Origin of the sequence: Paenibacillus polymyxa, from assembly GCF_015710975.1 — a bacterium.
Taxonomy (GTDB): domain Bacteria; phylum Bacillota; class Bacilli; order Paenibacillales; family Paenibacillaceae; genus Paenibacillus; species Paenibacillus polymyxa.
Genome location: NZ_CP049783.1, coordinates 3,901,887 through 3,959,557 on the forward strand (window position 1 = coordinate 3,901,887; position 57,671 = coordinate 3,959,557).

Annotated in this window: 37 protein-coding genes and 1 tRNA gene (2 of these 38 cut by a window edge); 29 read left to right on the top strand and 9 right to left on the bottom strand. The window is 45.6% G+C overall.

Annotated features, from left to right (window positions below; genetic code table 11):
- Together G7035_RS17480 and G7035_RS17485 are read left to right on the top strand one after the other, a co-directional pair.
- Window positions 1-277, top strand: the 3' portion of a protein-coding gene (locus tag G7035_RS17480; protein ID WP_019688011.1) for a pectinesterase family protein. It extends 704 nt beyond the left edge of the window; the window shows 277 of its 981 coding nt (coding positions 705-981); its start codon lies off the left edge, out of view; its stop codon occupies window positions 275-277.
- Window positions 271-1,848 carry a glycoside hydrolase family 43 protein gene (locus G7035_RS17485; protein WP_019688010.1) on the top strand — a complete coding sequence of 526 codons (1,578 nt, stop codon included), beginning with the start codon at window positions 271-273 and terminating at the stop codon, window positions 1,846-1,848. The genes G7035_RS17480 and G7035_RS17485 overlap by 7 nt, the downstream gene beginning before the upstream one ends.
- A gap of 56 nt (window positions 1,849-1,904) precedes the next feature.
- Here the strand turns inward: G7035_RS17485 and G7035_RS17490 are convergent, their stop codons facing one another.
- Window positions 1,905-2,792, bottom strand: coding sequence for a LysR family transcriptional regulator (locus G7035_RS17490; protein ID WP_019688009.1), 888 nt, complete (start codon window positions 2,790-2,792; stop codon window positions 1,905-1,907).
- A 117-nt stretch (window positions 2,793-2,909) separates the two neighbouring features.
- Here G7035_RS17490 and G7035_RS17495 point away from each other — a divergent pair, with 117 nt between their 5' ends.
- Window positions 2,910-3,935, top strand: coding sequence for a YeiH family protein (locus G7035_RS17495; protein ID WP_019688008.1), 1,026 nt, complete (start codon window positions 2,910-2,912; stop codon window positions 3,933-3,935).
- Window positions 3,936-4,170: 235 nt separating this feature from the next.
- A complete protein-coding gene (locus G7035_RS17500; RefSeq protein WP_019688007.1) occupies window positions 4,171-5,715 on the top strand; it encodes a GH25 family lysozyme in 1,545 nt (514 codons plus the stop codon).
- 70 nt (window positions 5,716-5,785) lie between these two features.
- Here the strand turns inward: G7035_RS17500 and G7035_RS17505 are convergent, their stop codons facing one another.
- Window positions 5,786-6,052 (bottom strand): DUF2642 domain-containing protein, encoded by a 267-nt coding sequence (locus G7035_RS17505; protein ID WP_019688006.1) that lies wholly within the window; start codon window positions 6,050-6,052, stop codon window positions 5,786-5,788.
- 169 nt (window positions 6,053-6,221) lie between these two features.
- Here G7035_RS17505 and G7035_RS27700 point away from each other — a divergent pair, with 169 nt between their 5' ends.
- Window positions 6,222-6,350, top strand: a complete 129-nt coding sequence (locus tag G7035_RS27700) for a hypothetical protein (protein ID WP_016821506.1) — start codon at window positions 6,222-6,224, stop codon at window positions 6,348-6,350.
- A 186-nt stretch (window positions 6,351-6,536) separates the two neighbouring features.
- Here the strand turns inward: G7035_RS27700 and G7035_RS17510 are convergent, their stop codons facing one another.
- Window positions 6,537-6,764, bottom strand: coding sequence for an LSm family protein (locus G7035_RS17510; protein WP_019688005.1), 228 nt, complete (start codon window positions 6,762-6,764; stop codon window positions 6,537-6,539).
- A gap of 109 nt (window positions 6,765-6,873) precedes the next feature.
- Window positions 6,874-7,545: a cupin domain-containing protein gene (locus tag G7035_RS17515; protein ID WP_019688004.1), complete on the bottom strand. Its 672-nt coding sequence runs from the start codon at window positions 7,543-7,545 to the stop codon at window positions 6,874-6,876.
- A 456-nt stretch (window positions 7,546-8,001) separates the two neighbouring features.
- Here G7035_RS17515 and G7035_RS17520 point away from each other — a divergent pair, with 456 nt between their 5' ends.
- The 6 genes from G7035_RS17520 (at window position 8,002) to G7035_RS17545 (ending at window position 12,599) form a co-directional block, all read left to right on the top strand.
- Entirely contained in the window at window positions 8,002-8,655 is a 654-nt protein-coding gene (locus G7035_RS17520; RefSeq protein WP_019688003.1) for a cell wall hydrolase, read from the top strand.
- Between the two features lie 186 nt (window positions 8,656-8,841).
- Window positions 8,842-9,192: a hypothetical protein gene (locus G7035_RS17525; RefSeq protein ID WP_013371964.1), complete on the top strand. Its 351-nt coding sequence runs from the start codon at window positions 8,842-8,844 to the stop codon at window positions 9,190-9,192.
- A gap of 31 nt (window positions 9,193-9,223) precedes the next feature.
- Complete coding sequence (locus tag G7035_RS17530; protein ID WP_017428103.1) at window positions 9,224-10,210, top strand: ketoacyl-ACP synthase III; 987 nt, start codon at window positions 9,224-9,226, stop codon at window positions 10,208-10,210.
- A gap of 273 nt (window positions 10,211-10,483) precedes the next feature.
- Entirely contained in the window at window positions 10,484-10,960 is a 477-nt protein-coding gene (locus G7035_RS17535) for a GNAT family N-acetyltransferase (protein ID WP_230681874.1), read from the top strand.
- A gap of 133 nt (window positions 10,961-11,093) precedes the next feature.
- Window positions 11,094-12,194, top strand: coding sequence for a glycerol dehydrogenase (locus tag G7035_RS17540; RefSeq protein ID WP_019688002.1), 1,101 nt, complete (start codon window positions 11,094-11,096; stop codon window positions 12,192-12,194).
- 189 nt (window positions 12,195-12,383) lie between these two features.
- The gene (locus G7035_RS17545; protein ID WP_013371960.1) at window positions 12,384-12,599 is read left to right on the top strand and encodes a hypothetical protein; all 216 of its coding nucleotides are present in this window, start codon (window positions 12,384-12,386) and stop codon (window positions 12,597-12,599) included.
- A gap of 70 nt (window positions 12,600-12,669) precedes the next feature.
- Here the strand turns inward: G7035_RS17545 and G7035_RS17550 are convergent, their stop codons facing one another.
- Window positions 12,670-13,701 carry a glycosyl hydrolase gene (locus G7035_RS17550; protein WP_019688001.1) on the bottom strand — a complete coding sequence of 344 codons (1,032 nt, stop codon included), beginning with the start codon at window positions 13,699-13,701 and terminating at the stop codon, window positions 12,670-12,672.
- Window positions 13,702-14,364: 663 nt separating this feature from the next.
- Here G7035_RS17550 and G7035_RS17555 point away from each other — a divergent pair.
- From G7035_RS17555 to G7035_RS17565, 3 genes are all read left to right on the top strand, one after another.
- The gene (locus tag G7035_RS17555) at window positions 14,365-14,547 is read left to right on the top strand and encodes a hypothetical protein (protein WP_016821496.1); all 183 of its coding nucleotides are present in this window, start codon (window positions 14,365-14,367) and stop codon (window positions 14,545-14,547) included.
- A 43-nt stretch (window positions 14,548-14,590) separates the two neighbouring features.
- Window positions 14,591-14,917, top strand: coding sequence for a YnfA family protein (locus G7035_RS17560; protein ID WP_013371956.1), 327 nt, complete (start codon window positions 14,591-14,593; stop codon window positions 14,915-14,917).
- Between the two features lie 95 nt (window positions 14,918-15,012).
- Window positions 15,013-15,165 carry a hypothetical protein gene (locus tag G7035_RS17565; protein WP_019688000.1) on the top strand — a complete coding sequence of 51 codons (153 nt, stop codon included), beginning with the start codon at window positions 15,013-15,015 and terminating at the stop codon, window positions 15,163-15,165.
- A gap of 35 nt (window positions 15,166-15,200) precedes the next feature.
- On the opposite strand, the gene G7035_RS17570 is transcribed toward G7035_RS17565, so the two are convergent.
- Window positions 15,201-15,392, bottom strand: coding sequence for a hypothetical protein (locus G7035_RS17570; protein WP_019687999.1), 192 nt, complete (start codon window positions 15,390-15,392; stop codon window positions 15,201-15,203).
- 125 nt (window positions 15,393-15,517) lie between these two features.
- Window positions 15,518-15,676, bottom strand: coding sequence for a hypothetical protein (locus G7035_RS17575; RefSeq protein ID WP_013311032.1), 159 nt, complete (start codon window positions 15,674-15,676; stop codon window positions 15,518-15,520).
- 248 nt (window positions 15,677-15,924) lie between these two features.
- Between G7035_RS17575 and G7035_RS17580 the strand changes: the two genes are divergently transcribed.
- Window positions 15,925-16,010, top strand: a tRNA-Leu gene (locus tag G7035_RS17580).
- A gap of 394 nt (window positions 16,011-16,404) precedes the next feature.
- On the opposite strand, the gene G7035_RS17585 is transcribed toward G7035_RS17580, so the two are convergent.
- A complete protein-coding gene (locus tag G7035_RS17585; protein WP_019687998.1) occupies window positions 16,405-17,223 on the bottom strand; it encodes a MerR family transcriptional regulator in 819 nt (272 codons plus the stop codon).
- Window positions 17,224-17,307: 84 nt separating this feature from the next.
- Here G7035_RS17585 and G7035_RS17590 point away from each other — a divergent pair, with 84 nt between their 5' ends.
- From G7035_RS17590 to G7035_RS17600, 3 genes are read left to right on the top strand one after another with little or no spacing between them, the layout of a single operon-like run.
- Window positions 17,308-17,745, top strand: a complete 438-nt coding sequence (locus G7035_RS17590; protein WP_017428097.1) for a GNAT family N-acetyltransferase — start codon at window positions 17,308-17,310, stop codon at window positions 17,743-17,745.
- A 51-nt stretch (window positions 17,746-17,796) separates the two neighbouring features.
- On the top strand, window positions 17,797-18,237 hold the full coding sequence (locus tag G7035_RS17595; protein ID WP_017428096.1) for a ribonuclease domain-containing protein: 441 nt from the start codon (window positions 17,797-17,799) through the stop codon (window positions 18,235-18,237).
- A 13-nt stretch (window positions 18,238-18,250) separates the two neighbouring features.
- Complete coding sequence (locus tag G7035_RS17600; RefSeq protein WP_016821490.1) at window positions 18,251-18,523, top strand: barstar family protein; 273 nt, start codon at window positions 18,251-18,253, stop codon at window positions 18,521-18,523.
- A 222-nt stretch (window positions 18,524-18,745) separates the two neighbouring features.
- Here the strand turns inward: G7035_RS17600 and G7035_RS17605 are convergent, their stop codons facing one another.
- Window positions 18,746-19,222, bottom strand: coding sequence for a carbohydrate binding domain-containing protein (locus G7035_RS17605; RefSeq protein ID WP_228552633.1), 477 nt, complete (start codon window positions 19,220-19,222; stop codon window positions 18,746-18,748).
- Between the two features lie 524 nt (window positions 19,223-19,746).
- Here G7035_RS17605 and G7035_RS17610 point away from each other — a divergent pair.
- From G7035_RS17610 to G7035_RS17660, 11 genes are all read left to right on the top strand, one after another.
- A complete protein-coding gene (locus G7035_RS17610) occupies window positions 19,747-20,406 on the top strand; it encodes an MBL fold metallo-hydrolase (protein WP_230877793.1) in 660 nt (219 codons plus the stop codon).
- Window positions 20,407-20,724: 318 nt separating this feature from the next.
- Window positions 20,725-21,255 carry an antiterminator LoaP gene (gene loaP / locus G7035_RS17615; protein WP_206704151.1) on the top strand — a complete coding sequence of 177 codons (531 nt, stop codon included), beginning with the start codon at window positions 20,725-20,727 and terminating at the stop codon, window positions 21,253-21,255.
- A gap of 113 nt (window positions 21,256-21,368) precedes the next feature.
- Window positions 21,369-22,124, top strand: coding sequence for a 4'-phosphopantetheinyl transferase family protein (locus tag G7035_RS17620; RefSeq protein ID WP_225164909.1), 756 nt, complete (start codon window positions 21,369-21,371; stop codon window positions 22,122-22,124).
- A gap of 25 nt (window positions 22,125-22,149) precedes the next feature.
- Complete coding sequence (locus G7035_RS17625) at window positions 22,150-22,389, top strand: acyl carrier protein (protein WP_016821485.1); 240 nt, start codon at window positions 22,150-22,152, stop codon at window positions 22,387-22,389.
- On the top strand, window positions 22,367-23,614 hold the full coding sequence (locus G7035_RS17630) for a beta-ketoacyl synthase N-terminal-like domain-containing protein (RefSeq protein WP_019687994.1): 1,248 nt from the start codon (window positions 22,367-22,369) through the stop codon (window positions 23,612-23,614). Before G7035_RS17625 ends, G7035_RS17630 begins: the two co-directional genes overlap by 23 nt.
- Window positions 23,615-23,629: 15 nt before the next feature.
- Window positions 23,630-24,892, top strand: a complete 1,263-nt coding sequence (locus tag G7035_RS17635) for a hydroxymethylglutaryl-CoA synthase family protein (protein ID WP_016821483.1) — start codon at window positions 23,630-23,632, stop codon at window positions 24,890-24,892.
- Entirely contained in the window at window positions 24,889-25,650 is a 762-nt protein-coding gene (locus G7035_RS17640) for an enoyl-CoA hydratase/isomerase (RefSeq protein ID WP_019687993.1), read from the top strand. Before G7035_RS17635 ends, G7035_RS17640 begins: the two co-directional genes overlap by 4 nt.
- 46 nt (window positions 25,651-25,696) lie before the next feature.
- The gene (locus G7035_RS17645) at window positions 25,697-26,446 is read left to right on the top strand and encodes a polyketide synthase (protein WP_016821481.1); all 750 of its coding nucleotides are present in this window, start codon (window positions 25,697-25,699) and stop codon (window positions 26,444-26,446) included.
- Window positions 26,447-26,678: 232 nt separating this feature from the next.
- The gene (locus G7035_RS17650) at window positions 26,679-37,808 is read left to right on the top strand and encodes a non-ribosomal peptide synthetase (protein WP_115293075.1); all 11,130 of its coding nucleotides are present in this window, start codon (window positions 26,679-26,681) and stop codon (window positions 37,806-37,808) included.
- The gene (locus tag G7035_RS17655; RefSeq protein WP_115293074.1) at window positions 37,792-57,561 is read left to right on the top strand and encodes an SDR family NAD(P)-dependent oxidoreductase; all 19,770 of its coding nucleotides are present in this window, start codon (window positions 37,792-37,794) and stop codon (window positions 57,559-57,561) included. The genes G7035_RS17650 and G7035_RS17655 overlap by 17 nt, the downstream gene beginning before the upstream one ends.
- A gap of 50 nt (window positions 57,562-57,611) precedes the next feature.
- Window positions 57,612-57,671: the beginning of an SDR family NAD(P)-dependent oxidoreductase gene (locus G7035_RS17660; RefSeq protein WP_019687991.1), read on the top strand. Its footprint extends 13,347 nt past the window's final position; only the first 60 of its 13,407 coding nucleotides appear in the window; it begins with the start codon at window positions 57,612-57,614; its stop codon lies off the right edge, out of view.

A 57,671-nucleotide genomic window follows, 5' to 3' on the forward strand; every position in this document is an offset into this window, starting at 1 on the left:
GGGCCGTCCATGGCGGGAATATGCCAAAACCGTATTTGTCGATTGTAAAATGGGCGACCATATCGACCCGCGCGGCTGGGACAATTGGGACAATGTCGCGAATGAGAAAACCGTCTGCTATCAGGAATATGGCGGATCTGATGAAATAGCTTTATTACGTAAGCAGCGTGTTCCGTGGGCGGATTGCTTTGAAGCGAGGACAAAAGCATGGAGCAAGGAGCAGGTTTTTGAGGGAGTCACATTTTGGAAAGTAAGGAGAAGTGATGTCTCATGTTGATCCAAAACCCTATATTAAAAGGCTTTAATCCCGATCCGTGTATTACGCGAGTCGAAGATACTTACTATATTGTAGTGTCATCATTTGAGTGGCTGCCTGGAGTACGGGTGTATCAGTCCAAAGATTTGGCTCATTGGGAGCACTGCACGGATATTTTGACTGACCAGGTTGATTTGAGAGGGAACCCGAAAAATTGCAGCATTTGGGCACCGCAATTAAGCTATGCGGATAACCTTTTTTATCTGCTCTATACGGATGTGAAAAGCACCAAGCGTCCGTTCAAGGACGTTCATAATTTTGTGATAACGGCACCCACGATCAACGGACCGTGGTCGGAACCCGTTTATCTGAATAGTAGTGGATTTGATCCATCTTTATTTCATGATGAGGATGGACGCAAATGGCTGCTGAACGCGTTGTGGGATTACCGCATGTTGGAAAGCAATAAGTCATCGGGTATTGTCATGCAGGAGTATGACAGCAGTCAACAGCGGCTTGTTGGTGAGCCTATTAAAATTTTTGATTGCACTCCATTGAAGAAGACAGAAGCGCCCCACATCTACAGGCAGAACGGTTATTATTATCTTGTTACAGCGGAAGGTGGAACGGGTACGGGGCATGCAGTTACCGTAGCACGCTCCAAGCAGATAACCGGCCCGTATGAAGTAGACCCGCATAACCCGATGCTTACGTCTCGTGATCTGCTGAATTTCCCTTTACAATGCGCAGGACATGGCAGTCTTGTGGAAACACCGGACGGAGAATGGTATATGGCCCATTTATGCACACGTCCAGTGGAGGGGAAATACGCCATTTTAGGGCGCGAGACAGCGTTGCAACAAGTCTATTGGAATGATGAAGGCTGGCTGCGATTAACCGCCGGGGGCCATACACCTCAATTGGAGGTGCCTGCGCCTCAAGGGACAGTTTCGATTAAGCAAGAGCAGCAGGAGTATATTTTCGAAGACTTTTTCGAGGGCCCCACAATTGATAAATCGTGGAACACATTGCGTATCCTGGCGGACGATAGCTGGTGTTCATTAAGTCAGCGCCCAGGCTACCTTCGAATTCATGCTGGAGAATCCATACAAAGTCTGTTCCAGCATCACGTGCTTGCCATTCGGCAAACGGATCATCATTTTCGGGTAGAAACAGCACTGGAGTATCAGCCAACAAGCTATTTGCAAATGGCGGGACTTTTGCTGTATCTCAATGAAGAGGACTATTTGTATACGTATGTCAGCTATGAAGAGGGAGTGGGAAAAGTGCTGCGCATGATGCGCTGTGAAGCTAATTCATTTACGTTAGTTCCGCAAGTGATTGCACTTCAGAATGATCTTCCTGTACATTTGGCTGTAGAGGTCCATGCCTCCTATGCACAATTTTATTATGGAGTCGGAGATGAGCCTTCCTGGAAGCGACTTTTTGAAATACAGGATATCAGCTTTTTGTCGGGAGGATTTACAGGGAATTTTGTAGGTATTGCTGCTCATGATATGCAACAATTCCAAGGGAGCTACGCTGACTTTTCCCATTTCTTATACTATGGTAAGGACCATCTCTCCTCATAAAAAATATAATACTGACTATATTGCAAGCACCTTAATCGGTGCTTTTTTTCTGCACATTACCTTTTCACATTATAATCTCGCAAAATCTCCAAAAAAGCAGTGGTTGCTTTCGTCTCAAATATTGCAGAAGGGGTCAGAAAAGAAAATTTCCGAATGAACGGGAGATTGAGAATATCCAATACTTCTAATGTTCCCAAAGCAAGTTCCTTTTGAATTACCCATTGGGACAGCAAAGAAATCCCCAAGCCCGCTTCTACCGACTCTTTGATGATCTGTGTACTGCCAAAATTCATCATATGAGAAGGATAAAATCGAAGCTGTGCAAACATCTTTTCAGCCGCCTCCCGGGTTCCAGAGCCTTCTTCCCGCAGAATCCAGATGTCCTCATGCAGCTCATTTATATCCACTTGAGATTTACCGGCCAAACGATGATTTTGCGGAACGACAATAACCATTTCATCATCGGCGAAGGATTCAATGTGCAAATGGTCATGCTGAAATTCTCCTTCGATAATGCCCACATCCAGTTGATTATGGATCACGAGCTTTTCAATTTCCAATGTATTGCCGATGGTAATGGAAGGCTGAATGAGTGGGTACTGAATTCTCATTTGCGCAATTACATGTGGTAATACATATTCACCATACGTGTAGCTTGCACCAATAGACAGGTTACCCTTTGCCGTATGCATTAGCTCATCCACCAAGTACTGCATACGTGTATGGAGTCGGATAATCTCCTGGGCATGATGATACACAATTTCACCTGCTTTAGTTAAACGCACATATTTATTACTTCGCTCCAAGAGCCGGGTTCCTACACTGCGTTCCAATGTTTGAATATATTGACTTACCCCAGGTTGGGTCATATGTAGTGCCTCAGCAGCTCGTGTGAAGTTTTGTTTCTCCGCAACCTTAACAAAAACGATTAAAGATTGATCCAAAGCTTATTCCTCCAATTTAATCATGCTATTTACTTATTATCATTATTGTAATGATTTATTTTTCTTATGACAAAATACATATTAAGCTGTATGCATGTAGAATTGGAGGGAATCAGCATGAAAAGTCATATTAAACACAGCAAACTTTTATTGAACAAAGGTCGATTGTTTCGGTTTTTATTCGGCATTGTGCTAACGATGATCTTCGCACTGGCGGGATACGTCCTGAATGAAGTACCAGGCTTTCATTATGTAGGTCCATTGGCCTGTGCGATGTTTCTCGCTATACTATACCGACAGTTGTGGGGATATCCTGAAGCTGTACGCTCAGGAATTGAATTTTCAGCTAAGAAAATACTGCGCGGAGCTATTGTGTTGTATGGACTGAAGCTGAATATGGATGTTGTTATTCATCAGGGGCTGGGGTTGCTTTTACGTGATGTAGGCACTGTGGTGTTCGCCATTTTTTTTACGGTTTGGCTGGCCAAACGATGTAAGGCAGATGCTTCGCTTTCTCTACTTCTAGGGATTGGAACAGGAGTTTGCGGTGCAGCAGCAATAGCAGCTGTATCTCCCTTGTTAAAGTCCGACGATGAGGATACAGCCATAGGAGTTGGACTCATTGCCTTGGTCGGAACGGTATTTGCTATTTTGTTTACAGTACTTCGACCTTGGCTTCCTCTGACGGATATGCAATATGGAATCTGGTCGGGCATCAGCTTACATGAAATTGCACATGTGGCCTTAGCAGCAGCGCCTGCCGGACAGGATGCTCTTGCCATGGGTTTATTAGCCAAACTGGGGCGTGTCTTCTTACTCATACCGCTTAGCTTTATTTTAATGTATTGGATGAAACGAACCGGAAAGATTCGTACAGGTACTAAAGTGGAGTTCCCTTGGTTCCTCATTGGCTTTATTGCGGCAAGTATTTTGGGAAGTTATGTTTTTGGAAAATATATTTTAGTTCCACCTAATCTAATGAACGAACTTTCTCAGCTTACTACCTTTATGTTAACGATGGCTATGGTAGGCATGGGGCTGAATGTGAGCTTTAAGACTTTAAGAGAGAAAGCAATGCTGCCCTTACTTGTACTGTCTGTTACTTCGATCATTCTTGTAGGGCTAACGTTTGTAACTGTATAAATTGGAAGTATGTGCTTGTGATGAGATTGTAGCAAATGAGATTAATAAACTGGAAAGAGCTCTGCTTGCGTATAGCTGGCGGAGCTTTTTAGTGCTTTCGTATTACAAGGCTGAAATATATAATGAATGAATCGTAACTTTTTACATAGGAGTCGCGTCTATCAAAATGGAGGCTTCAGAGGTGCATAAAATGTAAAATTTTCATAGTGAAAAATTAGAGATTGGTAGGGTACATATGAAGAAAATTAGTTTATTTGCTTTTTTGTTTCTGTTTCTATTAGCATTTCCAGGAGAAAGTCACGCTGCGTCTTCAAATTCACATATTCAGCTGGACGGTAAAGATATAAGTGTCAGCAAGGGTGCGCAGATTCAGGAAGTAAAGGGCAATGTGCTGGTTCCACTCCGTCTTATTGTAGAGGAATTGGGTTATCGTGTGAATTGGGAATCCAAGACAGGTACCATAACTATACATAAACAAAATCTCAACCTGAGCCTTCAGGTCAACAATCCCATTGCCTCAGTTAATGATCAACCGATGGGGCTGGCTGTAGCTCCTTTGCTGGACGGGGGGACGACTTATGTTCCACTTCGTTTTGTATCTGAACAGACAGGAGTTGAAGTGGTCTGGAACAACGAACTTAAAACCGTATTTTTGACGACTCCGTCTGCTTCAAGCGGAAACAGCGTGACCACCCGTGATCACTCTGCTACTCAAGCTGCAAGTGATGCTACAGAGAGTGAGCGTACAGCTATACACCAAATTAACTTCAACAATCACGAATTGATGATAACGGTGGATGGAAAGGTAAGCCCCAAAGTAACCACATTGACTCAACCAGATCGTATTGTTATAGATATACCTGATTCGAAGTTTGGCGAGGAATTTCCAGCTTCGCAATCGATTAACAATGGTGGACAAGGAAGCTTTCTAGTCACAGAAGATCTAGATGCTTCCAAGGTAAGATACTCCATGTTTAGCACAAACCCAGCCTCGGCACGTATTGTGGTTGATCTTGATCACAGCACACCCTTTCATCTTATTAATGCAGATGATGGTAAAGTTGTCATAGCGTTGGATCAGGCTTCGGAGGAGTCAGCATCTACCGATACTGTTATATCTACTATACCTGTTGAGCCTACGATTTCTTCTGACGGACACGCGCAGGGGATTGACGTCTCGCACCATAATGGCAATATTGATTGGCAGCAGGTGGCGGCAGCAGGCAAGACATTTGCTTTTATTAAAGCTACAGAGGGCACCAAGTATCAAGATAATCAATTTTTTGCAAATGTTCAGGGGGCCAGAGATGCTAACATCCTGGTTGGCGCTTATCACTTTTTAAACGCAACTACCGTAGATGGAGCTCGCCAGGAAGCAGCTAATTTCGCCAGGGCTCTAGATTCAGCAGGAGGAAGGCTGGATCTGCCCCCTGTGATGGATTATGAAAATAATCCTAAAGGTCTTACTTCCGCACAGATCAGTGAAGTGGCTCATGCATTTTTGGATGAAATGGAGAAGCTTACCGGACGTGAGCCGATCGTATACACGGGAAATGTCTTTGCTTCCAAGTTTGATCCTACGTTTTCTATGTATAAATTGTGGGTAGCGCGATACAGCACTACGCAAAAGCCGACCGCAGTTCCAGCTTGGAATAGCTGGTGGGCTTGGCAATACAGTAGCACAGGCAGTGTTCCAGGTATTAGCGGCCAAGTCGATCTAGATGAGTACAATGGAACGATAGATGAACTTCGTGCTTCATTGGCAGGCTCGCTTGATTAGAAGGTTCATGTCATGGTTAATCCTCGCGAATCCGGATAGGATCTGCGAGGATTTTTAATGTCTGATTTGTTTAGTTGGGCATGATCCAAACGATTTCGCTGATTCGAACAAAGAATTTTTTTCCGTATACATCCAAGATGACATGGTCAGGCTTACTATCTACTACACATCCATCAATTCTGCCACGTGTTGTTTCAAGTACAACGTACTTGCCGATCATTGATTTTAATGTCTCTACGACATATGGATCTACGGGGTGTACCACGACATGGTGGGAGGTAGGAGGGTGAGGAAAAGGTTGGTTAACATTATAATTAAACATTTGATTTGAATTCAATTGCTTCACTCCTTCAGGATTAGTTGTGATATCCTATGCTCCTGCCTAGGAAAGGTGTAGGCTAATGCCCATCCGTGAAAATATTCATAACATTGCCAAAAAGCCCGGTCCATAGGAAAGCTCCATACATAAGCTATGTTGTACCTTGAATTAAAGGAGGCAATGATCCATGAGTGAATGTGAAAGAGGTTGCGGTGGCGGTTCGGTAGGGGGCTACCCAGGCGTTTGGACATCGACAGGAGCTATTCTGGTATTGTTCATTCTGCTCGTTATCATTACAAAGTCTTTTTGGATCTAAATTCAATTGAGTAGCTTAACCCCCCATTGGTATATTACCGGTGGGGGGTTAAGTGTTTTAGAGAATGGATTGTATGATAAAACACCCCAAATAACAGCGCACAAGCCCAACACAACTGTGCGGGGCTGGGTAGCTGTCAAATGAGGTGTTTGGCATCAATAAGCCGAAACGGGAGATGGATGAGGATTAAATTAAAGCAATCGCTAATAGGGTAAATAGGCTCAAAGTTAAGATTTGATCACCATACCCGTAAGGATAAAAGGCAGACGTTTGTACACGTCCGTTCCGCTCGGTTTTTAAGTACACATTTTTACGATCCACATCCGTAATGGTTCCTTCGTACTGTTTTCCATCAATGGTGAGAATACGCACCCTTTTATTCATACAGTTCAAACAGTTGTAGTAAGCGTCCATTCCATCACCCCCTCTTATACACATTGGCATTTTATGAGAGAGAAAGCCTTATGGTAACGGCGAACATACAGGGAAGGGGGATTCCGTCGTACTTAAGATCTGACTAAGGTTAATCTTGCTCTTGATAGGGATTAAAGGAAAAGCCAGGGTATTCATGAGTATAGGTATAACCTCTTTGGGGGGCGATCTGACGATGTGATGAAGTATCGTTTAGCCTTACATAAATCCCTGGTTTTCGAGGTGGCTGCTGCTTGCAGTCATTGGGAGGACCGATGATGACAGGTTTTTTAATAGGGGCGAGCGCTTCCTGAACCTTTTTCTCATCCAGGCAGTAAGTATGAGCCATAATGTTACTCGGCGTTAGCCGCAAAACATCGGAGCCTAAAATGAATTCAGGGACTGGAGCGTTAAAAATCGCCAACAAGTGAGTGTTGTCCACCGTGGCGACTAGATAATGCCACCATCCCTGAGGGACGTTAGCCACCTGTCCAGGTGTAATCGGAAAATGTCGTAACTCGCGGGTAAAGGGATTAAGCAGTGACACGGTCACTGCTCCAGAAATACAGTATATTAGTTCTGTGGCATTTTGATGGTAGTGAGGCTCTACAACATTAGCAGTGCTGAGACGGATATCCAGTAGCGATACATTTGCTAATGTATTCAGCTGCTGGATCGACAGCTCGTTGATTGAGTTCTGAGCATCTTTCTGAAACAAAATATTGTCGCTTAAAACATAGGTGAACTGTACAGTGGGAGAGGTGTAATCCATATATGAATTCACGTGTCCTTTCCTGCCTTTCTGTTACTCGAAATGAATGATCGTACGCTACCCTATGCATTCGCCTATATTTATGTGCACAAAATGTGGTTTGAAAAAGCAAATGTCAGATTCAGGTCCTGGGTAGATTGAATCGAAAAATAGCGAAAAAAGTCACGTATTCAAGTGTAGTCGAAATGTGGTCTATTGCCCTCTCATACACGTCAGCCCCTTAGGAATGGTGTTTTATTAGCTTAGTTATTCTTAGGACCAGAGCCGGATGATACGTAAATGCGGCTTGTGGTATACTGCAACGGACGTGTGAATGCATCAATATCCGATTCCATATATAGCCACGCGTCATTTCCGCAGCTAGTCATAAGTTATGGCAAAAGAAGCATCATCGGATAAACGTCCCTGAGTTGTACAGGCCGGAATGGTTGCACCGGACAGAACATGAAAGAGGAGGTTGTCTGGAATATGAAAAAATTATCTATTTTAATCCTGTCCTGCGCATGCATGTTAGCTACTGTATTATCAGTCGCACCAGGACAAGCACAGGCACAATCGTCAGCTTTAAAGAAAGGGATTCAAAGCGAACGGGTGCTGGAGCTTCAACAGCAGCTTCATTCACTCGGTTACTTCAAAGCTGGTTTTACGGGATACTATGGCTCTTTGACCAGCAAAGCGGTGGCTCGTTTTCAGCGGGATAACGGTCTGACGCCTGATGGTATAGCGGGAGCGGCAACACAGGCCAAGCTGGATTCGTTCGGAAAGGTCCGCGTAACCGCGTTGGATCAACTGGCACGGATCATTTATTCCGAGGCGCGTGGGGAATCGTTTGAAGGACAAGTAGCTGTTGGCGCTGTCGTATTAAACCGTGTGCAGTCCGGCGAGTTTCCAAGCTCGATTCCCGACGTTATTTTACAGCCGGGTCAATTCACCGCTGTACAGGATGGTCAATACCGCCTGAAGCCCAACAAGACTGCGTACCGAGCAGCCAGACAGGCACTTAATGGGGCTGATCCGACCAATGGGTCCTTGTTTTATTACAACCCAGCGATTGCCACAGCCAAATGGAGTAAAAGCCGTCCGGCTGTCATCTCACTTGGTCGTCATACATTTACGAATTAATTCCATATGAGCATTTGTAATTTTTTCAGCCGTCAGTAGCTTCTTCTAGAAGTGGTGACGGCTTTTTGTGTATTCACAAATTTGTAATATATTAGGGGGGATGTATCTCGTTTTATATTAAAAATTCTACCTATTATTCCGATACTCTTAATAGACAAAAAATGAAATCAAAGGAGTCTTTCTAAAATGAGTCAACATCCTTATACCATCGAAGTGGATCAAGTCATTAAAACGGTACATATGGCAGTGAATGGAGTTTTTAGCCAAGAGGAGTATGACAGCTTTGTAAAGGATTATATCGCCAAAACTTCATCTATTCAGGCATCGAACTTTACACTCAGGGTAGATTGCACCCAAATGGCACTTTTGGGACCAGGTGAAGTAGAGAAACTGAAGGGTTCTTTTGCACGTTATAAAGAAACTGGATTTGCCAAAATAATTTTTGTTATCAGCCTCCAGCAAACGATTATTAAAATGCAGCTTGGTCGCGTAGCACGTGAAGCAGGATTAAACAACGTAGATATTGTAGTACAATAATGCGCTGACGTATGAGTAAGGGGGAAACCTGATGAGCCATATCAGAATAAAAGCACTGGGAGTGTATCATCCGTCCCACTCGTTGAATAACGAATATTATATTCGCCATTTTGACGAGCGGGGAAAAGATATTCGACGCTTCATGGAGCATATGGGAAGAAAACACCGCTATATCATTGATGACCCCAACGAAAACGGTCTAACTATGGGGATAGCAGCTGCGCAAAAAGCATTGGAGCAAGCTGGTATGACAGGTCGTGATGTGGATATGATCGTGTTCTCCACTCAAGTTCCTGAGTCGCTGTTTCCGATGAATGCCTTGTTTGTTCACCAGGCGATTGGGGCCAGACATGATGTGGTAGTGATGGATTCCAATGCGAATTGTGCAGGGATGACAGTAGCTGTCGATCAAGCCAGTCGGTCGATGTTATCTAATCCCGATGTGCGGACAGCGCTTATTATCGGCTCAGATTATAATTCGCTCATTTCCGATCCTGCGGATGAGATTACTTATGCGAACTATGGGGATGCTGCGTGCGCAGTTATTTTGGAGCGTACTGAAGAGGAAACTGGATTCATAGATTCCCTGTATTTTACGGACCCCGTCAATATAGATAAAATTTTGTACCCGGCTCAGGGGTTAGCGGCGACACTCCAAAGGAACGCGCCCGGAAAATATATTCAGTGGCTTCCGTTCGACGCCAATATGGCCCTGCCTCCAACATTCGAGCTGCTTGAACGCATTATAAAAAAGAATGGGCTGACGCCTCAGGATGTGCGGGCTTATTGTCTGTCGCAGTTTTCATTGGCCAATGTGTTGAAGATCCAGGATCATTTGGAGCTAGAGGATGATCAGATGATTTATGTGGGTGATCGTTATGGTTATACAGGTACCAGCAGCCCGTTCATTGCTCTATATGAAGGTATTGGATCAGGTCGTATCCGGCGTGGCGATCATGTGCTATTCTGGACGATCGGAGCTGGATATCAACTGGTTGCTATGTTGTTCAAATATTAGGAATACGAAGACCTTGCAGCTGCAAGGTCTTTTTGTATTTCCCACCATGATAATTGTAATGATTTGGTTGTGTTAGGGGTGATTATTTTGTAAAATTTAAACATTGAATTCATAAGGGAGAGCTCATATTGCGGACATTGGATAACATGACAATGATGACGGAAAACATCGTACACAATTCATAATAGGAGCTGAAGGGTTATTAAAATCAAAAATTTGTTTTACGGGGAACGAATAAAACTGGCCGCAGTCAGGGAAGAAGATGCTGAACTGATGTTCAAATGGGGTGAGGATGCGAAGTATTTGCGAAATGTAGATACGGATTTGGCACTCCCCTACACGTTGAAACAGATGGAATCGGAAGGATCTCCTAGCTCTAACGAGATCTATTTTCGGTTAAGAACATTGGCAGACGATGTCTTGATCGGATTTGTTGCTATTCATGGGATTGAGTGGAATAATCGCTGCGGGCAGCTGGCAGTAGGTATAGGTAATACAGACTACCGTGGCAAGGGTTTTGGAGCGGAAGCTATACGTCTCATTCTTCGTTATGCATTTTATGAGCTGAATCTTAATCGGGTCGGCTTGGATGTGATTGAGTACAATACACAAGCGATCCGTACCTATGAAAAGGCAGGGTTCCAGCTGGAGGGTAGAGTTCGTTCCGCTGTTCTCCGTGATGGCAACAGCTATGATCGTATTATGATGGGCATCCTGTACTCTGAATGGATTTCGACTCTTCAAGAATAATAGATACACAATTTGTTCATAAAATATTCCATAATAAGCCTTTTAATAATGTTAAAAGAGGTTTATAGTTAAGGGGTCACATGCCCAAATCATTATTAATTTGAGTATGAGTCAAAGCTGAGGAGGAATTTACATGGCAAACGTTGTAAGGTCCGTTACTTCACCCAAGAAATTTATTTCTGGACAAAATCTACTCTCGTCGTTAAATGACTACATCAAGGATTATGGCGATAAGGCTTATGTTATTTGCGATGAGTTTATCCTTGAAAGAGCCCAAAAGGAGGCAGGTGCTTCGATTGAAGCAGCTGGTAACCAGGTGGTCTTTGAGAAATTCCAATATGAATGTACAAAAGAAGAGATTGATCGTAACCGTGAATTAGTACGCAAACATGGTTCGAACATCATTATAGGGATTGGCGGGGGAAAAACGCTGGATACCGCCAAGGCAACAGCATATTATGAAAAGCTGCCTGTTGTTATTTTTCCAACGATTGCTTCTACAGATGCTCCTTGTACCGCGCTTGCGGTTATTTACAAGAAGGATGGCTCTTTTGACGAATATTTGTTCCTGCCTACGAATCCAGATGTAGTACTTGCGGATACAGGTATTTTGGCAGCGGCGCCTGCACGTTTCTTTGCAGCAGGAATCGGTGATGCACTGGCCACTTATTTTGAAGCTCGTGCCTGCTATCAGGCCAATGGGGACAATCTGGTGCTGAACAAGCCTTCCACTACAGGTCTGGGACTGGCTCGCCTTTGTTATGATACACTACTGGAAAATGCTGTGAAGGCCAAACGCGCGGTGGATCGTAAAGTGTATACTCGTGCGGTTGAGGATACGATTGAAGCGACTATTTATCTGAGTGGTGTCGGAGCAGAATCAGGTGGATTGGCAGCGGCACATGCCATTCATAATGGCATGACGGCTGTTCCTTCGCTTCACAAAGCACAGCATGGTGAGAAAGTTACTTTCGGCTTGTTAACTCAGCTGGTGCTGGAAAACGCACCAAAAGAAGAGCTGGAGACCGTGATTAAGCTGGTTAAGGATGTAGGTCTTCCATTAACGCTTCGTGACCTGGGTGTAGAGGAATTTGTTGAGGCTGAATGGCGCCAGGTGGCTGAAGCTGCTTGTGCAGCAAATGATACGATGATCAACATGCCGTTCCCGGTTAGTCCTGATGATGTGTATAATGCAATCATCGCAGCCAATGCGATTGCAGAATCCTATCAATAATAGTTTTTTTCTAATTCGAAAAGTGAATTTTACAAAGACGGGTCTGTCATACCACTGACAGGCCCGTTTCGTTTATGTGCACTAACGAGTGAAACGAAAGAAGGGACCAGGGACTTATATCCTATCTTGTCCTGACCGATATAGATATAACAGGGAAATTAGGTTGGTCACACAGCAGGAGGAGATTTGATGTTGGTACATGGTAAAACACGTAGGGGCAACTTGTACATCCATATGTCCAGCGGTTTTCACAAGATTGGGGATTTTCGGGAAGAATATTCCGTAGCACCAGGTGATCGGCTGATGTCTAGATTAACCAAGCGGATCTACACCATTGTATCCGTACATCTTGGTGAAGAGGCGTATGCCGATCTTGATCTTGAAGAGGTAATCAGAAATAGTTAGAGAGTTCATTTGACTGGGTATGAAAAAAGCTTGTATTTCGCTCTAGGAGCAAAGTACAAGCTTTTTTCTTTCAGCGGAGGGACTCATGAAGAAGATCTCGGGTGATAATATTATTTTGGTTCATAAAATGTCTGATGGCTGCCTGCGAATTGGTTGCCGACAGTTCCTTTCCCCATGTCATGGCATAGGCCCAGGCTGGCTGATTCTGTAGCACCTTCGCACTTGGCAGAATATCGCTTTCTCCGATTCCCATAGGCTTGCCTTGTGCAAGCTTTAGCAATTCAGTGTAGTAGGAGGATTTGTAATCATTATTATAGATATCGGCTGCAAGCACATCTACCCGGTTAATGCCTGGAAAGGACAGATTATAGGGCGTGCTGTATGCGTTCGGGGCATTGGGACTCCAGACCCACAATAGGTTATCTAAATGATGGACATGTACGAACCGATCATACATTAGATCCCACAGCTTAGCGTAATTTTGTTTGTTCCCCCACCAAAACCAGTTGCCGTTCATTTCATGATAGGGTCTCCATAAAACTGGCACATCCGCATCCCGTAAGGTCTTAAGGGACAGAGCCGCCTCGTCCAAATCAGTGATGAGCTGCTTATATTGCGGGGTACCCGGCGTGATGTAACGATTAAATTCAGCTTGAGTAATTTTTGCTTGTACGTTTTTCCACGTTTTTGGCTTGCCCGGTAACGCCTGATGAAAGGTGATAGCTACGATTCCGCCGTCCTGGCTCCATTCAATAGCACTATTCACAACGCGCTGACGTTGCTCTCGTAAAGCAGTACGGGACTGATTAGCCAACCCACCAAACTCATAGCCGTGAAGTCCTGCGTATTGTCCGCTGATTTGTTGCAGCTTGTTATTTTGTTCATCCGGTGCCTCTAAATAATCATGCTGTCCAGAAATTAGCATACCATCCGGTACATTAGTTAAATAGGCAAGTAATTGCCTGGCTTTGGCAGAGGCATGAGCATTAATTGGCGGGGCGGCATCGGCAACAATGAACGATTGTTGAGAGCCGCTAAAGAGTAAAACAAGCATTAGCAGTAGCACCCTCTGTAACCAAAAGCGTGTTGAGTGAGATTTCATGGCGCTCCTCCTTTGATGCTGGTAATGGGATTAGTGTTTTTCTTTGTGTTTTCTAAGTTGTATGTAGGCGCTAATCATGATCATTATCAGACTAATCATAGTCCACCCATTGAGTTCCTGCGATTGTATCCAATTGTCCCACACAAGGAAGCCTGATATAAAAACAAGCAAACCCACTATAAGGTACATTTTGGTTTGTGCTGGACGCTTGGTACGTTTAGAAACCCAATGTATGATGCCCAAAATGATGGCTGCCTGAAATAAAAATATACCCATTATCATTAAACTAGCTATAAAAATAGGGGACATCCGTATCCTCCTCCTAGGTCTACAAACAGAATATGCAGGTTGTAACCGCAGATGTGGATTCTTAGATGCAAGTTTTAGGACAGGGTGAGTAACTGTTGTGCTCTGGTTATGATCTTGAACAAGTTGACTAAATTATACCATAACTACCGTCCTGCAATGAAAGGCGTCTAAATACCCACTCTACCTTGATTCGCCATCATACTTTATATTCAGTGAAATATCGACATATGGTTTGTACACTACGTACATATGAAGCTCCGTTTGGAAATGGCGGTAAAGTATAAGCATAAATGCAACGCGAAATCGACGGAAAAGTTTGGTATGATTAAAGTGGATTGCAAAGGAGGTTTTCATATGAATGAAGAAAACAGACCATTTTCTAGTCCAGCAGATGCTGAGGGAACCAAAGCAAACTTTGATGCCAATCAGCGGAAGCTTCACTCCGAGGGAGCTTCAAGCCTTTGGCGTCAGGTTAGTAATCTGCTTATTCTGGTTGGCGTAATTGCATTGATTATTATTATAGGCCGATTACTTTAATGAGATGACTGAAAAGTCAAAAAGATTAGGGATGTGAAATGGAGTGTTAAAGGCAGCTTTACTTTTTATTTTGGCTGGCATCGCCGAAATCGGAGGTGGATATTTGATCTGGCAGTGGCTGCGAGAAGGCAAGACATGGTATGTCGGACTTTGCGGCGGAGTGATTTTAGCTGTCTATGGAGTCATTGCCACCTTCCAGGTTTTCTCCTCCTTTGGGCGTGTATATGCAGCATACGGAGGTGTCTTTATTGTTCTTTCCATTGCATGGGGCTGGTGGATTGATAAAAAGACACCTGACTTGTACGATTTCATTGGTGGATTGATTTGTTTAGTAGGCATAGCTGTAATTCTGTTGCCGCGCTCAGGTTGATAGGACAAAAACCCCTTTTTTATTTTTGAAAACATGACTATAGGTCTACAAAAATAAGCTTCATATTCCGAAATAGAACTTAAGGAGGGGGTTCTATGAACTGGAATCAAATGAAGCTTAGATTGAAATTTGGCAGTGCTATGCCGAAGAGTGAAGGTAATTTCTCTTTTGGTCTCTTGTGTGGACTCTTCATCAGCATTGTGCTGTGGATCTCAATTATTGGTTGGATCATGCTTATCTTCAAGTGATGCTTAACAAAAACCTGTGACTTATCATTCATGCTTTATTTTGTAAAATCATTACGTAGTTTGTCTATTCCACGGCCTACGGCTTCATCAATCATATCGGTAGCTGCAGGTGAATCGGCACCAGGGTCAGGAATCCGATCAAATCCTGGTTCACGCTTATCCAGAGATTGTTTATATTCGATTTGATCGTCAGTAAGACTCTTTTTTTCGGAATTATGTTTTTTCATAGCACATTACACGCTCCTTCTTAGGCATGGTCAGTTCTACACTTTACATAAACGCTTATGCTCCATATTAAACGCTTATAAAATAAACCGGGAAGGATAAATCCCGCCCGGTACTTTCCAAACAACTAGCGATGCTCAATCAAATCAATCGCTCCCAGAACAACATGAGCCAGTCCGAAACCGAGAATGCCTGTAGCTGCAAGTTTGTACTTACTGCTCAGCAACACAGCGCCTGAAGCCGATACTACCGTCCCAAGAACAGCTGGAATCATACCTTCACGCATTCGTAACACCCCTTCTGGTGGTTTGGAAAGACGTTTATTAGTGTAGTTCAAATGTGCACAAGTTATACAAAAAGAGAAAATTTATATTTTTTTTAAAAACCCCTTTACATTTTGATGAAATTATCGTATTATAAGTTGGTGCCCAGATGAACGACATTTACATAACGAGAACACTTCTTAGTAAGTAAGCTTCTCAGATACTTGTAAGACAAGAACAAGTAAGTGTAAAATAGCGTTCCTAAATGCTTGCCGGGGTGGCGGAATTGGCAGACGCACAGGACTTAAAATCCTGCGGTAGGTGACTACCGTACCGGTTCGATCCCGGTCCTCGGCATCCTAGTTTATTGCATGAAGCCCTTGATAATCAGGGGCTTTTTGCTTTTTTTAGGGGTTGAGATCTAAAACCCATATCATAAGGGGCGAGTGCCATTTTCACTTTTGGGGACGGATTGGGGACAAATTTTTGGATTTACGCATAGCTTTGACATGAGTGGATACTTCCTCTATATGCATATCTGCATACCTCATAGGCTTCATTTTTTATGGAAAGGTAAAGTCTTCAGACTGAGTCGCTCTTGATTAACGCATCAATAACTTTGGTTGCTTCTTCCTCAAAATAGTTTTTCTGTTCTCTTTACGCCTTTCTTATCCTCGTTACTAATATCCGCTAGAGGATTATTTTTCGTAGCCTGATGAAGGAGAGATTGAGGTAAAGTAGGAGCCTACCCTTATTCTAATATGACTTCCATCATAATTTTGGTAATATAATCTTTTTCCCGGTATTTTACCACGGCATCATATATATATTCTTCATAAACATAATCTCCTAAAGATAAGTTTAGTCGATCCATTTCCGAAAAAAGTCGATCATAGGTTTCATGAATGCTCTTTTCTTCACCAATATGGTAGCCCGTTAGAAAATATCCTTTCTTAGTTTTCAAATAAGGATAGTCCTCCCGAGGATTAGGTTGCTTTATGTACAGATAACTGTAGTTCGTATATTCACCCTTCAATACTTGCTCTTTTTTTGTAATACCCCCAATAGGATATCCTGTATCGAGAAATGATACATATAATTCGTCAACAAATTCTGAAACCACTCTCACAAAATCTTCTTCCGAAATATTTTTTATATTTTTACTAAGATAAAGTGTTGCTTCTGCGTGTTCTTCAAGAGAAATCTGATGAAAATCTAACCGCAATGCCTCTTCCATGAGTTCTATTTTTGCGTCAATGATCCTTTCCGTCATTTCAATTTCTTTTCTTTTTTTAACAATGTTCTCTTTCTGTTGGTGCATTAAAGATAAAAAGCTGGCAGGTGATTTGTGTTTCATATACTGCTGGATTTCTTTGAGTGACATTCCAAGATCTTTTAACAATTCAATCACGTTGAACCATTCTAATTGACGAATAGAATAAAAACGATATCCTTTATCGTTTTTGTAAATCGGAGAAAAAAGGCCAATTTGATCGTAATAGAGTAATGTCTGCTTATTAACTTTACATAGATCGGAAAATTCCCTCGGAGTAAAGTACTTTTCATTCATTTTTGAGTGCCTCCCTTGACTGTATAGTTACTATATACCATATGATCGTTTTGTAAACAAACTAAATGGAAAGGTTTTGTTATTATGTTTAGCGAAATTCGGGTTGTAACGAGCTCGAATGAAAAAGAAGTACTTTCCTTAAGCATAGCTAAGGATCAGCGACAGTTTGTAGAATCCATCTCACAGTGTTTACAAGAGGCTAGGGAGGATACTCGTTTTGTACCAGTAGGTCTGTATAAAAATGCTATACCAGTGGGTTTTGCTATGTACGGTAAATTTGAAGACGAAGTCTGGTTCGATCGGTTTCTAATAGATGAGCGATTTCAGGGAATGGGCTTGGGCAAATATTTTATGGAAAAGCTTATTTCATTTTTAGAAAATGAGTACCCTGGCCACCATATTTATTTAAGTGTTTATGAAAATAATATCCATGCAATTCAATTATATAAACAATTTGGATTTACTTTCACAGGTGACTATTATACACCAAAAGAAAAAATAATGAATAAAAGAAATCAATGAGATTGATAAGTTTTGAACATAGGATGTAACTATCAAAGGAGATTAAATGTAATGAATGTTAAAAAATATTTAGGTGTCTTGCTTTTTATTTTAGTGACCATCCTGTTTACAGGCTGTTCGCTCCAAACGGTCTCATTAAAGGACTCGACACACAGCAGTTCTGTTTTAACGCAATTTGATGAAGTCGCTAAATATATTTCGGAGCATAATGATCTTCCCGGGAATTATATAACCAAGAAAGAGGCCAGAAAATTAGGCTGGGAGCCTAGTGAAGGAAATTTGGAAAAAGTAGCCCCAGGCAAAAGCATAGGCGGTGATGTATTTCGAAATCGAGAAGGCTTGTTGCCTGAGAAAAAAGGGAGAATTTGGTACGAAGCAGACATTAATTACTCAGGCGGAACTAGGGGGAGCGATCGAATTCTCTACTCCAATGATGGCTTAATCTATAAAACAACTGATCATTACCGTACGTTTGAGCAACTAAAAGAATGAAGGAGGCTTTATGATGGTTGTAATTATAAATGGAAATAACATTCATGGAAAAGAAGAATTACATGACACACTTCAAGCCCAGCTTGGATTAGACCAAACTTACGGTCGAAATTTGGATGCATTATGGGATTGCTTAACTGGCTCCATCCCGATGCCACTTACAATTCAATGGCTTGATTTTCACGCAAGCAGGAAATCCCTTGGAGAATACGCCGATCGTTTGTTGGATTTAATGCGTGAAGCCGAAGAAGAGGTGGAGAATTTTACTTTTGACGTGAAAGTATAATTATCTTTTTAAGATTTTCACTTTTAGTTAGGAGAACAAAGACGAATTGGGGACAGACTCTGGTATTTTATATAGATTACAGTATCTGCAGGTACACAGGACCAACGAAGCGCCTCACCGTTAATATGCGGAAGAGGCGCTTTAATTTTGGAAAAATTACATGCTATAAAATTCAGTTTAGTTTTGTGTTTTGTAATGATAATTCTGCTACCAAATGATTTATTATCTTAATCTGGATATAGATACATCATCCAAAAGAATGGTTGCAAAAGTATCCTGTGCTGTAACGCGGAACACTAAATCTCTAGAGACTGTCCCCGAATTCCCTGAGATTGAGAAGGTACGGGAGACTCTCTCATATTGTGATGAAGGTAGCGAGTTAAGCTGGATCGTGTAGGTTTGCTCTCCTAAACTAATTTGAAGCCGACCACCGAAAGGACTGATCAAATTACGTACCCAGAAGGTCACACGGTATCTTCTTCCTCTTCTCAGATCGGAAATCGTTTGTCTAAGCGAGACGCTGTGCCCCGGGTTAGCTGAGATTCTGACGGCTTGATTGCCACTGTGCGGGTTGGTTCTGGTAATAAAGATTTGACCTGTCACGTTGCTGACGTTTGCAATCCAAGGTGTCAAATCCTGATCTTCAAAGCCGCCGTTTCTAACAACAGCCTGAGTAGGCAATATTCTTTTCTTCTTCAATGCGTGAGGTTGAGATTGTATAGGGGATCTATTCATCCCTCTACGGACAGTAGCTGTACTTTTTCCAGTTTTTTTAGGTTTCATCTCAGCCAACTCTCTTTCAGTAAAAAATGTATTTTGTATTAGTAGTTTATGAAAGTGTGAATAATAGTGTTCATATTAAGAGAAACCAAAAATACCGCCGTATGGCGGTATTTTTTTTAGTTACGTAATTACAGCGAGAAAGAGTTTTACGACTTTATAGAGCAAAATCTTGTAACAGAGGGCCGAAGCCTTTCTATTGCATAAGTTGGTATAATCATTGGTACAGCAACTTTTGACAGAAAGACATCGGAGACGAGAATTATCCCGAAAAGCGCAGAAATGCTTGTTATTCAGGAACTCTTAGCAAAGACTACAACATAGCAAACGCATAGTGATGTAGATCAATTCAGCCGCATTTGAACTGTGAATTTGACGCACAAATTTGGATTTGGCCATGGGAAGGTGGGTTCAGTGAAGCTGATATGAGTCTGACATACCATATGGAACAGTTAAGAGTCTGTTTTATGAATTTTATTAACTATGTATATATTGTAATGGATAAGAAAACAGGAGACATTGCTATTGTCGATCCGTCATGGGATTTATCGAAAATAGAGTCATATCTTCGACAGTTGAATGGTAATCTCAGAGTCATACTATTAACCCATTCACATTTAGATCATGTTAATTTGGTAAATCCGCTCCTGGAAAAGTATAGACCGCACGTATTCATGTCAATACAAGAAATCGATTATTACCATTTTAGATGTGATAATTTACATCCCGTTAAAGATGGGGATATTATCAAACTTGGAGAAACAGAAATTAGAAGTCTTTTGACCCCAGGACATACCGTGGGAAGTGTATGCTATCTTTTATCCAATCACTTGTTTACGGGGGATACCATTTTCATTGAAGGTTGTGGCTTTTGTGATCCGAATGGAGGAGATCCGAAAGACTTATATCATAGCGTTCAAAAAATAAAGCGAGAGGTTGATAGCTCCATTCAAATTTATCCTGCTCATTCATATGGTAAAGCACCTGGGTTCCCACTCAGTCACCTTATGGATGAAAATATTTATTTTCAATTTACGAGCATGAAGCCGTTTATTAATTTCAGAATGCGCCCCAACCAAAAAGGTTTATTCAATTTTAAATGAGTTGGTAAAAGGGGGCAGTTCTAAAGGGTGATGGGGCCTCTATCCCCTTAAAGATAGACCGGGTTGTTGCCAAAATGGCAATTGACACTGTTTGAGCAGAGGATTATAATGGAAATATACTATTCCAATTATATGATTATATGAAAAATAAAGGAACTTGTTTGCGGTTAATCGCTGGCGGGTCACGTTAACCACTGATGAGGGACATATCGTGAGAGATTGTAGCTTATCAAGCAGGATAAGTGAAAGGGCGAAGCTATGCATACACTGGCAGCAGACATTATAGGGGTTGATTTTGGCAGTATGTTTTGTTAGGAGATGAGCGGAGTGAATTGGTACGTGCTTTTTGTGCGAACGGGTAGGGAAGAAAGGGTTAAACAACTTTTTAATAAGTGGTTTGATTCTGAAGTTTACAAACCATTTATACCGCTCCAAGAGAGGCTTTTTAAAGTAGCAGGAACAGTCAAGAAAGAATTAGCGCCTTTGTTCCCCAGTTATGTGTTTATTGAGTCCAACTTACCTGACTTGCAGTTCGTAACAAGTACAAATTCAATGATTTATACTTCCAGCGATATCATTCGTTTATTGAGATATTCGAAGTTAGAAGCTTCTATGCGAGATTGCGAGAGACAAGTTTTAGAGAGTTTATGCAATGATAGATATTGTATAGAATGCTCAACTGGAATTATTGAAGGAGACAATATACGTATCATAGAAGGGCCGCTTAAAGGAAGAAGCAGCATAGTTAAGAAGATAGACAGACATAAAAGACAGGCGGTTATTCAGCTAGAATTTATGGGTGATATCAGACTAGTGAACGTAGCTTTAGAAATTATTAGTAAAGTTTAAATAGAATAATCGTGGGGATATCTTCTCCATTTGGAAGCTTTCAGAGCCCTTAAGGCATTTGAAGGTTTTTTTGGTTTGTGCTTGCCTATTCATAGGGGGATATGCATGTGACCATGTATACGGAACAGCTCATGTTGAAGCGGGAAGATATCGTGATGAAGGCGGCTGTTAGTTTTGTACATGCAGTTTGCCGTGACGATGCTGCTCTCGATCCGGAGATTTTTCATTCAGATGAGTGTAGCTACTTTGAGAGCCTGCTATTCCAGCGCCGAAAATCCAACTTTCTGCTTGGCAGGCTAAGTGCAAAACAAGCAGCATCCGTGCTGTTAAGGGAGCAGAACCTACGCAACATAAGCGTGGAGACAGGTGTTTTCGGCCAGCCCTTGCTTCGAACTACCGGAGTCCCTGGTTACCAAGTGAGCATTGCCCACTGTGATGAAATCGGGACCGCTGTTGTTTTTCCAGAAGCGCATCCTATGGGGATTGATATTGAGAGGATAAGTCCTAACCGAAATAAGACCATGGAAAGCCAATTGACGACGGAAGAAAGGGAAAGAATCGCAGCCGTGCGAGGAGTAGAGGAATACTCTGTTTTATTGACGGTTTCTTGGACGGTAAAGGAGGCGATTTCGAAAATATTGCGCACAGGCTTTACCGCATCATTGCAAGTGCTTGAAATTAACGAGATCAGATTTAATAGTGGATGCTTTCGGAGTACATTTTCGCATTTTCCGCAATATGCCGCCCAGTCGTATCGGTTGGGTAACTACATCTTTACTATTGCAGCGCCAAGGAAGACGGAATGGAGTATCAATATGTCTCAATTGTATGAGCAATTTAATCCGATTTTCCATCCAAGCTGTTTGTAAATAACCCAATTTTAGGAGGATATACATGCGTAAAGAAGAAGTATTCGAAATCGTTAAAGGTTGTATTTGTGAAGTTCTACCGGAATTAAACGATCACCAGTTTCAGTATGACGATCGCTTGGTAGATTTGGGTGCGGATTCGGTAGATCGAGCCGATATTGTAATGAAGTCTATGGAAGCATTATCTCTTAATATTCCGCGCGTTGAGTTATCTGGCGTTAAAAATGTAGGAGAGTTGGCAGATGCGCTCTATGCCAAATTATAAAGAGCCTGAGTTAGTTATTACGGGAGTTGGTGTTACTTCGTCGATTGGGCAAGGGAAGACTGCCTTTGCTTCGGCGCTGTTCAAAGGGCAACATGCATTTGGAGTTATGCAACGTCCAGGCAGAAAGGGAGAAGCTTCATTTATAGGTGCGGAGCTGCCATCTCTGTCTTATCCGGAGACCATTTCCAAACGAATGTTACGAACCGCATCATTTTCAGGACAGGTGGCAATGGTTACCCTTCAAGAGGCCTGGGATGATGCTCAATTGGATGACGTGGACCCTAGCTGCATAGGATTGGTGATTGGAGGCTCCAATTTTCAGCAACGGGAATTATTTCAAACCTATGAGGCTTATCGGGAAAAAATGCACTTTGTATCTCCGACCTATGGGCTGTCCTTTATGGATACTGATTTGTGCGGATTATGCACTGAGCAATTCGGTATTCAAGGGTTAGCGTATACTGTCGGCGGGGCTTCCGCGAGCGGACAAGTCGCCATCATTCAAGCGATTGAGGCAATTCAAGCAAATCGGGTTGATGTGTGCATTGCGATGGGGGCGTTGATGGATATTTCGTATTTGGAATGCCAGGCATTGCGATCTTTGGGAGCCATGGGAAGCGACCGATATGCCGACCAACCAGCAATGGCGTGTCGCCCCTTTGATAAGATGCACGATGGATTTATATACGGGGAATCTTGCGGAGTTATCGTCATAGAGCGGTCGGATTTTGCAATGAAGCGGCAGGGGAAACCTTATGCAAAGCTTGCAGGCTGGGATATGGGGATGGATCGGAACCGGAACCCCAATCCTTCTTATGAGGGCGAGGTTCGAGTGATTAAAAGGGCCTTAGAGAAAGCGAAACTGTCGCCGGAAAAAATTGATTATATTAATCCCCATGGGACAGGCTCTGTAATTGGGGACGAGATCGAAATAAAGGCAATACAGGATTGCCAATTATCACATGCTTACATCAATGCAACCAAATCCATTATCGGGCATGGTCTGAGCGCAGCCGGGACGGTTGAAATTATTGCTACTCTTCTACAAATGAAAGAGTCGAAACTTCATCCTACCCGCAATTTGGAGGAGCCGATCAAAGTGGATTGCAACTGGGTGAAAAATGAGTCCATCCCAGCGGTTATTCACAATACTATGAATTTGAGCATGGGATTTGGCGGGATCAATACGGCCATCTGTATGCAAAAGTATGAGTCGGGCATTTAAGAAAGGGGGAGCATTATGGTATTGGTAGGAATAGAAGCAATGAATGTTTTTGGGGGCTCAGCCTATCTAGATGTCATGCAATTAGCGCAGCACAGACAGTTGGACCCTGCGAGATTTGAAAATTTATTAATGAAAGAAAAGGCTGTTGCCCTGCCCTATGAAGATCCGGTTACCTTTGGAGTCAATGCGGCAAAACCGCTGGTGGACGCCCTCTCTGAAGCGGAAAAAAACCGCATCGAAATGCTCATCACCTGTACAGAATCAGGAATTGATTTTGGAAAATCAATCAGTACATATATTCACCACTATTTGGGACTGAATCGGAATTGCAGGCTATTTGAACTCAAGCAAGCCTGCTATTCAGGTACTGCCGGACTCCAAATGGCGGTGAATTTTATTTTATCCCAAGTCTCGCCAGGGGCCAAAGCGCTTGTTATTGCCAGTGATATCTCACGATTTATTGCCGCTGAAGGCGGGGATGTTTTGAGTGAGGATTGGTCTTACGCTGAACCAAGCGGAGGGGCAGGGGCTGTGGCCATGCTCATTAGTGAAAATCCTCATATATTCCAAGTCGATGCGGGCGCTAATGGATATTATGGCTATGAGGTGATGGATACTTGCCGGCCGATACCAGATAGCGAGGCCGGAGATGCGGACTTGTCTTTAATGTCCTATCTGGACTGCTGCGAGCAAGCATTTTTGGAATACCAGAAACGGGTACAAGGAGTGGACTATAAAGATACCTTCCAGTATCTTTCCTTCCATACTCCATTCGGTGGAATGGTAAAAGGAGCTCATCGCACGATGATGCGAAGGATTACTCAGGCCAAGCCCAATGAGATTGAGGCGGATTATGTACAACGTGTCAAGCCAGGATTGGAGTATTGCCAACGAGTCGGCAATATTATGGGTGCGACCTTGTACCTGTCCTTGGCAGGCACGATTGATAAGGGCACATTTGATTCTCCGAAGCGGATTGGTTGCTTTTCCTATGGATCAGGCTGCTGCTCGGAATTTTATAGCGGGGTAGTGATGCCGCAAAGCCAGGAATATCTGCGTCGTTTTGAGATCGAGCGTAATTTGAATGATCGGTATCAATTATCCATGGATGAATATGAATCCTTGCTGAAAGGCAGTGGCGCTGTACGTTTTGGAACCCGCAACACCAAACTTGATTTTCAATTGGTTCCTGGAGTGATCGATTCCGGGAAAGGGAGACAGCGATTATATCTGGAGGAAATCTATGAATTCCACCGCAAATATCGGTGGGAATCATGAATTATCAAACAATTCAGGTTCGGTTTCAAGAATCGATTTGTTACTTACGGTTTTACCGACCAGAGGCAAATAACACGATTAATAACACCCTCATTGAGGAATGCATGCATGCGCTTGCACTGTGTGAGGAGTCGGTTACGATCGTTGTTTTGGAAGGCCTGCCGGAGGTGTTTTGTCTTGGAGCGGATTTTCAAGGAATGTACGAAAAAATGGCAAATGAACATGAGCATGCACAGAATCCAGAACCTCTATATGATCTGTGGTTAAAACTGGCGACAGGGCCCTATATCACGATTTCTCATGTGCGAGGAAAGGCAAACGCTGGCGGCATTGGATTTATTGCTGCCAGCGACATTGTGATAGCAGATCAGACAGCACAGTTCAGTCTGTCGGAATTGTTATTTGGGCTTTTCCCTGCTTGTGTTCTGCCCTTTTTAGTACGCAGAATTGGATTCCAAAAAGCGAATTATTTGACATTAATGACACAGCCGATTATGGTTGAGCAGGCTCTTACATGGGGATTAGTCGATGCATATGATGCCCAGAGTGATACGGTGCTGCGCAAGCATTTATTACGCCTCAGACGATTGTCCAAAACGGGTATTTTACGCTACAAACGCTTTATGGACGAACTCAGCGATTTGCGTCAGTATAAATCACTGGCGCTGGCGTCCAATCAAGAGGTGTTTTCAGACGCTCAAAATCTGAAGGGCATTTTCCGATATGTCGAAACAGGTCAATTTCCGTGGATGGACTGATGGGCGTTTGCCACAAGACGGGATGCTGAGGGGGAAGTAGATCATCATGTCACAATCTGTGGTTGAGTTACTTGAGATCGAGCGAGGGATTATCCAAGTAACAATGCAAGATAGAGTTCATAAAAATACATTTACACTTGAAATGACTCATGGACTTAGAGAAGCGTTCCGTACGATCCAGGATGACTCGACCTGCAAAGTCGTAATTATAACAGGGTATGACAACTACTTCGCCACGGGTGGAACGCAAGAAGGACTATTGGCTATACATGAAGGAACATCAAAGTTTACTGATGAAAATATTTACTCTCTAGCATTGAACTGCAAAGTTCCAGTGATAGCTGCTATGCAGGGCCATGCGGTTGGTGGGGGCTTTGTCATGGGGCTATTTTCTGATTTCGTAATCCTGAGTAAGGAAAGTATGTACACGACTAATTTTATGAGATACGGATTTACACCAGGAATGGGTGCGACGTTCATTCTTCCCCAAAAACTCGGGTTCAGCCTGGGAGAAGAATTATTGTTAAATGGGGGGAATTACCGAGGCGCAGAACTGGAGAAGCGAGGAGTGCCGTTTCCAGTTTTGCCTCGCAAAGAAGTGATGAGCTATGGATTGGATCTTGCTAGACAGCTGGCCGAGAAACCCAGATTTTCATTAATCACATTAAAGGATCATCTGGTAGCTCCACTCCGCGCTCAGCTTCCCAAAATCGTAGAACAAGAGCTGATTATGCATGAGAAGACCTTTCACCAAGCCGAGGTTAAAGAACGCATCATCAACCTGTTTGGAAAATAATAACTTTTCCACATCCTTATTTATTTATATTTGTTGGACGCTTTTACGGTTTTTCATGGGAATCTGGAAACGAGTGTGAAAGGGGCGCATAGCCTTTCTCATCACTCGTTTTTTCTTTGCTACTTTCGTTAGGCAACGCTTCAAGCGTGAAACAGTAGCTCAAAATAGACATCGTGATAAGCATTTAGCTCATGTTGTATTTAAATTTTGTGTTTGAGGAGTTGGTGGATGAATGACACGTAAACATGATCAAAGATCAGACTTTAATATCCCGATCCTTTCTTTTATGGAAACTTGCCGGCAATTTCCTGAAACAGAGTTGTTTACTTTTGAGAATGAAGGAGAGCATCCTCACGTTCTTACGGGGACCACGCTTTTGCTGCAAGTGCAAACTTTGGGCAACTTTCTAATGAAAGAACTAGCTGCGCAGGAAAGAGCGCTCCTTGTATTTCCTCAGGGTCTGGGATATATCAGCAGCATGCTGGCATGTTTTTATGCAAACATCGTAGCCATCCCTACACCCATTACAGCAGCAGAGCCAGATGAAAAAATGCTTGAGAAAATAAAGCCTATTCAAACGGATTCCGGGGCTGTATGTATCATAACCAATACTGCCTTCAAAGCTTTTCTCCAAACACAACCGGAGTATAGAACGTTTCGTATCCTAAATATTGATGAGATTCTTCAAGAGAGCGCCGCCCACGTAGATATAAAGATGAGAATGCCAGCACCTGAAGATATGGCCCTTTTGCTGTACACATCAGGCTCTACATCACTGCCTAAAGGTGTAATTCTCAGCCATAGATGTTTGATGAATCAGGTTAAGGCTGAGCAATGGAGAATTGACCAAAATAGCCGTATCGTTTCCTGGATGCCGCAATTCCATGCTTTTGGACTGCAAAACAATATTTTGGTACCGCTATTGAATGGCGCCTCAAGCATTATTCTCCCGCCAGAAAGCTTTGCTAAAAATCCGGAGCACTGGATTCAGATGATTGACAAGTATCAGGCTACCCATACGGCTGCGCCAAACTTTGCATTCGATTACTGCTGCTCCACCTTGGACGTAGCTTCACTACAGGAATATTCTTTGCACCATCTTCAAGCTATTATATGTGCAGGTGAGCCCATTCGGAAGGAAAGTTACGAAAATTTTGTCCATCATTTCCGGGCATTAGGGCTTAAAGAAGATATATTTTGTCCTCTTCTTGGCTTATCTGAGCTGTGTCCTGTTACCAGTGTAAAACCGGGCCAGTCGATGAGATTTCTTAATTTGGATATTCCTAGCTTGGAGCAAAGAAGAGTCCAATACACAGATGAGAAGAACCCATCGAAGTCCGTTGTCAGTTGCGGGGAGATCGAAGCTCCGACAGAAATACGGATTGTTCATCCTGAAAGTCATATGCTATGCCTGCCAGAGGAAATCGGCGAGATTTGGATTAAATCCGATCGGATGGCAGAGGGTTATTTAAATAGGAAGCAAGAAACGGACAGCACTTTTGAGGCGGTACTTTCCAGTACACAAGAAGGCGGTTTTTTCCGTACAGGTGACCTTGGCTTTATTGCAGACAATCATATTTATGTCATCGGCAGAGAGAAGGAAGTCATTATCGTTCACGGCAAAAATCATCATCCTGTCGATATTGAATGGACCATCCAAAAGAATATGCCGGAGTTGACCTTGCCTATCGCTGTATTTGCCTCTGAAGTCAAAGGCCTGGAAAAGGTAATCGTCGTACAAGAGATTGAAACGTCCCTTCATGAGCAGGAATATAAACGACTGGTCGAAAAGATGTTAAATGCCGTATCTGGGACACATCAACTTGAGATTTATGATATATATTTGCTGCCAAAAGGTAGTATTCCCAAAACGGGGAGCGGGAAAATTCAAAGAAAGGTTTGCCGTAATGCTTACATCAAACAAGAGCTTAGGGCACTTTATCAATATCGGAGTGCACTCTCAACAGCGCATTCGGGTATTGGAGAAACGGATGCTACTGTAGACGCTGTTTCGTTGATACAGCTGAAGATTCAGGAATATATGGTGCAATTTTTGCAACGGGAACTGAATTTGGAGTCCGAGGCAATGGATTTGAATAAAAATATTCACGGTTATGGCATCGATTCCATTCTTATCATGAAGCTCATACGCGGCATTGAAAAATCTTATCCGATCAAGGTTAATGCAAGAGAAATTCTAGAGTACCCAACGATTCAACTACTATCGGCTTATTTAGCCAAAAAGATTGAAAAAGATAAACCGGTTGTAGAGATCAAGACCGAAACAATCCTGCATGGTTTGCAACAGAATCCACTTTCTGAAGTTCAAAAAGGGTTGTGGCTATTACATAAAATGTCTCCTGAAATAAATGCTTACAATGTACCAATATGTCTCCGATTTAATACGAAAGTTGAGATAGAGAACGTTAAACAGGCTTTCCACACCGTTTTAGAGCAATATCCTATTCTAAAAAGTGTGATTGAAGAGGATAATGGGACACCTTATCAAAAGCTGGAGTCTGCTCAGCCGTTCAATATGCAGATAGAGGATATTTCAAGCTTGAAAGCGGATGAAATCATTCCCTTTATTCGGAGCAAGGCAAAGCAGCCATTCGCGCTGGAACAGGACCCTTTGATGCGTGTTTATCTGATGTCCAGGTCCGAACAAGAACATTTCATACTGGTGGTCATCCATCATATTATTTTTGATGGTAGTTCTTTCATCCTTTTTATTCAAAGCTTTTTAGATGCATATAAGGACTTGGGACAAGGAAAGAGACCAGTCGTTTTACCACCTGCCGCGAGCTATAGCGATTTTGTGGAATGGGAACAAACGATGCTGGCGAGTGCAGAAGGGGAAAAGCATTTTTCCTATTGGAAGCAACAACTGTCGGATGCTTTACCGACTCTAGAGCTTCCATATAACCGCTCAGGTTTTCTGACTCCGAGCATGGAAGGACAAACATACACCAAGCGGCTTCCAGTTGATTGGGTCAATCGGGTAAAATCTTTCGCCCGTACGCAATATATGAGCTTGTCTACCGTCTTGTTAGGTATGTATGTGATATTGCTTAACCAGTATTCGAAACAAGAAGACATCATCGTTGGAATGCCAGTTATGGTACGACCAGAGGAGCGTTTTGACCAATTAATCGGATATTTTGTCAATATGCTTCCAATACGCAGCCAAGTGTCGGAAACAGAGACATTCCTGGATTTTATGAAAAAATTGCAAATCACCGTAGTCAATGGGATGGATCATGCTCCTTATCCTTTTCCGGCTCTGGTTCGAGCATTAAATGTGCCACGTTTGCCGGCGAGCTCGCCTGTTTTTCAGGCAGTTTTTTCTTACCAAAATTTTCTGCAAACTTCAAGCTTGCAGCAGCTTTGTGCGCCGTATAGCGATAGCTTTACCGTTGAGTTGGTAGAGGAAATTCACCAGGAAGGTGAATATGAGCTGGTATTGGAGCTGCTGGAGCAGGAAGAAGAGCTGACATTAAATATCAAATACCGTTCCGGTTTGTTCGATGAATCAACCATCGTACAGATGGCTGAGCGTTACATCGGATTAGCGGAAGCACTTATGAGCAATCCTACAGCTGCCCTGCAGGACTATTCATTACTTTTGCAAGAGGAAAAGAACAGCGTCCTTTATGACTGGAATGCGACCGAAATAAGTTATCCAGATAAATGCTTCCCTGAATTATTCATAAAACAGGCAAGGAAAACGCCTGACGCTATTGCAGTCGTGTATGAAGAACAATCGCTTACCTATCGGGAATTAAAAGAAAAGAGCACTTTACTCGCTCTATATTTGCAAAATCAGGGCGTTACCCCTGATACGCTGGTAGGAATTTGCATGGAACGGTCTTTAGAAATGGTCATTGGGCTGTTGGGAATCCTTCTGGCGGGAGGAGCCTATGTGCCGCTTGATCCGGACTATCCAGAGGACAGATTGGAGTATATGCTGCAGGATTCCAATGCATCCCTTGTCATTACGCAATCGGGATTGTTGGAAAAAGTATCTCGGCTGGCAGGGAGTCATGTGAACTGCATTGTTCTTGATAACGATTGGGATCTTCTTACAAGTAGTATAAAGGGGAGAAAGACACTCAAACGGGAAGTGCAGCCTAGCCATTTGGCATATGTGATATATACCTCTGGAAGTACAGGGAAACCCAAAGGGGTCATGATCCCACACAAAGCGTTGACCAACTTTCTTCTTTCCATGGCAGAAAAGCCAGGCATAACAGAGCAGGATAAACTGCTTGCAGTGACAACGTATTGCTTTGACATCGCGGGACTGGAATTATATCTACCTTTGATTAAAGGCGCTCAATGCTATGTTTGCAGTTCTGAAAAAGCTAAGGATGCCGAAAGACTCAAGCAGGAGATTCAAAAAATAAAACCGACAATGATGCAGGCAACACCTGTGACTTGGACCATGCTTTTTCAAGCTGGCTGGAAGAACGAAGAAAATATGAAAATGCTCTGTGGCGGAGAAGCACTTTCGGAAACATTGAAATCTTATTTTGTGCATAACAACGGTGACGCATGGAATATGTTCGGTCCGACTGAGACGACGATTTGGTCTACAATTCAAACGATTACCGCCGACAAGCCGATTTCGATCGGTAAGCCTATTGCCAACACCCAGATTTATATTTTGGATCAGCTCCTTAGACCTGTACCTATCGGATTTCCGGGTGAGCTTTTCATTTCGGGCAATGGCTTGGCCAGAGGCTATCTGAATCAGCCGGTGCTTACGGATGAAAAGTTTATTGACAACCCATTCAAGCCCGGAACTAAGCTCTATAGAACCGGAGATTTATGCAAGTGGCTTTCTGACGGTTCCATTGAATATTTGGGTCGGATGGATTATCAAGTGAAAATCCGCGGGTTTCGAATTGAGCTAAGTGAAGTTGAAGGTCAGGTCAGAACATATCCGGGAATTGATGAATGTGTCGTGATCGCCAAGGAACAAGGAGGGGATAAGCAGCTTGTCGCCTACTATTTACGCAACAACTCTCAGTTCGGGGAATCCTCACTTGATCCGAAAGAAGTACGAAATTATTTAAAAGCATTCTTGCCTTATTATATGATTCCAGCATTCTTTATCGAACTGGACAAGCTGCCATTGACCCCGAATGGCAAAATAGATCGGAAGGAATTAATGGGTCGTAGGGTCGAGCTGGCGACAGCAACAAGAAAAATCCATTTGCCGCAATCGGATGTTGAACAACAAGTTTTAACAATATGGAAAAAGCTTCTGGATATCGATCATCTAAGTACGGATGATGCTTTTTTCGACGTGGGCGGAAATTCTTTTTCAGCCGCAGAGATGATTAGAAGGATCAAGGACAAGCTGGAATGTGATATTTCGGTGACAGCATTGTTCAAGTATCCAACGGTTAGGGAACTTAGTGCCTATATTACGAAAGTAAAAGGTGAGGCACCAGCTTCTGCAACAGAACAAACAGATACCGCTAAAAATACCATTTCACAGGGATTAGACTCGGAGGAAGATGAACATAAACCATCCTACCCTGATTATTATGAGGATAGTATCGCAATCATAGGAATTTCATCCCATTTTCCGGGTGCGAAAAACCACGTTGAGTTTTGGAGCAATTTGAGGGCAGGGGTGGAAAGTGTCCGGTACTTTTCTGAGGAAGAACTAGCCCAGTTAGGGCTGGAGAGAGAGATTGTCGAGCATCCAAACTATGTGTCCGGACAATGCACGATTGAGGGAAAAGAGTATTTCGACCCTGAGTTTTTTAATTTGTCCCAGAAAAATGCAGAATTTATGGATCCTCAGATGAAATTGCTGCTACAGCATGCATGGAAGGCCGTTGAAGATGCTGGCTATGTTTCCAAAGAGATTCCTGAAACCAGCGTGTATATGTCGGCGAGCAGCAGCTTTTATCAAGCCTTTATTCCTAATTTGGCATCGCAATCACCTAATGTCCTGAGGAATGCGGATGAATATGTAACCTGGATTTTGGCACAAGGCGGGACCATTCCTACTATGATCTCTCATAAATTAGGATTTAAAGGTCCCAGCTTATTTGTGCATTCCAACTGTTCTTCTTCGTTAGTCGGACTTCGTCTAGCTTCGCAAAGCCTGTTGTCTGGTGAAGCAAAATACGCCTTGGTTGGAGCGTCAACAATCTTTCCTTTCAACAGCTTAGGTTATGTGTATCAGCCTGGCTTGAACTTTTCTAGTGATGGCCATATTAGAGCTTTTGACGATTCGGCAGACGGAATGATTGGCGGAGAAGGGGTTGGAGTTGTTCTACTGAAAAAAACGCTGGATGCCATTAGAGACGGTGACCATATTTATACGATTTTACGAGGGGTTAGCGTGAACAACGATGGGACTGACAAACTAGGGTTTTATGCTCCAAGTGTTAAGGGTCAGTCTGAAGTTATTCAGAAGACGATCGAATCAACCGGAATTCATCCCGAAACGATCAGTTATATTGAGACACATGGAACCGGAACCAAATTGGGCGATCCGGTTGAATTTGCTGCCTTGAATGATACATTCAGGCAGTATACAGCCAAAAAACAGTTTTGTGGTATTGGATCGGTCAAAACCAATATCGGACATTTGGACACTGCAGCAGGTTTGGCGGGGTGTATTAAAGTCGCTTTAAGCTTATACCATAATGAGATTCCTCCTACGCTTAATTATGATACACCCAATACCGATATCCATTTGTCTGAATCGCCTTTTTATGTTGTTGATAAACTGCGGAAATGGGAACAAGCGTCGGCCCCCCATCGAGCGGCGCTGAGCTCTTTTGGCATAGGCGGAACGAATGCTCATGCTATTTTCGAACAATTTGTAGCTAATGATGCACCCGAACGCTCTAAATCCAGCTTGGTGAACGATGCTGTTGAATATCTTATTCCTTTGTCTGCCAAAAATGATCAGCGCCTTAAGGCATATGCTGGGGACCTCTCGGCTTTCTTGACAGCTTCTCAAGAAATCAATTTGTCGGATGTATCTTTTACACTTCAAACAGGACGAATGGCAATGAAAAGTCGGGTAGCGTTTATCGTCAGGAATACGAGCGAGCTGGTGCAAAAATTGGATTCGTTCGCGAATGGACAAGAACATATCGAGAATTGCTGGAGGGGAGAAAATAACCAGCAAGATTCAATGCAATGGTTTGAACAGGAAGAAGTGTTCAAGGAATTAGTAAGCAAATGGATCTCAAATCGTGAAATGAACAAGCTGGCAGAGCTATGGGCCAAAGGCTTCTATATCGATTGGAAATTGCTGTATTACGATATCCAACCGAAAAGAATCAGTCTGCCTACGTATCCTTTTGCTCAGCAACGCTGTTGGGCTCCTGAGGTTGAGGCTGGAGCAGCAAGGGTCAGAGCAGTGGCGGAAGCACCTACGACTGCAGCTAGCCATACCCTGATGTTTGAACCAGTCTGGAAGGAGCAGGACGTAGCGCCGGAGGTCGAAGCCCCTGCCTACGACCGCCGTATCATCTTACTGTGTGAGCCGGACGAGGCTTTACCTGAACGGCTTGAAGCGCGAGTGAACGGAGCGGCACAGGTCTTGGCCTTCTCATCTGGGAAGAGCCGGGTGGATGAGCGGTTTCAGACCTATGCAGTTCAGGCCTTTGAGAGCATCCAAAGCCTACTCAAAGACAAGCCTGCCGGAAGGGTGCTGGTTCAGCTTGTCGTGATGGCGGCTGGAGAAGGACAGCTCTTTTCAGGGCTTTCGGGTCTGCTGAAGACCGCCCGACTGGAAAATCCGAAACTCATCGGTCAATTGATCGAAGTGGAACAGGGAGAATCTGCGGAAAGCCTGCTGGCGAAATTGGAAGAAAACAGCCGCAGTCCGTTGGATGGATGGATTCGCTATGAGGGCATTCAACGCAAAACCGCTTGCTGGAACAGGTTGGAGCCATCTCGGTCAGATGAGGAGCTGCCATGGAGAGATGGGGGCGTGTATCTCATCACCGGCGGCTCTGGCGGCCTGGGGCTGCTTGTTGCCGAAGAACTGGTTCGGCGCACCCGAGCAGCGACCTTGATCCTGACAGGGCGGTCGACACTGGACGGCAACAGACAAACTCGGCTGAAGGAACTGGAGTCCTCAGGAGCCAGAGTGGTGTATAAGCAGGGGGATATCACTGACAGGAACACGGTTACCAGCTTGCTGGAAAGCATTCAGGAAGAATTCGGGCGTGTTCACGGGATTATCCACTGTGCTGGGGTCATTCACGATAACTTCATTCTCAAGAAAAGCAGGGAAGAATTTATCGAGGTGCTGGGGCCGAAGGTCCAAGGGCTGGTCCATCTGGATGAGGCAAGCAGCGGCCAGGATCTGGACTTCTTCATGCTCTTTTCCTCCATCTCGGGCAGTCTGGGCAATCCGGGACAGGCCGATTATGCCACCGCCAACGCCTTTATGGATGCGTACGCAGCATATCGGAATACCCTGGTGGAAGCCCAGCAACGGCGGGGCCGGACGCTATCCATCCGCTGGCCGCTGTGGAAAGAAGGCGGAATGCGGATCGATGCGGACACGGAAAAGCTCATGAGACAAAATATGGGCCTCACGCCTCTACAGACCGAGTCGGGCATTCAGGCGTTGTACCAATGCCTGACCTCAAGCAAGGATCAGGTGATGATCCTGGAAGGAGAGCCAGAGAAAATCGAGGCCTACCTATGGAAATCCGTCTCGCAGGCCGATGTTCGAGCGGTAGAGGCAGCTGGATTGAAGCTGGATGCGGGTTTACTGTACGATAAAACCTTGTATCATCTCAAGGCGCTATTGGGAGAGGTGACCCGGCTGAGCATCGGTAGCATTGAAGCCCAAGAACCGCTAGAGCGTTATGGGATTGATTCGATTATGATTACCCAACTCAATGCCAAGCTGGCAGAGTCTTTTGGCGAGCTATCCAAGACGCTGTTTTATGAGTACCAGACCTTGCGTGCCTTGGCGGAATATTTGGTGTCGGAATACACACCGGAATGCATGCAGTGGGTTGGAATGAGCATGGACAAGGAACGGGTAGAGGAAACGGCTGCGACAACCCGGTACGCTGAAGAAGAAAGCACGCAAATTGCGAGGCAGACGATAGCGGAGGAGGCGACAGCGAAGTCCAGAAGCTACGTGGAGCCGATTCGAAGCTACGCGGAGCTTGGCGCAGAGGAAACACGAGAACCGATCGCCATCATTGGCATGGCAGGAAAGTATCCAGGTTCGAGGGACATGAACGAATATTGGGAAAATCTCAAGGCAGGAAAGGATTGTGTCAGCGAAATCCCGCAGGAACGCTGGAAACTGGAAGGATTCTTCCAGCCTGACAAACAGGAAGCGGTAGCTGATGGCAAAAGCTACAGCAAGTGGGGCGGCTTTATCGAAGGCTTTGCGGAATTCGACCCATTGTTTTTCAATATTGCACCGCGAGAAGCCCTCAGCATGGATCCTCAGGAAAGGCTGTTTATTGAAGCTTGCTGGGAAGCGATGGAGGACGCAGGCTACACCAGAGAACAGCTTGCGGTACGACATAACAGCCGTGTAGGTGTGTTTGCGGGAATTACCAAAACGGGCTACGAGCTTTATGGGCCGGAATTATGGAAGATGGGGGCCAAAATATTCCCCCAAATATCCTTTAGCTCGGTAGCCAACCGGATTTCGTACCTGTTTAATTTGCAGGGGCCGAGCATGCCGGTGGATACGATGTGTTCGTCCTCGTTGACTGCGATTCATGAAGCGTGTGAGCATCTGTACCGCGGAGAATGCGAGCTGGCTATGGCAGGAGGAGTGAACCTGTATCTGCATCCGCTGAGCTATGTCGGACTTTGTGCGAATCAGATGCTGTCCGTAGACGGACAGTGCAAGAGCTTCGGAAAGGGAGGCAACGGCTTTGTCCCAGGAGAAGGTGTGGGGGTCGTGCTATTGAAGCCGTTGTCGAAGGCGATAGCAGATGGGGACCCGATCCATGCGGTCATCCGGGGAACGAGCATCAACCATGGAGGCAAGACCAACGGGTATACCGTGCCTAACCCGACTGCTCAAGGGGAGCTAATCCGGTCGGCTTTGGAACGAGCCGGGGTACATGCCCGGACCATCAGCTATATCGAAGCTCACGGAACTGGCACAGAATTGGGAGATCCCATTGAAGTGACCGGTTTGACCCAGGCCTTCAGAAAGGACACGGCAGACAAGGGATTTTGCGCCGTGGGCTCTGTGAAGTCCAACATCGGACATTTGGAGGCGGCAGCGGGCATCGCAGGGATTGGGAAAATTGTCCTGCAGATGAAAAACCGGACGCTGGTTCCCAGTCTGCATGCCCAGGAACTGAATCCAAACATTCCTTTTGAGCAGACGCCGTTTGTTGTCCAGCAGGAGCTGGAGGAATGGAAGCGGCCAGTGGTTGAGCTCGATGGAGAGACACGGGAATACCCAAGAATGGCGGGGATTTCATCGTTTGGAGCAGGAGGCGCCAATGCTCATGTCATCATCGAAGAGTACGTTCCAGAAGAGCAGGCGCCAATCTGTGTGACAGCTCACAATCCTGTGATTATCGTATTGTCGGCCAAAAATGAGGAACGGCTGAAGCAGCAGGTCGAGAGATTGCTGTCCGTGATCGGGAAAGGAGAGGTCACAGAGGGCAATCTGGCCGATGCAGCCTACACGCTCCAGGTAGGACGTGAAGCGATGGAAGAACGCCTAGCGGTCATTGCTGAATCGCTACCGAAACTGGTGGAAAAGCTGCAAAGATTCTTGGAAGGCCACGACGGGATTTCCGAGCTGTATCGAGGACAGGTCAAGCGAAACAAAGAGGCACTGTCCGCACTGGTAGAAGATGAAGATATGGAAAAAACGATCGCTGCCTGGATCGGGAAACGGAAATACGCGAAGATAGTGGATCTGTGGGTAAAGGGACTGGCGATGGACTGGAGCATGCTTTATGGAGATGCCAAGCCGCAGCGAATAAGCCTGCCAGCCTATCCTTTTGCAAAGGAGCGGTATTGGATCACGGATATTAAAACCAAGCAGGCTTCCATTGAATTTACCAAATCTGTACAGTCAACAGATATATTTGTTGATCAAAGAACACCTGAGACAGCGGCAAATATTTCGCAAAAGTATAGAAAAGAAAGCGAAGATCCAAATTCCGAAGCTATTCCTTCGTATATCCAGAATATTCAGAGCCATATTTCCACCAGTGTCAAAATGAAGAAGATGCCAGATATTTCTTATCTAGCGGCTGAATACGAAAGAATTCCTTCGACTATGGTCGACAACCAAGCTTACTCGGAACAGGATGGGACGACGCGAGGGACTAATCGGATGAGGAGGCTTACAGATGAAGGAAATGAATGATGTCTTATGCAAATTGCTATGGGGTTATTTGCAGTTGATGGGATTATGCCCCTATGCACATATGGACAAGAAAGCTATGATTAATGATTTTAAAACCAAAACAGCATTGCTGAATTTATATGATCGCTGGCTTGAAGAAAGCATAGAGGTATTGGCGCGGAATCATTATTTTTACCGTAAAGGAGACTCTTATAGCGTAACGGATAGAGCTTTGGTTGATCTGCAGGCTGTATGGAAGGAATGGGAATTGAAGAAAGGGGAATGGCTGAAAAATCCGGATCTCTCGGCCTGGGTTGTACTCGTAGAATCAACATTGCGCAAGCTGCCGGAAATTTTGACCGGAAACATACCTGCCACTGACATTGTTTTTCCTCAGTCCTCTATGAAGCTGGTAGAAGGTATATATAAAAATAGTCCTGCAGCAGATTACTTTAATGAAGTGCTGGGGGATATTGTAGTTTCCTACTTGAATGAACGGCTTAAGCATGACCCGTCAGGGTCGATTCGAATTATTGAAATTGGTGCAGGCACTGGAGGAACCAGCGCTATGCTCTTCCGGAAGCTTCAACCTTATCAGGAGCATATTCGTGAATACTGTTATACCGATAAATCCAGAGCATTTTTATTGCATGCGCAAAAAGAGTACGGCCCGCAAAATCCTTACTTGACTTATAAAATTTTTAATGTGGAAGAGTCGGCTGTGGGACAAGATATCGACACGGGCGGATATGATATTGCAATTGCCACCAATGTCCTGCACGCTACGAGGAACATTCGGCAGACATTAGGCAATGTCAAAGCATCGCTGCGAAAAAACGGCCTGATTCTTATCAATGAAATCAGTGGAAACTCGCTGTTAAACCACCTAACCTTTGGCCTGCTGGAGGGATGGTGGCTTTATAATGACCCCGAGCTGCGTATTCCAGGCTCTCCCGGTTTATACCCTGAACGTTGGCAGGAGGTATTGGAAAGCGAGGGGTTCCGGTCGGTCTTCTTCCCCGCTCAGGAAGCGCATGAAATAGGCCAGCAAATTATTGTGGCTGAAAGCGATGGTAAGCTTAGCGATGGGATGCTTCGGGACCAACAGAAGCTTGAACAGGGCAAGCCTCCATTAGAACAGCGTGACACAGGGACTCAATCAGCTGCTGATGTATCCAATGAGATGGCTGAAGAGCATGTCAGGGAGCTTATTGTAGAGAAGTTGGCAGAGGCCTTGAATGTGGACTTTTCTATGATTGATGTCCATGAGTCATTCGCAGATTATGGCCTGGACTCTATTCTTGGCGTCAACTTTGTACAGGATGTTAATCAGGGGCTGGGCATTCATTTGCAGACTACAGACATCTTTGATTACAGTTCGGTCAAACAACTGACGTTATACATTTTAGGCCAATTCGGCGACATCGTTTTACCAGTTTTGGGACACAATGCTGATCCAATAGAGGATGGGAAAGATACAAGCCGTGAAGCCCAAGCGCCTAAGGAAAAGGAATATATGTTTAATCCGGTTCAAACGGCAAGTGCATCGATTGAGCCAGTAAGACCTAAACAGGAGAATACAGGAAAAAGCTTGGCGCAAAGAGAGCCGATTGCGATTATTGGAATGAGCGGGCGGTTTGCCGGGTCTGACAATGTAGATGAGCTTTGGAATCACCTTAAGAATGGCGACGATTTAGTAAAAGAGGTAACTCGGTGGGATCTTTCGAAATACCAGGAAAAAAATGCGAGTTACTGCAATTATGGAAGCTTTTTGGAGGATGTTGATAAGTTCGATCCGCTTTTTTTCAATATTTCCGGACTGGAAGCAACTTACATGGATCCGCAGCAGCGATTGTTTCTCGAGGAAGCATGGCATGCTCTAGAGGATGCGGGCTATGCGGGTGCAGGGATGGATGGGCGTCGGTGCGGAGTTTATGTAGGCTGTGCCGAAGGCGATTACCAGCGATTGCTGGGTGAAGACCTGCCACCGCAAGCACTGTGGGGACATATGGGCTCCGTGATTCCCGCCAGAATTTCCTACTACTTGAATCTTCATGGGCCGGCGATAGCTGTAGATACAGCTTGTTCGAGTTCGCTAGTTGCCACCCATCTTGCTTGCCAAAGTTTATGGTCTGGAGAAACGGATATGGCTTTAGCTGGCGGGGTGTATATTCATACAACCCCTCGTTGCTATTTATACGGTGACAGAGCAGGAATGCTGTCTCACACAGGGCACTGTTATACCTTTGATGACAGGGCAGACGGAATGGTTCCAGGAGAGGCTGTTGGCGCTGTTGTACTCAAACGGCTTGAGGAAGCAGTTGCCGATGGTGACCACATCTATGGGGTAATTTTAGGCTCAGGAATCAATCAGGACGGTACCACGAATGGACTTACTGCACCAAGCCAGAAGTCTCAGGAGCGACTGGAGCAATATGTGTACGATACTTTTCATATCCATCCAGAGCAAATCCAATTGGTGGAAGCACATGGCACTGGTACCAAGCTAGGAGATCCAATTGAATATCAGGCATTGACACGAACATTTAGAAAGTATACGGACAAGAAGGGATTTTGCGCGATCGGGTCCATCAAAACGAATATCGGTCATACGCAAATTGCGGCAGGAATCACAGGAGTAATTAAGCTGTTATTGTCATTAAAGCATGAGCAGATTCCGCCTTCACTTCATTTCCAATCAGGCAATTCTAATATTCAGTTTGCGGACAGTCCTTTTTTTGTCAATACGCAGTTGCAGAATTGGCTGATTGAGCCTGAAGCCAGACGCTGTGCTGCGGTCAGCTCCTTTGGTGCCAGTGGTACTAATGCCCACCTGGTCATCGAAGAGGCTCCACATACGAAACGAAGACATTGCGAAAAGCCGGCTTATTTCATTCCGCTGTCCGCCCGGACTTCACAACAATTACGCCGTCAGGTGGAGCAACTGATTGCCTATTGCGAACAGGAGCCTGAGGCAGACTGCGGTAACATGAGCTATACATTATTGCTTGGGAGAAAGCACTGCAATCATCGGCTTGCATGTGTTGCCCGCAATCAAGGTGAGCTTGTCATGTCCCTTAAAAGGTGGCTGGAAAAAGGCAATTCTTCTCAAGTTTATTATTCTGAACTACACGAAAAAGACCAACGCATTCAAACGTCATTGAAGAGATATGGAAATGAATGTATTCAAAACTGTCAAAATGCAGGTGAAGCCCGCGAGTATTTGGAGCTTTTAACTACGATTGCGGATTTATATGTTCAGGGATATCCGTTAGACTTTGAACGTTTGTTTTCAAATGAACCGTATTGCAGAATCCCACTACCGACTTATCCTTTTGCAAAAGAGCGGTATTGGGCGCCTGGGAATGAAACCCAAATGGCTAAAAGCATAAGTATAGAAAGTGAAACCAAATCAACGATTTCCAGAGCAGAGGCAAAACCTGTGGCTACAGCTACCCATACCCTGCTGCTGGAGCCAGTTTGGAAGGAGCAGGACGTATCGCCAGAGGTGGAAGCACCTACCTACGACCGCCGTATCATCTTGCTGTGTGAGCCGGACAAGGCTTTACCTGAACGGCTCGAAGCGCGATTGAACGGAGCAGCGCAGATCTTGGCCTTCTCATCCGGGAAGAGCCGGGTGGATGAGCGGTTTCAGGCCTATGCCGTTCAGGCCTTTGAGAGCATCCAGGGCCTGCTCAAAGACAAGCCTGCTGGAAGGGTGCTGGTTCAGCTTGTCGTGACGGCGGCTGGAGAAGGGCGGCTCTTTTCAGGACTTTCGGGTCTGCTGAAGACCGCCCGACTGGAAAATCCAAAACTCATCGGCCAATTGATCGAAGTGGAACAGGGAGAATCTGCGGAAAGCCTGCTGGCGAAGCTGGAGGAAAACAGCCGCAGTCCGGTGGATGGATGGATTCGCTATGAGGGCGGTCAACGCAAAACCGCTTGCTGGAACAGGTTGGAGCCATCTCGGTCAGAAGAGAAGCTGCCATGGAGAGACGGTGGCGTGTATCTCATTACCGGCGGCTCTGGCGGCCTGGGGCTGCTTGTTGCCGAAGAACTGGTTCGGCGCACCCAAGCAGCAACCTTAATCCTGACAGGCCGCTCGCCACTGGACGGCAACAGACAAACCCGGCTGAAGGAGCTGGAGTCCTCAGGAGCCAGAGTAGTATACAAGCAGGGGGATATCACCGACAGGAACACGGTTACCAGCTTGTTGGAAAGCATTCAGGAAGAATTCGGGCGTGTTCATGGGATTATCCACTGCGCTGGGGTCATTCACGATAACTTCATTCTCAAGAAAAGCAGGGAAGAATTTATCGAGGTGCTGGGTCCGAAGGTTAAAGGGCTGGTTCATCTAGATGAGGTGAGCAGCGGTCAGGATTTGGACTTCTTCGTGCTCTTTTCCTCCATCTCGGGCAGTATGGGCAATCCGGGACAGGCCGATTATGCCACCGCCAACGCCTTTATGGATGCGTACGCAGCATACCGGAATACCCTGGTGGAAGCCCAGCAACGGCGGGGCCGGACGCTATCCATCCGCTGGCCGCTGTGGAAAGAAGGCGGGATGAGGATTGACGCGGATACGGAAAAGCTCATGAGACAGAACATGGGCATTACGCCTCTACAGACCGAGTCGGGCATTCAGGCGTTGTACCAATGCCTGACCTCAAGCAAGGATCAGGTGATGGTCTTGGAAGGAGAGCCTGAGAAAATCGAGGCCTATCTGGCGAAAGCCGTCTCGCAGGCCGGTATCCGTGCGATACAGGCATCTGTGCCGAAGTTGGATGCGGGTTTACTGTACGAGAAAACTTTATATCGCCTCAAGGCGTTGTTGGGAGAGGTGACCCGTCTGAGCGTCGGTAGCATTGAAGCCCAAGAACCGCTAGAGCGTTATGGGATTGATTCGATTATGATTACCCAGCTCAATGCCAAGCTGGCAGAGTCTTTTGGCGAGCTATCCAAGACGCTATTTTATGAGTATCAGACCTTGCGTGCCCTGGCGGAATATTTGGCGTCGGAATATGCACTGGAGTGCATGCAATGGGTTGGAATGAGCACGGACAAGGAACGGGTAGAGGAAACGGCTGCGACAGCCCGGTACGCTGAAGAAGAAAGCACGCCAGTTGCGGAGCAAACGATTGCGGAGACGGTGGCAACGAAGTCCAGCCGTAGCTATGTGAAGCCTGTTCGAAGTTGTGCGGAGTCTGTCGCAGAGGAAACACGAGAGCCGATCGCCATCATTGGTATGGCAGGAAAGTATCCAGGTTCGAGGGATATGAATGAATATTGGGAAAATCTCAAGGCAGGGAAGGATTGTGTCAGCGAAATCCCGCAGGAACGCTGGAAACTAGAAGGATTCTTCCATCCTGATAAAGAGGAAGCGGCTTCACATGGCAAAAGCTATAGCAAGTGGGGTGGCTTTATCGAGGGATTTGCTGAATTCGACCCATTGTTTTTCAATATTGCACCGCGGGAAGCACTTAGCATGGACCCTCAGGAACGGCTGTTTATTGAAGCCTGCTGGGAAGCGATGGAGGACGCGGGCTACACCAGAGAACAGCTTGCGGTACGACATAACAGCCGTGTAGGTGTGTTTGCGGGAATTACCAAAACAGGATTTGATTTATATGGTCTTGATCTGTGGAGGAAGGGAGCGCAAATATTCCCTCACACTTCCTTTAGCTCAGTAGCCAACCGGATTTCGTACCTGTTTAATTTGCAGGGGCCGAGCATGCCAGTGGATACGATGTGTTCATCCTCATTGACCGCGATTCATGAAGCGTGTGAGCATCTGTACCGCGGAGAATGCGAGTTGGCCATGGCAGGAGGAGTGAACCTGTATCTGCATCCGCTGAGTTATGTCGGACTTTGTGCGAATCAGATGCTGTCCGTAGACGGACAGTGCAAGAGCTTCGGAAAGGGAGGCAACGGCTTTGTCCCAGGAGAAGGCGTGGGGGTAGTCCTATTGAAGCCGTTGTCGAAGGCGATAGCAGATGGGGACCCGATCCATGCGGTCATCCGGGGAACGAGCATCAACCATGGAGGCAAGACCAACGGGTATACCGTGCCTAACCCGACTGCTCAAGGGGAGCTAATCCGGTCGGCTTTGGAACGAGCCGGGGTACATGCCCGGACCATTAGCTATATCGAAGCTCACGGAACTGGCACAGAACTGGGAGATCCGATTGAAGTAACCGGTCTGACCCAGGCCTTCAGAAAGGACACGGCAGACAAGGGATTTTGCGCCGTGGGCTCTGTGAAGTCCAACATCGGACATTTGGAGGCGGCAGCGGGCATCGCAGGGATTGGGAAAATTGTCCTGCAGATGAAAAACCGGACGCTGGTTCCCAGTCTGCATGCCCAGGAACTGAATCCGAACATTCCTTTTGAGCAGACGCCGTTTGTCGTCCAGCAGGAGCTGGAGGAATGGAAGCGGCCAGTGGTTGAGCTCGATGGAGAGACACGGGAATACCCAAGAATGGCGGGGATTTCATCGTTTGGAGCAGGAGGCGCCAATGCTCATGTCATCATCGAAGAGTACGTTCCGGAAGAGCAGTCGCCAATCTGTGTGACAGCTCACCATCCTGTGATTATCGTATTGTCAGCCAAAAATGAGGAACGGCTGAAGCAGCAGGTCGAGAGATTGCTGTCCGTGATCGAGAAAGGAGAGGTCACAGAAAGCAATCTGGCGGATGCAGCCTACACGCTTCAGGTTGGGCGCGAAGCGATGGAAGAACGCCTGGCAGTCATTGCCGAATCGATGCCAGCGCTGGTGGAAAAGCTGGAAGGATTCATGAAAGACCAGACGGGGATCTCCGAGCTGTATCGAGGACAGGTCAAGCGAAACAAAGATGCGCTATCCGCACTGGTAGAAGATGAAGACATGGGGAAAACAATCGCTGCCTGGATCGGGAAACGGAAATACGCGAAGATAGTGGATCTGTGGGTGAAGGGACTGGCGATGGACTGGAGCATGCTTTACGGAGATGCCAAGCCGCAGCGAATGAGCCTGCCAGCCTATCCTTTTGCAAAGGAGCGGTATTGGGTCACAGATATTACGATCCCATCTGTAGAAAAAATTCAAATGGAATCTCAGGAAAAAGCAGTTCTTGTTCAGTCTCAAGTAATGCAGTCTGCTCTTCCTGAAGCTTTAATGCCATCCAGTTTTTCGAGTAGTTCTGAAAAACCAAGCGGGATTTCTTTGCGGAATTTGTCAGACAGTCAGCCGCAGCTTAGCAAGTCTGCCAATCAGCAGACAGCACCGATTATTTTAACTTCCCCGGAAGGGGTAATGCACACGTCAGATAATGACAACGAGACGGAAGAGCAGGTGCCTGCTAGTCCTGCCCTATCCATATCGTCAGAAATATTGCAGGAGGAGCTGACAACAAGTCTGGCGCAAGCTTTATATATAGATCGGGACGAGATCGATGAGGATAAAAACTTTGTTGATCTTGGATTGGATTCCATTATAGGCGTAGAGTGGATTCGAAACATTAATAAACATTACGACACATCCATAACAGCGACAAAAGTCTACGATTATCCGACCATACGGGAGTTTAGCAAATTTTTAGAAAAGGAATTGGGCAATCGTGTAGCCCAATTAATCATGCCGTCTTCTGCTGCGTCTATTCTGGATCAGGCGCCTGCAAAGCATTTACCGCCGCTCGTATCATTGGAAACGGATAAGCAGACAGAGGCCTCACTTCAGATTAATTTAATGCCGATATCGCCTGAAAAGCAGCCGCAATTCGGCACGATTCCGTCTGGTGTCTCTACAGAGCAATTACGGAAAGAACTGACGGCAAGCCTAGCTGAAGCCTTGTACATGGAGCAAAGCGAGATTGAGGCAGATAGAAACTTTATAGACATCGGTTTGGATTCGATTATAGGCGTAGAATGGATTCGAAATTTGAATAAGCGCTACGGCACATCCATTGCAGCTACCAAGGTCTACGACTATCCGACTATTCTGCAATTTACCGAGTTTTTGGCACAAGAAATCAATAAGCACGGGGGCAAGAAAAGCTTCGTTCAGAAGCCCTTGAACACAGTCTCGGACACGGTCAAACCTATAGCAGAAGTCCATTTACCGCGACCAGACACGATCCAATGCTCTCCAGCGCAGCTCCCTAAGGAGGAAACGGTGCCATTGCGTCGGGTAAAAGCAGAAGAGGAATCAGTGCCAGCAACTTCGGAAAATCAAGATGCAATTGCAATTGTTGGGATTGCGGGAAGATATCCTGGTGCCGAAGATGTACAGCAATATTGGAAAAATCTCGCTCAAGGTCAAAACTCCATTGTTGAAATCCCGAAGAACCGCTGGGACGTAGACCCGTTGTATGATCCGCGTCCGGCACAAGAGGGGAAAGTAAATTGCAAGTGGCTGGGTGCCTTGAAGGATATAGAATATTTTGATCCGTTATTTTTTAATATATCTCCTACCGAGGCGGAAGGGATGGACCCGCAGCAGCGCATCTTTTTGCAGGAAGCCTATAAAGCCTTTGAGGATGCAGGTTATAGCGGCTCACAGTTGGGAAATAAAAAATGCGGTGTTTATCTTGGCATTTTAAATAATGAGTACAGTATGATGCGCTACAAAAATGAAGCACAGTTCAGCAATACTACCGGGAACAGCAACGCTATTGCAGCGGCTCGTATTTCCTATTTCCTTAATTTGAAAGGACCCGCCATATCCGTAGATACGGCATGCTCCTCATCGCTGGTGGCAACTCACCTTGCTTGCCAGGCTTTATCAAATAAAGAGATTGAAATGGCGCTGGTCGGCGGTGTGTCCTTATACCTGACTCCTGAATCCTATATAGGTATGTCTGCATCCGGAATGTTGTCACCAGATGGTCAGTGTAAGACATTTGACAATAGTGCCAACGGCTTTGTTCCAGGCGAAGGAGCAGGGGTGCTGGTTCTGAAGCGGCTAAAGGATGCGGAAGCTGACCGGGATCACATCTATGGGGTTATTATCGGAACTGGGATTAATCAGGATGGAAAAACCAACGGGATTACCGCTCCAAGCACGAACAGCCAAATAGAGCTTGAGCAGGAGATATACAATAAGTATCAGATTGAACCCGAAAGTATTAGCTATGTTGAAATGCATGGGACAGGCACCAAGCTGGGCGATCCTATTGAATTGGAGGCTTTATGCACAGCTTTCAAAGAAAAAACAGATCAGAAGAAGTTCTGTGCCATAGGCTCGGTAAAGAGTAATATCGGGCATACTTCGGCAGCAGCAGGCGTAGCAAGCATGCAAAAGGTGCTGTTATGCATGAAGCATAAGAAACTGGTACCGACACTGAATTTCAAGAACCCGAATGAACATTTTGATTTCGATGATTCTCCATTTTATGTAAATACACAATTGAAGGACTGGCAACCTTCTCAAGGTAACAAAAGGCGGGCCGCTGTGAGCTCTTTTGGTTTTAGCGGTACCAATGCCCATCTTATTATTGAAGAATATCGTCCAGAGGCTGCAATTTCACCAGCAGACGACGAGTCACATAGTCCCGTTCTTTTCGTCTTGTCTGCCAAAAATGAGCAGCAACTAGTAACTTATGCCGAAAACATGAGAAACTTTATTGCCACTCAGCCCAACCTTAACTTGACAGATATGGGGTATACGCTGCAAGTAAGCCGTGAGCCGATGAACCACCGTCTGGCTTTTGTGGCAGATTCAAAAGAGAATCTACTACAAGCGCTGGATGGCTTGGTTCATCACCAACGGCCAGCTGGAGTCCTGACGGCTCAGGTGAAAAAGGGCAAGGACGGGATCGTGCTCTTTGAGGCAGATGAAGATGCCAAATCCTTGCTTGAAACCTGGATCAAGAAGAGAAAATTGGGGAAAATTGCAGAGCTGTGGGTACAGGGGCTAACGATGGACTGGAACAAGCTGTATGGGAACATCAAGCCTCGCCGGATGAGTCTGCCTACCTATCCTTTTGCAAAAGAACGGTGCTGGGCGCCCGAGCTAGACAGTAAGGTTGGCAAAGGTACAACTTCTGTCATGGCTGCAACGATTCATCCTTTGCTGCACCAAAACACCTCCGATTTTTCGGAGCAGCGATTCAGTTCTAGCTTTACAGGCCAGGAGTTTTTCCTGAAGGATCATGTGGTGAATGGGCGCAAGGTGCTGTCTGGGGCCGCATCCCTTGAAATGGCCCGGGCGGCAGTGGAGCAGTCACTAGGGACGGATGAGGGCGGCCTGGTCGGAATGTGCCTTAAAAACGTGGTTTGGGCACGGCCTATTGCCGTAGAGGATGGCCCAATACAGCTGCATATCGGGCTTTTCCAGAATGAAGATCAAGAAATTTCATATGAGATTTATGGAAATAACGGAGCCGATGATACAGAACTTATGGTATATAGCTTCGGCAATGCGGTTCGGAGATCAGCGGTGGAGGTTCCTGCATTGAATATTAAAGATTTGCAGGATACATGCAGCAGAAGCTTCCATCCGGCAGCATTGTATAACCTTTTCAGAGAGCTGGGGATTGATTATGGTCCTGGGCATCAGGGGATTGAGATGGTATATGCCGGAGAGGGTCAAGTGCTGGCGAAGCTATCCTTGCCCTCCTCAGTCTCTGACAATCACGGTCAATTTGTCCTGCATCCAAGCATGATTGATTCAGCTTTCCAGGCATCCATAGGCTTGACGCTGGGCTCTCGCGAGATTAAGCCTGCTCTGCCGTATGCCATTCAGGAAGTTGAAATTATAAAACATTGCAGCTCCACCATGTGGGCGCTGATTCGATACAGTGCAGATGGTACAGCAGGAGATAAGGCACAGAAACTAGATATTGACCTGAGCGACGAAACCGGAGAGATCTGCGTGAGGATAAAGGGTTATTCATCAAGAATTCTGGATATAGACTCTATTCCCACAGACGCGCAGTCCAATTCTGGTACCTTGATGCTTGAACCCGTGTGGAAAGAGCAGGGAGTTAGCATAGAGGGCGATTTACCTGTATATGATCGCCATGTCGTGATCCTTTGCCAGCCGTCCCAGATTTCTCGTGAACAAGTAGAAGCTCAAATAAGCGGCGTAAAGTGCATAATATTGCAACCTGATCAAAACGGAATCGGGGAACAGTTTCAGTATTACGCCGTTCAGATACTTGAGCTAATACAAAGAATTTTTAGAGAAAAAAACCATGGCAAGGTGTTAATCCAGATTGTTACTAACGACCAGGAGGAGCAGCAGCTTGTATCAGGGCTCTCAGGTCTTTTAAAAACCTCCAGAATAGAACATCCAAAACTGGTGGGGCAGTTGATAGAACTTGAACAGGATAAGGCCCCGAATACAATCATAGATATTTTAATAGAAAACAGCTGGAGTCCTGGAGACATCCAGATCCGGTATGGGAAAGGTAAACGGTGGATTTTCAGCTGGAACGAGATTCCATTTTCTCTGGAAACGGCGGACATTCCGTGGAAGGAGAACGGAGTATATCTCATTACCGGCGGTGCCGGTGGCTTGGGACTTATTTTTGCCAAAGAGATTGTAAATAAAGTACAAAATGTCGCGTTGATTTTAACGGGCCGTTCCGCGCTGGATGAGGGCAAGCGGGCAGAGATAAAGAAATTGGAGTCATTAGGAGCACGAATAGCATATAAGCAGGCCGATGTGACCCGGGAGCAGGCGGTGGCTGATTTAATTCGGGAAATAGGGGCAGAATTCGGAAGCCTGAATGGCATCATTCATAGTGCAGGAGTCATTCGTGACAACCGCATACTTCAAAAAAATAGCGGGGAAATGCTGGAGGTTCTTGCACCCAAAGTTCTAGGGGTAGTGAATTTGGATCAGGCGAGCAAGCACCTGCCTCTTGACTTCTTCATTCTGTTTTCGTCGGTTGCTGGAGGGCTGGGCAATCAGGGACAGGCGGACTATTCTACCGCTAACGCGTTTATGGATGCTTACGCCAGATACCGGAACACATTGACAGGATCGCAACAGCGCCAGGGGCAAACGATATCTATCAATTGGCCACTATGGAAAGAAGGCGGGATGCATATTGATGAGGAGACAGAGAAGCTGGTAAAGCAGCACACAGGCATGGGCAGTATTTCAACTTCTTCCGGCATTCAGGCCTTGTACCGTGCCATGCTTACGGGTGCTGATCAGGTTATGGTGCTGGAAGGCAATCTCGAAAAAATGAAAAGAGCAATAGGCTTAGATATTCCGGAAACCGGACAGTTTGAAAAGGCGACGGGTGCTTCAGCAATTATTTCAGCCATTTCCACGACTGACGGAAATGCCGCGCCGGACCTGCAGGACAAGGTGCAAATCGCCATGATGCAGGCGGTATCGAAATTGCTGAAAGTCAAGCTTGAAGATATTGATGCCTATGTAGAACTGAGTGAGTATGGCTTCGATTCGATCTTGCTCACGCAATTTGCCAACAACATCAATCACTTGTATCGGCTTGATCTGACTCCTGCCGTATTCTTTGAATACACTACACTTCATGACTTCTGCAGGTATTTAGTGGACGAATATGCCACCTTGCTTGGTGAGCAGTTTGTCGTCCAGACCCGGACTGAGCCTGCCGTGCAGAATGAAGAGGATGATAGGGAAGACAGCATCCGCAGTAGACGCCAGCGTTCCCGATTTGCAAACGAGAATGTGCTAGCTATGCCGCAACAGACCCAGGCTGGTTCTGAACCTATTGCAATCGTAGGCATAAGCGGCGTCTTTCCCATGGCCCGGGATGTAGATGAGTTTTGGAAAAATCTTGAGGAAGGCAGGGATTGTATCACTGAAATACCTGAAGATCGCTGGGATTGGAAGGCGTATTACGGTGACCCTGCGGAAGAGACCAATAAAACAAACATCAAGTGGGGCGGGTTTATTGACGGGATCTATGAGTTTGACCCTTTATTTTTTGGAATTTCACCGAGGGAAGCTGCACTCATGGACCCGCAGCAGCGTCTGTTGATGACTTATATTTGGAAGGCAATTGAAGATGCTGGGATTCCGGCAGCAGGGTTATCTGGAACCCATACAGGTATCTTTGCAGGAACCGCAAACAGCGGCTACAGCGGAATGATCTATCAGGGAGATGTGGGTGTGGAGGCGTATTCCTCTAGCGGAATGGCGCCGTCGGTAGGACCCAATCGTATGAGCTATTTCCTTAATATTCATGGTCCGAGCGAGCCTGTCGAAACTGCCTGCTCCAGTTCGCTGGTGGCCATTCACCGGGCCGTAAAGGCTATAGAAGATGGAAGCTGCGAAATGGCCATTGCAGGTGGTGTCAATGTGATTATCACACCTGAGCTTCATATCAGTTTCAATAAAGCAGGGATGCTGTGTGAGGATGGCCGGTGCAAAACCTTCTCTGATCAAGCCAACGGTTATGTGCGTGGTGAAGGGGTAGGCATGGTTTTCCTGAAAAAGCTGAAGGACGCAGAAAAGGCTGGAGACCATATTTACGGCGTAATCCGAGGCACAGCTGTCAATCATGGTGGCCGGGCTAATTCCCTGACAGCACCTAATCCGAGGGCACAGGCGGATTTACTGGTAAATGCATATACAAAGGCTGGTATCGACCCAAGAACAGTCTCTTACATTGAGGCCCATGGGACAGGCACCGAGTTGGGTGATCCTATTGAAATCAACGGACTGAAAGCAGCCTTTAAAGAGCTATATGAGAGTACAAAGGGACCCGGGATCAAAGAGCCCCATTGTGGCCTAGGTTCGGTGAAGACCAATGTTGGACATCTGGAGCTGGCTGCCGGAATCGCTGGTGTCATCAAAGTTCTGCTTCAGTTGAAGCATAAAAAGCTTGTTAAAAGCCTTCATTGCGATGCCATTAATCCCTATATCAAACTTGAAGACAGTCCTTTCTATATCGTCCAGGAGACGAGTGAATGGAAGCAGCAGCAAGATGCTTCTGGGCACAATATTCCTCGGAGAGCAGGTGTCAGCTCTTTTGGATTCGGCGGCGTCAATGCTCATTTGATCATCGAGGAATATGTTCCGAAAAATCAGGAGAAAGAGCCAGTTACCTTCAGTGCCCAAAAGCCGGCTATTGTTGTACTGTCAGCCAAGACTGAAGGACAGCTGCAAGATCAGGCACGGCAATTGCTGACTGCAATCCGGGAGCGCCAGTTCACAGACGGCAGTCTGGGAGATATAGCCTATACCCTGCAGATGGGGCGCGAAGCGATGGAAGAACGTTTGGCCTTCACTGCGGTGTCTCTCTCTGGGTTAGAGGAGAAGCTAAAGGGATTTGTTGAAGGACGGGAAGGCATCCCTAGCTTATATGTAGGGCAGGCAAAACGCTATAGAGAAGAAAATAGAGACCGGGGAACACGAGAGGAAGTAGGCACGACGATTGAGGCGTTGGTTAGTGAAAGCAGCTATGGCCAAATCGCACGTCTTTGGGTAAAAGGCGCGGTTTTTGACTGGGACGTGCTGTACGAAAAGCATAAGCCAAACCGTATCAGCCTGCCGACCTATCCTTTTGCCAAAGAACGATATTGCGTAACCGATACCAATAACCTGAGTGGAGCAAACGATGTTGGGCCAAAGCAGGAGAAGTCAGCCATCATTCATCCTTTGCTTCAGCGCAATACGTCCGATATTTATGGACTTCAGTTCAGCTCCACATTTACGGGAAGAGAATTTTTCCTCGCTGACCATGTGATCAAGGGACAGAAGCTTTTGCCTGGAGTGGCCTTCCTTGAAATGGCGCGAGCGGCAGTAGAGCAAGTCGCTACATCTTCGGAAGAAAGTCGGATTTGTGTTCGTTTAAAAGATGTATTATGGCTCCGGCCTGTGGTAGCTGGGGAGCGGCCGATTGCTATAAATATCGGGCTCTACCCGCAAGACGGAGAAATTGTCTATGAAATCTACAGCAAGTCTGAATCACTGGATACAGAGTTAGTTGTGCATAGCGAAGGCAGCGCAGCAATTGCTCCGTTGGCTGAGATTCCTGCCATAGATATTGAAGCACTGCTGGAGCAGTGCAATCTGGGTACCTATTCATCCCAGCAGTGTTATGAGGCGTTTGCAGCCATGCAGGTTTCCTATGGGCCAGGGCATCAAGCAATTGAAAAGATCTACACTGGCGTGGATCAGGTACTTGCCAAATTGTCCTTGCCTACCTCTGTTTACCAGACCATGGGACAGTTTGTGATGCATCCTAGCTTGATGGATTCCGCTTTGCAGGCGTCCATAGGCCTGATGATGGACACATACGGCGCTGCCATGTCTGACGGTAAAGCTTCTATAAAGTCAAAGCCGGCTTTACCGTTTGCTGTGGAAGAGCTTGAGGTGTTTAGTGGCTGCACATCAGAGATGTGGGCTTGGGTCCGTAATCGTGAAGGCAGCAGACAGGATGGTCCAGTGCAAAAGCTGGATATTGATTTGTGCGACATGCAGGGGAATGTTTGTGTAAGCATGAAGGGCTTCTCATCACGAATTGCAGAAGGAGGAACAGGGGGCTCAGATGAATTGACGCTATCTGAGACTTTGATGCTTGAGCCTGTATGGGAGGAACAAGCCCTTGTCTCGGGAGGAACAGCACCTGAATATCGGCAGCATTTGGTCATTTTATGTGAACCAGCACATATTTCCGGGGAAATGATTGAATCACAGATGAACGGGGTGCATTGTCTTATCCTGCAATCCGAAGAGGAAAGCATGGATGCACGCTTTAGAACTTATGCAGCACAGGTGTTTGAGCAAATTCAACAGGTGCTCAAAACCCAATCCAAACACAAAACATTGGTTCAGCTTATCATTCCGGTACAGGATCACAGACAGGTATTCTCTGGACTTTACGGACTCTTACAAACAGCACAGCTTGAGAATCCCACACTAGTGGGCCAACTGATCGAAGTGGATATGGAGGAAGATGCAGCAGGTATTATAAATATCCTGCAAGAAAATAGCCGCAACTTCATGAGTTCACATATCCGCTACCAGTGGGGCAGACGATATGCTGCCGCATGGACGGAAATCAAATCCTCGCAGGAAGTGAACCGTATTCCTTGGAAGGACAAAGGGGTTTATTTGATTACTGGCGGAACCGGCAGCCTTGGTTTGATTCTGGCTGAAGAAATGGCACGACAGGCTAAAGATGTCGCGTTAATTCTCGTCGGACGATCTATACTCCGTGGTCACATCAAAGCAAGGATTGAGGAAATAGAGGCTCTAGGAGCAAGAGTCGTATTTCGGCAGGCCGATGTCGACGATAACAGAGCGGTTGAGGATTTGGTTCGGGATATTCGGGAAGAGTTTGGGAAACTGGACGGGATTATTCACGGTGCAGGAGTAACCAGCGATAATTTTATGATTAAAAAAACAGAAGAGGAATTGCAGAAAGTATTGGCGCCAAAGGTTACAGGATTAACGAATCTGGACCAGGCCTGCAAGGATATTCCGCTGGACTTTTTCATTCTATTTTCATCTGTTGCAGGCAGTCTTGGGAATATAGGACAGGCTGACTATGCTGCTGCCAATGCCTTTATGGATGCCTATGCCAGATATCGCAATACACTTGTAGAACAGAAACAACGTTATGGGCAGACGCTTTCAATCAACTGGCCGCTCTGGAAGGAAGGCGGAATGCGTATTGATAGTGAAACGGAACAAATCATGGAGGAAATGGGGATGTTCGCTATGGGGACCGACACAGGAATGCGGGCTTTGTACCAGAGTCTGGCTTCTGGAAAAGATCAAGTCATGGTATTAGAAGGGCATGCCAGCCAGCTCAGAGAAACGCTCCTGCAGCAGCCATCCCTGAATCAGGTTGAAGATGCCTCCTCTATGATCATGGAGAGCAGAAAGGAGCCTGGAATCGGTCAAGACCTGCTTGTCGAAAAAGCTGCAAATTATTTAAAGCAATTGCTCGCAACATCCATCAGACTGCCAGCAAGGCAGATTGAAGCCGATGCCCCTATGGAGAAGTATGGAATTGACTCTATTATGATCAGACAACTGACACGTGAATTGGAGAAAACATTCGGTACATTACCCAAAACGTTGTTTTTTGAATACCAGAGTATCCGGGAACTCACCCAATATTTTCTTGAAGTTCACCAGAAGCAGCTGATTCAACTGCTTGGAATGGAGGAAGAGGTCAACGCCGTCCAAGCGTTTACGTCTTCCACTGTGAAAGAGAACCCGGAAAGGCCGCTTTCCAGCAGCCGAAGACAAGCTCGTGAAATGCCGGCTCAGGCAAAATTGCTGGATCAGAAAAAACTCCAACCGCAGCCGGAAGCAGCAGGTGGTACGGGGGATATTGCTATTATCGGCTTGTCAGGCATGTATCCTGAGGCCGAGAATGTTGAGGAATTCTGGAACAATCTGCGTAATGGAAAGGACTGCATTACGGAAATTCCCAAAGAGCGCTGGGATCACAGCATATACTTTGACGAGGAAGGGAACAAGTCTGGAAAAGCTTACAGCAAGTGGGGAGGCTTTATCAAAGGCGTGGATCAATTTGATCCGAAGTTTTTCAACATTTCTCCTAGGGAAGCAGAAATCATCGATCCACAGGAGCGCTTGTTTCTGAAATGCGTCTATGAAACGATCGAGGATGCAGGTTATACACGGGAAGGGCTTGGACTGGAAAGGAATGTAGGCGTTTTTGTCGGCGTTATGTACGAAGAATATCAGCTTTACGGGGCGCAGGAGCAGGCTAGAGGCAAAATGATTGCCGTTCCGGGGAATCCAGCCTCCATTGCAAACCGTGTTTCTTATTTCTGTAATTTCCACGGACCAAGCATGGCTGTGGATACGATGTGCTCATCCTCATTGACGACCATACATCTTGCCTGCCAGAGCTTACAGCAAGACGAGTGTGAGCTTGCCGTTGCTGGCGGTGTCAATGTCTCCATTCATCCGAACAAATACCTGATGCTTGGGCAGGGAAGATTCGTATCAAGCAAGGGACGATGCGAAAGCTTCGGAGAAGGCGGAGATGGGTATGTGCCGGGTGAAGGTGTAGGGGCCGTGTTGCTCAAACCGCTGACCAAAGCAATAGCAGACGGCGATCACATATACGGGGTCATCAAGGGAACCGCTGTGAACCACGGCGGGAAGACCAATGGCTTTTCAGTTCCAAATCCTAAAGCGCAGGCTAGTGTAATTGGAAGGGTCTTTAAGAAAGCTGGTATAAACCCCAGAACAATCAGTTACATTGAAGCACACGGCACCGGGACATCTTTAGGTGATCCCATTGAAATCGCTGGATTGCAAAAGGTTTTCCAGGAATACACGGAAGACACCCAGTTCTGCGCCATTGGTTCGGCAAAATCCAATATAGGGCATTGCGAGAGTGCAGCAGGGATTGCAGGAGTGACTAAGGTGCTCCTGCAGCTCAAATACGGACAGATCGCACCTTCGCTGCATTCCAGCACACTCAACCCGAATATCGACTTTAGCAATAGTCCTTTTTTAGTTCAGCAGGAGCTTGAAGAGTGGAAAAGACCAGTCGTCACGATAAATGGGAAGACCGTTGAATACCCGAGAATTGCAGGTATTTCCTCTTTCGGCGCCGGAGGCTCCAACGCCCATGTGCTTATTGAGGAATACATCCCTGAGGTACAGGAGACTAGACAAGCTCCTAGGATATTGCAAAACCCGGCCATAGTCGTGCTGTCAGCCAAAAATCAGGAGCGATTGTACGAGCAGGTGCAAAGATTGCTTTCTGCACTCAGAGCGCCGGAATACGCGGATGCCAGTTTGGGGGATATAGCATTTACCCTTCAGGTGGGACGGGAAGCTATGGAGGAACGGTTAGCAGTCATAGCTAAGTCTACGACGGAGCTTGAAGGAAAGCTGGAGAGCTTCCTTGCGGGGAATGAGGAAATCGACGGACTCTATTCGGGTCAGGCAAAGAAAAATAAAGATATTCTGACGGTTCTTGAAGCAGACGAGGACATGGAACAATTGGTGGATATCTGGATAAGCAAGAGCAAGTATACAAAGCTGGCAGAGCTGTGGGTTCAGGGACTACTATTCGATTGGAACAGGCTTTACGGAAAGGTTAGACCTCATCGGATGAGTCTGCCAACCTATCCATTTGCCAAGGAAAGCTATTGGATCTCTACGTTTGGAAGCCAGTCCAAGGAAGTCAAGACGGAGCTCCCTGTAGTTGATATTCCAGCACAAAAGCAAGAGCCCGTTGTTTTCAGCCCTCCTACTGCCAACGCTAATGTGCAGGTACAGACATTGGCAAAGGTACCTGAAAAGCCGCAGGGTATTTTGCTGCGCTCAGTCTCTGATATCGAGAAGGTAGCCGACGCACCCAAAAAGGCAGCTAAGCCTGCAGAATTGAAGCCTGCTCCCCCGCAGCCTAAACCTATCAATTCTACACCGCAGCCCGCTGTCAGGGATGAGGCCAAGCGACCTGCTAACGGACCTACGGCTGTACGGGTGGATGCGTTGGAGAAAGAGCTAATTGAAAGTCTTGCGAAATCCTTGAGTATGGATGAAAAGGATATTGGCCGAGACGATAAATTTATCGATATGGGACTGGATTCTATTATAGGCGTAGAGTGGGTACAGGACGTGAATAAACGGTTTGGAACGGCTATTTCAGCAACCAGAGTATATGACTATCCTAACATCAAAGAATTTTCCAAATATTTAGCAAAGGAATTAAGCAAATCGGCGGGAGCCTCAAACCAAGTACCTGTAGAGTCAACTTCTACGCAGCCCATGCAAGCGTTGATCCAGAAGGTGCTGCAAGGTGAATTAAATGTTGAGCAGGCCGATCAGTTGTTCAAGCAATTACACTCGTAAATTGCCGACACGATATTCGTCCTATTTCATACGGCTAGGAGGGCATTTTTATGGATCCAAAAGATATTTTTCGTGCGGTACAAACAGGAGAAATAAATTCTGAAGATGCC

What these genes read in the sequence shown, in the direction of transcription:
- G7035_RS17540 (WP_019688002.1), top strand. Translation starts at nt 11,094, where the DNA reads ATGGCAAACGTTGTAAGGTCCGTTACTTCACCCAAGAAATTTATTTCT.
- G7035_RS17575 (WP_013311032.1), bottom strand. Translation starts at nt 15,676, where the DNA reads ATGCGTGAAGGTATGATTCCAGCTGTTCTTGGGACGGTAGTATCGGCT.
- G7035_RS17625 (WP_016821485.1), top strand. Translation starts at nt 22,150, where the DNA reads ATGCGTAAAGAAGAAGTATTCGAAATCGTTAAAGGTTGTATTTGTGAA.
- G7035_RS17530 (WP_017428103.1), top strand. Translation starts at nt 9,224, where the DNA reads ATGAGCCATATCAGAATAAAAGCACTGGGAGTGTATCATCCGTCCCAC.
- G7035_RS17570 (WP_019687999.1), bottom strand. Translation starts at nt 15,392, where the DNA reads ATGAAAAAACATAATTCCGAAAAAAAGAGTCTTACTGACGATCAAATC.
- G7035_RS17600 (WP_016821490.1), top strand. Translation starts at nt 18,251, where the DNA reads ATGGTTGTAATTATAAATGGAAATAACATTCATGGAAAAGAAGAATTA.
- G7035_RS17620 (WP_225164909.1), top strand. Translation starts at nt 21,369, where the DNA reads ATGTATACGGAACAGCTCATGTTGAAGCGGGAAGATATCGTGATGAAG.
- G7035_RS17590 (WP_017428097.1), top strand. Translation starts at nt 17,308, where the DNA reads ATGTTTAGCGAAATTCGGGTTGTAACGAGCTCGAATGAAAAAGAAGTA.
- G7035_RS17565 (WP_019688000.1), top strand. Translation starts at nt 15,013, where the DNA reads ATGAACTGGAATCAAATGAAGCTTAGATTGAAATTTGGCAGTGCTATG.
- G7035_RS17535 (WP_230681874.1), top strand. Translation starts at nt 10,484, where the DNA reads ATGTTCAAATGGGGTGAGGATGCGAAGTATTTGCGAAATGTAGATACG.
- G7035_RS17510 (WP_019688005.1), bottom strand. Translation starts at nt 6,764, where the DNA reads ATGGACGCTTACTACAACTGTTTGAACTGTATGAATAAAAGGGTGCGT.
- G7035_RS17550 (WP_019688001.1), bottom strand. Translation starts at nt 13,701, where the DNA reads ATGAAATCTCACTCAACACGCTTTTGGTTACAGAGGGTGCTACTGCTA.
- G7035_RS17645 (WP_016821481.1), top strand. Translation starts at nt 25,697, where the DNA reads ATGTCACAATCTGTGGTTGAGTTACTTGAGATCGAGCGAGGGATTATC.
- G7035_RS17655 (WP_115293074.1), top strand. Translation starts at nt 37,792, where the DNA reads ATGAAGGAAATGAATGATGTCTTATGCAAATTGCTATGGGGTTATTTG.
- G7035_RS27700 (WP_016821506.1), top strand. Translation starts at nt 6,222, where the DNA reads ATGAGTGAATGTGAAAGAGGTTGCGGTGGCGGTTCGGTAGGGGGCTAC.
- G7035_RS17610 (WP_230877793.1), top strand. Translation starts at nt 19,747, where the DNA reads ATGGAACAGTTAAGAGTCTGTTTTATGAATTTTATTAACTATGTATAT.
- G7035_RS17650 (WP_115293075.1), top strand. Translation starts at nt 26,679, where the DNA reads ATGACACGTAAACATGATCAAAGATCAGACTTTAATATCCCGATCCTT.
- G7035_RS17585 (WP_019687998.1), bottom strand. Translation starts at nt 17,223, where the DNA reads ATGAATGAAAAGTACTTTACTCCGAGGGAATTTTCCGATCTATGTAAA.
- G7035_RS17520 (WP_019688003.1), top strand. Translation starts at nt 8,002, where the DNA reads ATGAAAAAATTATCTATTTTAATCCTGTCCTGCGCATGCATGTTAGCT.
- G7035_RS17485 (WP_019688010.1), top strand. Translation starts at nt 271, where the DNA reads ATGTTGATCCAAAACCCTATATTAAAAGGCTTTAATCCCGATCCGTGT.
- G7035_RS17635 (WP_016821483.1), top strand. Translation starts at nt 23,630, where the DNA reads ATGGTATTGGTAGGAATAGAAGCAATGAATGTTTTTGGGGGCTCAGCC.
- G7035_RS17500 (WP_019688007.1), top strand. Translation starts at nt 4,171, where the DNA reads ATGAAGAAAATTAGTTTATTTGCTTTTTTGTTTCTGTTTCTATTAGCA.
- G7035_RS17545 (WP_013371960.1), top strand. Translation starts at nt 12,384, where the DNA reads ATGTTGGTACATGGTAAAACACGTAGGGGCAACTTGTACATCCATATG.
- G7035_RS17495 (WP_019688008.1), top strand. Translation starts at nt 2,910, where the DNA reads ATGAAAAGTCATATTAAACACAGCAAACTTTTATTGAACAAAGGTCGA.
- G7035_RS17640 (WP_019687993.1), top strand. Translation starts at nt 24,889, where the DNA reads ATGAATTATCAAACAATTCAGGTTCGGTTTCAAGAATCGATTTGTTAC.
- G7035_RS17630 (WP_019687994.1), top strand. Translation starts at nt 22,367, where the DNA reads ATGCGCTCTATGCCAAATTATAAAGAGCCTGAGTTAGTTATTACGGGA.
- loaP (WP_206704151.1), top strand. Translation starts at nt 20,725, where the DNA reads ATGAGCGGAGTGAATTGGTACGTGCTTTTTGTGCGAACGGGTAGGGAA.
- G7035_RS17555 (WP_016821496.1), top strand. Translation starts at nt 14,365, where the DNA reads ATGAATGAAGAAAACAGACCATTTTCTAGTCCAGCAGATGCTGAGGGA.
- G7035_RS17595 (WP_017428096.1), top strand. Translation starts at nt 17,797, where the DNA reads ATGAATGTTAAAAAATATTTAGGTGTCTTGCTTTTTATTTTAGTGACC.
- G7035_RS17525 (WP_013371964.1), top strand. Translation starts at nt 8,842, where the DNA reads ATGAGTCAACATCCTTATACCATCGAAGTGGATCAAGTCATTAAAACG.